Source organism: Pseudomonas halotolerans (genome assembly GCF_039581215.1).
In the GTDB taxonomy this organism is placed as follows: Bacteria; Pseudomonadota; Gammaproteobacteria; order Pseudomonadales; family Pseudomonadaceae; genus Aquipseudomonas; species Aquipseudomonas tehranensis.
This window is the reverse complement of the sequence record NZ_JBCNTJ010000006.1, coordinates 173,015-230,685: the sequence shown is the minus strand read 5'-3', so window position 1 is coordinate 230,685 and position 57,671 is coordinate 173,015. Positions and strand designations below refer to the sequence as shown.

General features: G+C 62.1%; 48 protein-coding genes (2 of these 48 running past the window's edge). 28 read left to right on the top strand and 20 right to left on the bottom strand.

The features are described from left to right. On the bottom strand, nt 1-1,879 hold the 5' portion of the coding sequence (locus AAIS01_RS11085; protein WP_343468997.1) for a primosomal protein N'. Its footprint begins 341 nt before the window's first position; the window shows 1,879 of its 2,220 coding nt (coding positions 1-1,879); it begins with the start codon at nt 1,877-1,879; the stop codon falls past the left edge of the window. Between the two features lie 286 nt (nt 1,880-2,165). Between AAIS01_RS11085 and rpmE the strand changes: the two genes are divergently transcribed. The 3 genes from rpmE (at nt 2,166) to AAIS01_RS11070 (ending at nt 4,664) form a co-directional block, all read left to right on the top strand. Next, nucleotides 2,166-2,387: a 50S ribosomal protein L31 gene (gene rpmE, locus AAIS01_RS11080; protein ID WP_047225972.1), complete on the top strand. Its 222-nt coding sequence runs from the start codon at nt 2,166-2,168 to the stop codon at nt 2,385-2,387. Nucleotides 2,388-2,398: 11 nt separating this feature from the next. Continuing rightward, entirely contained in the window at nt 2,399-3,214 is an 816-nt protein-coding gene (locus AAIS01_RS11075) for a thermonuclease family protein (RefSeq protein ID WP_343468996.1), read from the top strand. Nucleotides 3,215-3,395: 181 nt separating this feature from the next. Continuing rightward, the gene (locus tag AAIS01_RS11070) at nt 3,396-4,664 is read left to right on the top strand and encodes a malic enzyme-like NAD(P)-binding protein (RefSeq protein ID WP_343468995.1); all 1,269 of its coding nucleotides are present in this window, start codon (nt 3,396-3,398) and stop codon (nt 4,662-4,664) included. A 256-nt stretch (nt 4,665-4,920) separates the two neighbouring features. Here AAIS01_RS11070 and AAIS01_RS11065 read toward each other — a convergent pair whose 3' ends face one another. After that, nucleotides 4,921-7,365 carry a penicillin-binding protein 1A gene (locus AAIS01_RS11065; protein WP_343469049.1) on the bottom strand — a complete coding sequence of 815 codons (2,445 nt, stop codon included), beginning with the start codon at nt 7,363-7,365 and terminating at the stop codon, nt 4,921-4,923. Between the two features lie 205 nt (nt 7,366-7,570). On the opposite strand from AAIS01_RS11065, the gene AAIS01_RS11060 reads away from it, so the two are divergent. From AAIS01_RS11060 to AAIS01_RS10950, 23 genes are all read left to right on the top strand, one after another. After that, a complete protein-coding gene (locus tag AAIS01_RS11060) occupies nt 7,571-8,635 on the top strand; it encodes a type IV pilus assembly protein PilM (RefSeq protein WP_214913703.1) in 1,065 nt (354 codons plus the stop codon). Next, nucleotides 8,635-9,201: a PilN domain-containing protein gene (locus AAIS01_RS11055; RefSeq protein WP_343468994.1), complete on the top strand. Its 567-nt coding sequence runs from the start codon at nt 8,635-8,637 to the stop codon at nt 9,199-9,201. Before AAIS01_RS11060 ends, AAIS01_RS11055 begins: the two co-directional genes overlap by 1 nt. Then, nucleotides 9,198-9,821 (top strand): type 4a pilus biogenesis protein PilO, encoded by a 624-nt coding sequence (pilO, locus tag AAIS01_RS11050; protein WP_343468993.1) that lies wholly within the window; start codon nt 9,198-9,200, stop codon nt 9,819-9,821. Before AAIS01_RS11055 ends, pilO begins: the two co-directional genes overlap by 4 nt. Then, nucleotides 9,818-10,363, top strand: coding sequence for a pilus assembly protein PilP (locus AAIS01_RS11045; RefSeq protein WP_343468992.1), 546 nt, complete (start codon nt 9,818-9,820; stop codon nt 10,361-10,363). The genes pilO and AAIS01_RS11045 overlap by 4 nt, the downstream gene beginning before the upstream one ends. After that, nucleotides 10,360-12,429 carry a type IV pilus secretin PilQ gene (locus AAIS01_RS11040; protein WP_343468991.1) on the top strand — a complete coding sequence of 690 codons (2,070 nt, stop codon included), beginning with the start codon at nt 10,360-10,362 and terminating at the stop codon, nt 12,427-12,429. The genes AAIS01_RS11045 and AAIS01_RS11040 overlap by 4 nt, the downstream gene beginning before the upstream one ends. A 4-nt stretch (nt 12,430-12,433) precedes the next feature. After that, on the top strand, nt 12,434-12,952 hold the full coding sequence (gene aroK, locus AAIS01_RS11035) for a shikimate kinase AroK (protein WP_024616288.1): 519 nt from the start codon (nt 12,434-12,436) through the stop codon (nt 12,950-12,952). A gap of 147 nt (nt 12,953-13,099) precedes the next feature. Further along, on the top strand, nt 13,100-14,200 hold the full coding sequence (aroB, locus tag AAIS01_RS11030) for a 3-dehydroquinate synthase (protein ID WP_256229395.1): 1,101 nt from the start codon (nt 13,100-13,102) through the stop codon (nt 14,198-14,200). Between the two features lie 10 nt (nt 14,201-14,210). Further along, nucleotides 14,211-15,779: an AAA family ATPase gene (locus AAIS01_RS11025; RefSeq protein ID WP_343468990.1), complete on the top strand. Its 1,569-nt coding sequence runs from the start codon at nt 14,211-14,213 to the stop codon at nt 15,777-15,779. 349 nt (nt 15,780-16,128) lie between these two features. Beyond that, nucleotides 16,129-20,577, top strand: a complete 4,449-nt coding sequence (gene gltB, locus AAIS01_RS11020) for a glutamate synthase large subunit (RefSeq protein WP_343468989.1) — start codon at nt 16,129-16,131, stop codon at nt 20,575-20,577. 33 nt (nt 20,578-20,610) lie between these two features. After that, nucleotides 20,611-22,029 (top strand): FAD-dependent oxidoreductase, encoded by a 1,419-nt coding sequence (locus AAIS01_RS11015; protein WP_343468988.1) that lies wholly within the window; start codon nt 20,611-20,613, stop codon nt 22,027-22,029. Between the two features lie 279 nt (nt 22,030-22,308). Continuing rightward, nucleotides 22,309-23,376, top strand: coding sequence for a uroporphyrinogen decarboxylase (gene hemE, locus AAIS01_RS11010; protein WP_343468987.1), 1,068 nt, complete (start codon nt 22,309-22,311; stop codon nt 23,374-23,376). A gap of 327 nt (nt 23,377-23,703) precedes the next feature. Next, complete coding sequence (gene gbpA / locus AAIS01_RS11005; RefSeq protein ID WP_343468986.1) at nt 23,704-25,170, top strand: N-acetylglucosamine-binding protein GbpA; 1,467 nt, start codon at nt 23,704-23,706, stop codon at nt 25,168-25,170. A gap of 78 nt (nt 25,171-25,248) precedes the next feature. Beyond that, the gene (locus tag AAIS01_RS11000; protein WP_343468985.1) at nt 25,249-25,776 is read left to right on the top strand and encodes a type II secretion system protein N; all 528 of its coding nucleotides are present in this window, start codon (nt 25,249-25,251) and stop codon (nt 25,774-25,776) included. A gap of 8 nt (nt 25,777-25,784) precedes the next feature. Next, on the top strand, nt 25,785-27,713 hold the full coding sequence (gene gspD / locus AAIS01_RS10995) for a type II secretion system secretin GspD (RefSeq protein ID WP_343468984.1): 1,929 nt from the start codon (nt 25,785-25,787) through the stop codon (nt 27,711-27,713). A 5-nt stretch (nt 27,714-27,718) separates the two neighbouring features. Beyond that, nucleotides 27,719-29,182, top strand: a complete 1,464-nt coding sequence (gene gspE / locus AAIS01_RS10990) for a type II secretion system ATPase GspE (RefSeq protein WP_343469048.1) — start codon at nt 27,719-27,721, stop codon at nt 29,180-29,182. Between the two features lie 4 nt (nt 29,183-29,186). Continuing rightward, nucleotides 29,187-30,395, top strand: coding sequence for a type II secretion system inner membrane protein GspF (gspF, locus tag AAIS01_RS10985; RefSeq protein WP_343468983.1), 1,209 nt, complete (start codon nt 29,187-29,189; stop codon nt 30,393-30,395). Between the two features lie 3 nt (nt 30,396-30,398). Further along, the gene (gene gspG, locus AAIS01_RS10980) at nt 30,399-30,854 is read left to right on the top strand and encodes a type II secretion system major pseudopilin GspG (protein WP_343468982.1); all 456 of its coding nucleotides are present in this window, start codon (nt 30,399-30,401) and stop codon (nt 30,852-30,854) included. A gap of 2 nt (nt 30,855-30,856) precedes the next feature. After that, nucleotides 30,857-31,324, top strand: a complete 468-nt coding sequence (gene gspH, locus AAIS01_RS10975; RefSeq protein ID WP_343468981.1) for a type II secretion system minor pseudopilin GspH — start codon at nt 30,857-30,859, stop codon at nt 31,322-31,324. Beyond that, nucleotides 31,317-31,703, top strand: a complete 387-nt coding sequence (gspI, locus tag AAIS01_RS10970; RefSeq protein WP_343468979.1) for a type II secretion system minor pseudopilin GspI — start codon at nt 31,317-31,319, stop codon at nt 31,701-31,703. Before gspH ends, gspI begins: the two co-directional genes overlap by 8 nt. After that, nucleotides 31,696-32,229 carry a type II secretion system protein GspJ gene (locus AAIS01_RS10965; protein WP_343468978.1) on the top strand — a complete coding sequence of 178 codons (534 nt, stop codon included), beginning with the start codon at nt 31,696-31,698 and terminating at the stop codon, nt 32,227-32,229. Before gspI ends, AAIS01_RS10965 begins: the two co-directional genes overlap by 8 nt. Further along, nucleotides 32,226-33,071, top strand: a complete 846-nt coding sequence (locus tag AAIS01_RS10960; RefSeq protein WP_343468977.1) for a type II secretion system protein GspK — start codon at nt 32,226-32,228, stop codon at nt 33,069-33,071. Before AAIS01_RS10965 ends, AAIS01_RS10960 begins: the two co-directional genes overlap by 4 nt. Continuing rightward, a complete protein-coding gene (gene gspL, locus AAIS01_RS10955; protein ID WP_343468976.1) occupies nt 33,071-34,174 on the top strand; it encodes a type II secretion system protein GspL in 1,104 nt (367 codons plus the stop codon). Before AAIS01_RS10960 ends, gspL begins: the two co-directional genes overlap by 1 nt. Next, on the top strand, nt 34,174-34,629 hold the full coding sequence (locus AAIS01_RS10950) for a type II secretion system protein M (protein ID WP_343468975.1): 456 nt from the start codon (nt 34,174-34,176) through the stop codon (nt 34,627-34,629). The genes gspL and AAIS01_RS10950 overlap by 1 nt, the downstream gene beginning before the upstream one ends. A 107-nt stretch (nt 34,630-34,736) precedes the next feature. Here the strand turns inward: AAIS01_RS10950 and AAIS01_RS10945 are convergent, their stop codons facing one another. Further along, complete coding sequence (locus tag AAIS01_RS10945; protein ID WP_343468974.1) at nt 34,737-36,005, bottom strand: MFS transporter; 1,269 nt, start codon at nt 36,003-36,005, stop codon at nt 34,737-34,739. A 118-nt stretch (nt 36,006-36,123) separates the two neighbouring features. On the opposite strand from AAIS01_RS10945, the gene AAIS01_RS10940 reads away from it, so the two are divergent. Further along, the gene (locus AAIS01_RS10940) at nt 36,124-37,017 is read left to right on the top strand and encodes a LysR family transcriptional regulator (protein WP_343468973.1); all 894 of its coding nucleotides are present in this window, start codon (nt 36,124-36,126) and stop codon (nt 37,015-37,017) included. Nucleotides 37,018-37,049: 32 nt separating this feature from the next. Here AAIS01_RS10940 and AAIS01_RS10935 read toward each other — a convergent pair whose 3' ends face one another. Together AAIS01_RS10935 and AAIS01_RS10930 are read right to left on the bottom strand one after the other, a co-directional pair. Then, nucleotides 37,050-41,138 (bottom strand): dermonecrotic toxin domain-containing protein, encoded by a 4,089-nt coding sequence (locus AAIS01_RS10935; protein ID WP_343468972.1) that lies wholly within the window; start codon nt 41,136-41,138, stop codon nt 37,050-37,052. 139 nt (nt 41,139-41,277) lie between these two features. Then, nucleotides 41,278-42,255, bottom strand: a complete 978-nt coding sequence (locus AAIS01_RS10930; RefSeq protein WP_343468971.1) for an alpha/beta fold hydrolase — start codon at nt 42,253-42,255, stop codon at nt 41,278-41,280. 390 nt (nt 42,256-42,645) lie between these two features. Here AAIS01_RS10930 and AAIS01_RS10925 point away from each other — a divergent pair, with 390 nt between their 5' ends. Further along, a complete protein-coding gene (locus AAIS01_RS10925; protein ID WP_343468970.1) occupies nt 42,646-43,164 on the top strand; it encodes a hypothetical protein in 519 nt (172 codons plus the stop codon). A 194-nt stretch (nt 43,165-43,358) separates the two neighbouring features. On the opposite strand, the gene AAIS01_RS10920 is transcribed toward AAIS01_RS10925, so the two are convergent. The 15 genes from AAIS01_RS10920 to AAIS01_RS10850 all read right to left on the bottom strand — a co-directional run. Next, on the bottom strand, nt 43,359-44,585 hold the full coding sequence (locus tag AAIS01_RS10920; protein WP_343468969.1) for a beta-ketoacyl-ACP synthase: 1,227 nt from the start codon (nt 44,583-44,585) through the stop codon (nt 43,359-43,361). Next, nucleotides 44,585-45,313 carry a 3-oxoacyl-ACP reductase FabG gene (gene fabG / locus AAIS01_RS10915; protein ID WP_343468968.1) on the bottom strand — a complete coding sequence of 243 codons (729 nt, stop codon included), beginning with the start codon at nt 45,311-45,313 and terminating at the stop codon, nt 44,585-44,587. The genes AAIS01_RS10920 and fabG overlap by 1 nt, the downstream gene beginning before the upstream one ends. Then, nucleotides 45,310-45,777 carry a hotdog family protein gene (locus AAIS01_RS10910; RefSeq protein WP_343468967.1) on the bottom strand — a complete coding sequence of 156 codons (468 nt, stop codon included), beginning with the start codon at nt 45,775-45,777 and terminating at the stop codon, nt 45,310-45,312. Before AAIS01_RS10910 ends, fabG begins: the two co-directional genes overlap by 4 nt. Continuing rightward, nucleotides 45,774-46,970 (bottom strand): beta-ketoacyl-[acyl-carrier-protein] synthase family protein, encoded by a 1,197-nt coding sequence (locus AAIS01_RS10905; protein WP_343468966.1) that lies wholly within the window; start codon nt 46,968-46,970, stop codon nt 45,774-45,776. The genes AAIS01_RS10910 and AAIS01_RS10905 overlap by 4 nt, the downstream gene beginning before the upstream one ends. Next, a complete protein-coding gene (locus tag AAIS01_RS10900) occupies nt 46,967-47,449 on the bottom strand; it encodes a DUF3261 domain-containing protein (protein WP_343468965.1) in 483 nt (160 codons plus the stop codon). Before AAIS01_RS10900 ends, AAIS01_RS10905 begins: the two co-directional genes overlap by 4 nt. Continuing rightward, the gene (locus AAIS01_RS10895; RefSeq protein WP_343468964.1) at nt 47,446-48,174 is read right to left on the bottom strand and encodes a class I SAM-dependent methyltransferase; all 729 of its coding nucleotides are present in this window, start codon (nt 48,172-48,174) and stop codon (nt 47,446-47,448) included. The genes AAIS01_RS10900 and AAIS01_RS10895 overlap by 4 nt, the downstream gene beginning before the upstream one ends. 10 nt (nt 48,175-48,184) lie before the next feature. Beyond that, complete coding sequence (locus tag AAIS01_RS10890; RefSeq protein ID WP_343468963.1) at nt 48,185-49,432, bottom strand: NAD(P)/FAD-dependent oxidoreductase; 1,248 nt, start codon at nt 49,430-49,432, stop codon at nt 48,185-48,187. Further along, nucleotides 49,419-50,576 (bottom strand): sodium:proton antiporter, encoded by a 1,158-nt coding sequence (locus tag AAIS01_RS10885; RefSeq protein ID WP_343468962.1) that lies wholly within the window; start codon nt 50,574-50,576, stop codon nt 49,419-49,421. Before AAIS01_RS10885 ends, AAIS01_RS10890 begins: the two co-directional genes overlap by 14 nt. Then, a complete protein-coding gene (locus AAIS01_RS10880) occupies nt 50,573-52,912 on the bottom strand; it encodes an MMPL family transporter (protein WP_343468961.1) in 2,340 nt (779 codons plus the stop codon). The genes AAIS01_RS10885 and AAIS01_RS10880 overlap by 4 nt, the downstream gene beginning before the upstream one ends. After that, on the bottom strand, nt 52,896-53,489 hold the full coding sequence (locus AAIS01_RS10875) for an outer membrane lipoprotein carrier protein LolA (RefSeq protein ID WP_343468960.1): 594 nt from the start codon (nt 53,487-53,489) through the stop codon (nt 52,896-52,898). Before AAIS01_RS10875 ends, AAIS01_RS10880 begins: the two co-directional genes overlap by 17 nt. Next, entirely contained in the window at nt 53,486-53,911 is a 426-nt protein-coding gene (locus AAIS01_RS10870; RefSeq protein ID WP_214913664.1) for an acyl-CoA thioesterase, read from the bottom strand. The genes AAIS01_RS10875 and AAIS01_RS10870 overlap by 4 nt, the downstream gene beginning before the upstream one ends. Next, nucleotides 53,904-55,448, bottom strand: coding sequence for an HAL/PAL/TAL family ammonia-lyase (locus AAIS01_RS10865; protein ID WP_343468959.1), 1,545 nt, complete (start codon nt 55,446-55,448; stop codon nt 53,904-53,906). Before AAIS01_RS10865 ends, AAIS01_RS10870 begins: the two co-directional genes overlap by 8 nt. Further along, nucleotides 55,429-56,373: a lysophospholipid acyltransferase family protein gene (locus AAIS01_RS10860; protein ID WP_343468958.1), complete on the bottom strand. Its 945-nt coding sequence runs from the start codon at nt 56,371-56,373 to the stop codon at nt 55,429-55,431. Before AAIS01_RS10860 ends, AAIS01_RS10865 begins: the two co-directional genes overlap by 20 nt. Continuing rightward, nucleotides 56,370-57,104 (bottom strand): glycosyltransferase family 2 protein, encoded by a 735-nt coding sequence (locus AAIS01_RS10855; RefSeq protein WP_343468957.1) that lies wholly within the window; start codon nt 57,102-57,104, stop codon nt 56,370-56,372. The genes AAIS01_RS10860 and AAIS01_RS10855 overlap by 4 nt, the downstream gene beginning before the upstream one ends. Nucleotides 57,105-57,265: 161 nt before the next feature. Continuing rightward, nucleotides 57,266-57,671 carry the 3' portion of an ApeI family dehydratase gene (locus tag AAIS01_RS10850; protein WP_343468956.1) on the bottom strand. It continues 1,274 nt past the right edge of the window, so only the last 406 of its 1,680 coding nucleotides appear in the window; the start codon falls outside the window, past its right edge; its stop codon occupies nt 57,266-57,268.

Here is a 57,671-nt window from a genome sequence, read left to right as displayed (position 1 = left end):
TCAAGGCTTGCTCGGCGAAGGCGAAGTAGCCTTGTTCGGTCAGCTGTATCAGCAGCGGATGGTCGGCCAGGTGGGTCTGGATAATCACCTTGCCCGGCTCCTCGGCCCGTCCGGCCCGGCCTGCGACCTGAACGATCAACTGCGCCATGCGCTCGCTGGCACGGAAATCACCGGAGAACAGTCCGCCGTCGGCATCCAGAATCGACACCAGCGTGACCCGGGGGAAGTGATGCCCCTTGGCGAGCATCTGCGTGCCCACCAGGATGCATGGCTGGCCCTTCTGAATCGTGGCGAACAACTGATTCATGGCGTCCTTGCGTGAAGTGCTGTCGCGATCGACCCGCAGTACCGGGTAATCGGGAAACAGAATGCCCAGCCGTTCTTCGGCGCGTTCGGTGCCGGCTCCCACCGGGCGCAAGTCCACTTTGCCGCACTGCGGGCAGTGCCTCGGCACTCGTTCGGCATGGCCGCAATGATGGCAGCGCAGCTCGCCGTGGCGTTGGTGCACGGTCATTCGGGCGTCGCAGCGTTCGCAGCCCGACATCCAGCCGCAGTCATGGCACAGCAGGGTCGGGGCGAACCCCCTACGGTTGAGGAACACCAAGACCTGTTGCCCGGCGGCCAGGGTCTGGCCGATGGCTTGTTGCATGGGCCCGGAAATGCCGCTGTCCAGCGGACGACTTTTCACATCCAGGCGCAGAAAGCGCGGCTGCTTGGCGCCGCCGGCCCGTTCGTTCAGGCGCAGGAGCCCGTAACGTCCGGTGTAGGCGTTGTGCAGGCTTTCCAGGGACGGCGTGGCTGAACCCAGAACAATGGGAATGTTTTCCTGGCGCGCCCGCACCAGTGCCAGATCGCGGGCGTGGTAGCGCAGACCTTCCTGCTGTTTATAAGAGCCGTCATGTTCTTCGTCGATGATGATCAGGCCGGGGTTTTTCATCGGTGTGAACAGGGCCGAGCGGGTGCCGATGATGATGTCGGCCTCGCCGTCCCGGGCGGCGAGCCAGGCTTCCAGGCGTTCACGGTCGTTGACCGCCGAATGCACCAGGGCGATCCGCGCGTTGAAGCGTTGTTCGAAGCGCGCCAGGGTCTGTGGCCCAAGGTTGATTTCCGGAATCAGCACCAGGGCCTGCTTGCCGGCTTCCAGGGTCTGGCGGATCAGTTGCAGATAGACTTCGGTCTTGCCGCTGCCGGTGACGCCGGCCAGTAGAAAGGCGTGATAGCTGTCGAAGCCGGCGCGAATCGCTTCGCAGGCGGCCCGCTGTTCGGCATTGAGCGGCAGTTCCGGCTGGGCCAGCCAATGTTCATGGCGCACGCCTGGAGCGTGCCGGCGGATGTCCACCTGGACCAGGTCCTTGGCCAGCAGCAGGTCGAGGCTGTCCTTGCTGAGCATCAGTTTGCTTAACAGTTGATGGGCCACGCCGTGGGGGTGCTGGGCCAGGGTCGCCAGGGCCTCACGCTGACGCGGGGCGCGGGCAATGCGCGGGTCGTCCAGCGAAGCGCCCGGTGCCACCGACCAGAACCGCTCCTGGCGCGCCTCGGCCGGTTCGCCCTGGCGCAGCAATACCGGCAGTGCCCAGCTCAGGGTGTCGCCGAGGCTGTGCTGATAATACTGGGAAGTCCACAGGCACAGCTTGAACAGCGAGGCGGGCAGCGGCGGCGTCGCATCGAGCAAGGCCAGGGCCGGCTTCAGCTTGTCGGCCGGGACTTCGCTGTGGTCGGCGACCTCCACCAGAATCCCGATCATCTCCCGTCGGCCGAACGGCACCCGCAGCCGCATACCCGGATGCAACTGCTCACGCAGGACCCCGGCCGGGGCCCGGTAGTCGAACAGGCGGCGCAGAGGCGAAGGCAGGGCGAGGCGCAGGATGGCGTTCGGCACGCGGAAGGGTCTCGATAAGCAGGCAATTTAAGGACTGCACGCGACTTGTGGGAGCGGGCTTGCTCGCGAAGAGGGCGTGTCAGAGACATAAATGCCTACTGATCCACCGCTTTCGCGAGCAAGCCCGCTCCCACAAGGGATCGCGCATGAGGCGGGGAGCCTAGCAGACGGTTGGTACAAGTCATAGCTTGCGTGATTGATGTTGTCTGGTAGAATCCGCGGCCTAATTACGTGCGGTATTCAACAATAGTGTTGGGTGGCGGCACGCTAGCCTGAGGAAAACACCATGAAAACCGATATCCATCCGGAATACCCAGAAATTGCCGTGACCTGCAGCTGCGGCAACAAGTTCGAAACGCGTTCGACCTACGGCAAAGCCCTGTCGATCGACGTTTGCAACGAATGCCACCCGTTCTACACCGGCAAGCAGAAGACTCTGGATACCGGCGGCCGCGTTCAGAAGTTCGCCGATCGTTTCGGTGCTTTTGGCGCTACCAAAAAAGCCTGAGGCTAATCATTTTGGATGGTCGTTGCGACTTCTCCAGACTGATAAAGAAGGCGTCCCTCGCGGGCGCCTTTTTTGTGTCCGCCATTTGGCTGAGCGGTGCCCAGGCCTTCTGCCCGGCACCACCTGGCTTGGCCCATGTGACGGTCCAGCGGGTGGTGGACGGCGATACCTTGCGCCTGGCTGATGGTCGCAGCGTGCGCATGATCGGTCTCAACAGTCCTGAACTGGGCCGTCGGGGGCGTTCCGATGAGCCATTCGCCGTTGCTGCACGCCGGCGCCTTGAGGCATTGGTGGGCGCCAGTGCGGGGCGCGTGGGGTTGCTGCCCGGCAAGGAAGGCAAGGATCGTTACGGTCGCACGCTGGCCCATGTCTTCAGCGCCGACGGTCAGAATCTCGAAGCACAGTTGCTCGCCGAAGGGTTGGGATTTCACGTGGTGGTCGCGCCGAACGTCGATCTGGCGCACTGCCAGCGGGCTGCCGAACACCAGGCGCGGGAAGCGGGTCTCGGGGTGTGGAAGCGTTCGCCTGTGCTCGAAGCGCGAAATATCAAGGCATCCGGCTTTGCCGTGGTCACTGGCCGTGTGATTGAGGTCGCGCGCAATCGCGGCGGCATTTGGCTCCAGTTGGAGGGGCCGGTGGTATTGCGCGTTGCCCCCCATCTGATGAGCCGCTTCGATGGGGCTTCGCTTGAGCGCCTCAAAGGCAGGCAGATTGAAGCGCGGGGCTGGGTGGTCGACCGTTCGCGCCGCGGTGGGACTGAACCCGGGCACGCCCGCTGGTTGTTGCCGTTGACCGACCCGGGGATGCTGAGCGGCGTGTCTCGATAAAAAATTGTAGACATTTAATGCTTGGATTGTATGCATGTAGGCCTTGTGTTCTGCGGCTCTTGGCCCAAAGTCGTAGGGCGGCGCGCTTGACAGGGGTGACTGGTCAGTCTTGTAGGGACTTTGCGAGGCGCGTATCCTCGGCGGTCCGTCTGTCCAACACAGTAAAAAGCGGAATGCCCACATGTCTGATCTGAAAACTGCCGCTCTCGAATATCACGCTAATCCTCGTCCAGGGAAGCTGAGTGTCGAGCTCACCAAGGCCACCGCTACTGCCCGCGATCTGTCGCTGGCCTACAGCCCCGGCGTAGCCGAACCGGTACGCGAAATCGCTCGCGACCCTGAACTGGCCTACAAATACACCGGCAAGGGCAACCTGGTGGCAGTCATTTCCGACGGCACCGCGATTCTCGGCCTGGGCAACCTCGGCCCATTGGCCTCCAAGCCGGTCATGGAAGGCAAGGGCGTTTTGTTCAAGCGTTTCGCCGGTATTGACGTGTTCGACATCGAAGTCGACTCCGAAAGCCCGCAAGCCTTCATCGACACCGTCAAGCGTATCTCCATTACCTTCGGTGGCATCAACCTGGAAGACATCAAGGCACCTGAGTGCTTTGAGATCGAACGTGCCCTGATTGAGCAGTGCGACATTCCAGTGTTCCACGATGACCAGCACGGTACCGCGATCGTGACCGCGGCCGGCATGATCAACGCCCTGGAAATCGCTGGCAAAACCCTGCCGCAAGCCAAGATCGTCTGCCTGGGTGCCGGCGCTGCGGCCATCTCCTGCATGAAATTGCTGGTGAGCATGGGCGCCAAGATCGAAAACATCTTCATGGTTGACCGTACCGGCGTGATCCATTCCGGCCGTGATGACCTGAACCAGTACAAGGCTGTGTTTGCCCACGCCACCGACAAGCGCTCCCTGGCCGACGCGCTGGACGGTGCCGACGTATTCGTTGGCCTGTCGGGTCCGAACCTGCTGAGCCCGGAAAACCTGCTGCGCATGGCGCCGAACCCGATCGTGTTCGCGTGCTCGAACCCGGACCCGGAAATCGCCCCGGAACTGGCTCATGCCACCCGCAGCGACGTGATCATGGCCACTGGCCGTTCGGACTACCCGAACCAGGTCAACAACGTATTGGGCTTCCCGTTCATTTTCCGTGGTGCCCTGGACGTTCGCGCCAAGCGCATCAACGAAGAGATGAAAGTCGCTGCCGCCAATGCCCTGCGCGAACTGGCCAAGCTGCCAGTGCCTCAGGAAGTGTGCGACGCCTACGGCGGCATCAAGCTGGAATTTGGTCGTGAGTACATCATTCCCAAGCCAATGGACGCCCGCCTGATCACCCTGATCTCCGACGCCGTGGCCAAGGCCGCGATCGAGACCGGCGTGGCAACCCTGCCGTATCCGAAGAACTACCCGCTCAAGAGCGTGGATGACGTGTTCAACGGTTAAGCCGTTGTAGCGTTCAATAAAAAGCCCCGGCTCTTTGAGTCGGGGCTTTTTTGTACCTGCCGATTTTGTGTGACCACCGCAAATCCCTGTGGGAGCCGAGCTTGCTCGCGTTTGCAGTCGGGTATTCAACATGGATGCAGGCTGACCCACCGCCCTCGCGAGCAAGCTCGGCTCCCGCAGGAAGGTGTGTAATTTGAGCGCCTGAAAAAAAGCCCCGCGCTTCTTTCAAAGGCGGGGTTTTTTGTGCGATGGCCGGTCAGAACAAATCGATCGGCGCCGCCTCATCCGCCGGCAGTGGGCTGCCAGGCGCTACGCCGTTGTCCAGTTCGTTGATCGACGGTGGGGTATCTTCGCTCTTGAACAGTTCGAAATACGCACCTGGAGTACTTGGGGTGGCTGCGCGGCCGCTGACCGGGTCGACCCGCAGACTGAGGATGCCTTCCGGTTCCGGTTGGGTGTGTGGCGGTTTGTCCTTGAGGGCGGCGCCCATGAAACTCATCCAGATCGGCAGCGCCACGGTGCCGCCGTATTCGCGCCGGCCCAGGCTTTCAGGCTGGTCGAAACCGGTCCAGACGGTGGTGACGTAATCGCCGTTGTAGCCCGAGAACCAGGCGTCCTTGGATTCGTTGGTGGTGCCGGTCTTGCCGGCCAGGTCGGTACGGCCCAGGGCCAGGGCGCGGCGGCCGGTGCCGAGCTTGATCACGTCCTGCAGCATGCTGTTGAGAATGTAGGTGGTACGGCCATCAATGATGCGCTCGGCAATGACCGGCGCTTGCGGTACGGCTGGCGCGGTTGTGGCTTCACCCGGTGTCGCCTCTACCGTGAACGTCTCGCTGGCCGGTGCGGCGACCCCGTCGCTGGCCTGCTCGCCTGAAGGTACCCGTGGCGGGTTGGCGAGGAACAGCGTGTCGCCGTTGCGGCTTTCGATTTTGTCGATCAGGTATGGGGTGATTTTGTATCCGCCATTGGCGAACGTGCTCCAGCCCGTGGCGATTTCCATCGGGGTCAGGGTTGCCGTGCCCAGGGCCAGCGACAGGTTGCGCGGCAGGTCCTGCTTGTTGAAGCCGAACTTGCTGATGTAGTCGATGGTGCGGTCCACGCCCAGCGCCTGCAGCAAGCGGATCGACACCAGGTTACGCGACTTGTACAGCGCTTCGCGCATGCGGATCGGGCCCAGGAAGGTATTGGTGTCGTTCTTCGGGCGCCAGACCTTGTCCAGGTATTCGTCGACAAACACGATCGGTGCGTCGTTCACCAGGCTGGCGGCGGTGTAACCGTTATCCAGGGCCGCGCTGTACACGAACGGCTTGAAGCTTGAACCTGGCTGGCGCTTGGCCTGCATCGCGCGATTGTAGTTGCTCTGCTCGAAGGCGAAGCCCCCCACCAGGGAGCGGATGGCGCCATCCTGCGGGTCAAGAGACACCAGGGCGCCTTGGGCGGCGGGGATCTGGCTGAACTTGAGGGTGTTGTCCGGTTGGCGTTGTACCCGGATCAGATCGCCCACTTGAGCGACGTCCGACGGTTGTCGGGGGGTGGCGCCCATGCTGTTGGTGTTGAGGAATGGGCGTGCCCATTTCATGGTGTCCCAACTCACGTGTTCTTCCAGCTCGCCATTGCGGGTCAGTACCAGAATGCCATCCTTGTCCACCTGAGTGACGATCGCCGGTTCCAGGCTGCTGATGGTGCGCTGCTTGGTCAGCTCCTGGGCCCAGGCTTCTTTGGTCTTGCCGGGCAGGCGCGATTCAGGCCCGCGGTAGCCGTGGCGTTGATCATAGGTGATCAGGCCCTCATGCAGCGCGGTGTTGGCCATCTCCTGGAGGTTGCTCGGCACCGTGGTGACCACGCGAAAACCCTCGGTATAGGCGTCGCTGCCGTAACGTCCGACCATCTCGGCACGGGCCATTTCGGCGATGTACGGCGCGTTCACCTCAGGGGTCGGTACGTGGTAACTGGCATTCAGTGGCTCGTTGACCGCGGCGGTGTAGTCGGCCTCGCTGATCTTGCCCAGCTTGTACATGCGCCCCAGGATCCAGTCGCGACGCTCCTTGCTGCGCGCCGGGTTGGCCAGCGGATTGAAGCGCGACGGTGCCTTGGGCAGGCCTGCGATCATCGCCATCTGCGCCAGGCTCACATCTCGGATCGACTTGCCGTAGTACACCTGCGCCGCTGCCTCGATACCGTAGGCGCGGTTACCCAGGTAGATCTTGTTGACGTACAGCTCCAGGATTTCGTCCTTGGTCAGCTGTCGCTCGATTTGCAGGGCCAGCAGAATCTCGGTGGTCTTGCGCGAGAAGCTACGCTCACTGGTCAGGAAGAAGTTTTTCGCCACCTGCATGGTGATGGTGCTGCCACCGGACTGGATGTGGCCACTTTTGATCAGTTGGCTCGCCGCCCGCATCAGGCTGCCCGGATCGACGCCGTAGTGATTGGCGAAGTTGTCGTCTTCAGCACTTAGTAACGCATTGATGAAATTGGGGGGAATGTCGGCGAAACGGATCGGTGTGCGGCGCATTTCGCCGAATTCTGCAATCAACTTGTCGTCGCTGCTGTATACCCGCAGGGGAATCTGCAACTGAATGCTTCTCAGCGTCTCCACGGACGGCAATCCCGGACTAAGGTAAAGAAACGCACCGCTCAGACCCAGGAGCAGTCCGCAGAAAACGGCGAGGATGGACCATCCGAAAAATTTCAGCAGACGAATCAAGGCTTTTGGATATCCAGGCAAAGAATGAAAAGGCGCCAGGTGCAGGGATGTACCCGTGCTTGCATCAAGCGAAAAAAACGCTGGGCATTATAAGCATTTTTTTTCGTCGGGGACGCCACCCGGACGTCCGTCGGGCCGGAGTCATTGAACGCAACGCATATTAGAGAGTCCGTAACTCACGGATAGTCATAGGGAATTGGTAGTGCTACGACTCTTCAATAAAAAAGCCCATACGCTTTTGGGGATAGACATCAGTTCCACGTCGGTGAAGCTGCTTGAATTGAGCCGTCAGGGCGAGCGGTACCGTGTCGAGTCCTACGCGGTCGAACCGTTGCCGGCCAACGCCGTGGTCGAAAAGAACATTGCCGAGCTCGAAGGAGTGGGTCAGGCATTGTCACGGGTGCTTGCCAAGGCCAGGACACCCTTGCGCAACGTGGCGGTGGCTGTGGCGGGGTCGGCGGTGATCACCAAGACCATCGAGATGGACGCCGGACTTTCCGACGATGACATGGAAAACCAGCTCAAGATCGAAGCCGATCAATACATTCCTTATCCGCTGGACGAGGTGGCCATCGACTTCGAAGTCCTGGGCGTTTCACCGCGCAGCGCCGAGCGGGTCGAGGTGCTGTTGGCCGCCTGTCGCAAGGAAAACGTCGAAGTTCGCGAGGCCGCGCTGGCACTCGCGGGGCTGACGGCCAAGGTGGTCGATGTGGAGGCCTACGCGCTGGAGCGCGCCTTCGGCCTGCTCGCGACGCAACTGGCCGCGTCCCAGGAGCGGTTGACGGTGGCGGTGATCGACATCGGCGCCACCATGACCACCCTGAGCGTGCTGCATAACGGGCGGATCATCTATACCCGCGAACAGTTGTTCGGCGGTCGCCAGCTCACCGAGGAAATCCAGCGCCGCTATGGCTTGTCACCTGAACAGGCAGGGCAGGCCAAGAAACAGGGTGGCCTGCCGGACGATTACCTCGGTGAGGTCCTGCAACCTTTCCGCGAGGCCCTGGTGCAACAGGTATCGCGGTCCTTGCAGTTTTTCTTTGCGTCGGGTCAGTACAGTGCGGTGGACCACATCCTCTTGGCGGGAGGCACCGCCTCGGTCGCGGGCCTGGACCGGCTGATCGAACAGCGCCTGGGCACGCCAACCCAGGTGGCCAATCCGTTCTCCAATATGGCCCTGGGCAGCAAGGTCAACGCCGGTGCCCTGGCCAGTGACGCACCGGCCTTGATGATTGCCTGCGGGCTGGCCCTCAGGAGTTTTGACTGATGGCGCGGATCAACCTTCTCCCCTGGCGAGAGGAGCTGCGTGAGGAGCGTCGCAAGCGCTTCTTGCTGGCATTGGTGGGCGCATTGGTCGGTGCGGCGGGCCTGACGCTGATTGCGGTCCGCTACCTGGACAGTGCCATTGACCACCAAGTGGCTCGCAACAGTCATATCAGCGAGCAGATCGCCGTACTGGACGAGCGCATCAAGCAGATCAGCGAACTCAAAGCCCGTCGCCAGCAACTGCTGGAGCGCATGCGCATCATCCAGGACCTGCAGGGCAACCGCCCGGTCAGCGGGCGTATCTTCGATCAACTGGCGCGAACCCTGCCAGACGGGGTGTATTTCACCGAAGTGAAGATGGAAGACAAGACGCTCTCCATCAAGGGCGCGGCGGAATCGAATAACAGGGTCTCGGACCTGATGCGTAACCTGGACTCATCGGACCTGTTCGATGCCCCCAGCCTGACGGAGGTCAAGGCCACCACGGCCGGTCAACTCGATCAGGCCAACGTCTTCCAGCTGACGGTTCGCCAGACCCGTCCGGCCACTGTTGAGGACGCCCAATGAAACCGGGGGAGTGGTTCGAAGCGCTGCGCAAGATCGACATCAGTGAACTGGATACCAACAACATGGGCTCCTGGCCGATGCCGGTCAAATGGTTGACCGGTATCCTGCTGGTCATCCTGGTATTGGGCCTGGGCTATAACTTTGCCTTGAGTGACCTGGAGAACCAGCTACAGCAAGTGCGCGGAGAAGAAAACACGCTCAAGGCACAGTTTGCGGGCAAAGCCCATATGGCCGCGAACCTGGAGCGCTACACCGAACAAATGAAGCAGATGGAAGCCTCCTTCGGCGTGCTGTTGCGGCAATTGCCCAGTGACACCGAGGTGCCTGGCCTGCTGGAGGACATCACCCGCACCGGCCTGGGCAGTGGCCTGGAGTTCGAGGAGATCAAGCTGTTACCGGAGGTCACCCAGCCGTTTTACATCGAGCTGCCGATCCAGATCACCGTCACCGGCGACTACCATGACCTGGCAACTTTCGTCAGCGGCGTTGCCGGATTGCCACGGATCGTCACCCTGCATGATTTCGACATCGCCCCGATGGCGCCTGACGCGGGCACGAAACTGCGTATGAGCATCCAGGCCAAGACCTACCGGTACAACGAGCAGGAGGTGCAGCCATGAAACCGGCCTATCGCATCTTCCTGCTGGCAGGGCTGGTCATGCTGGCGGGCTGCAACAACGATAACGGCTTCAGTGATCTGGACGCCTACATGAACGAGGTGCGGCTGCGCCCGCCCGGCAAGATCGAGCCAACGCCGACGTTCAGGCCTTACGAAACCTTCACTTACCGCGCCGCCGACCTGCGCAGCCCGTTTTCACGGCAGGTCAGGGTGGATCAGGCCGGTCGGCAGAAGGGGGCGCGCAACGTCCGGCCCGACCCTGCCCGGGTCAAGCAGTACCTGGAAGGCTTCAATATCGAGCAGTTTGAAATGGTCGGGACGATTTCCAACGTCAGCGGCTCCTTCGCGCTGCTGCGCGGTGCTGGCGGGGTACATCGGCTCAAGGTCGGTGACTATCTGGGTCGCAACGACGGGCGGATCGTCGGCATTAGCGCCACTCAGGTCGATGTAGTCGAAATCGTTCCAGATGGCGAGGGTGCCTGGCTCGAACGCCCACGGACCCTTCCTCTGAAAGAGCACTCAATAGTGGAACTCGAACAATGAACAGGATTTTTTCAGCCCTCGGTATTTCGCTATGGATAGCGCTGTTGTCGCCGATGGTTCATGCGGCCAATCTGAAAACGCTGGATGTCGCGGCGCTGCCGGGGGACCGTATCGAGTTGAAGCTCACCTTCGACGGGCCGCCACCTGCCCCCCGGGGCTATACCACCGAGCAACCGGCCCGGATCGCCCTGGATCTGCCGGGGGTGACCAGTCAACTGGGCCGTAAAAGGCATGACCTTGGCGCTGGCAATGCACGAAGCGCCACCGTGGTCGAGGCGGCCGACCGTACCCGCCTGATCATTGGCCTGACCCAGCTAGCGCCCTATACCGCGCGGGTCGAGGGCAATACCCTGCTCGTGGTGGTCGGCAAGGGGGCGGTTCCCAGCCCTACTTCCCAAGCTTCACGCCCGGCAGCTCCCAGCGCTGTGCCTGCCAGAGCCAGCGTGCCGGCGGGCAAGGCCATCCGGGGGGTTGATTTCCAGCGCGGGACTCAGGGCGAAGGCAACGTGGTGATCGATCTGTCTGATCCCTCGATCGCCCCGGACATCCAAGAGCGTGAAGGCAAGATTATCCTCGACTTCGCCAAGACCCGGTTGCCCGAACCGCTGCGAGTGCGCCTGGACGTCAAGGATTTCGCCACCCCGGTGCAGTTCGTCAATGCCAGTGCCGGCGCCGACCGGGCCACCATCAGCATTGAGCCCAGCGGTACTTTCGATTACTCCACCTACCAGACGGATAACAAGCTGACCGTCAGTGTCCGGCCCATGACGGTCGAGGACCTGCAGAAACGCGATGCCGGTCGTGCGGCCTACAGCGGTGAAAAGTTGTCCCTCAACTTTCAGGACATCGAGGTGCGCTCGGTCCTGCAACTGATAGCCGATTTCACCAACCTCAATCTTGTGGCCAGTGACACGGTGCAGGGCGGCATTACCTTGCGCTTGCAAAATGTGCCCTGGGACCAGGCGCTGGACCTGGTGCTCAAGACCAAGGGGCTGGACAAGCGCAAGGTCGGCAACGTGCTGCTGGTCGCTCCTGCCGACGAAATTGCCGCCCGTGAGCGTCAAGAGCTCGAATCCCAGAAGCAGATTGCCGACCTGGCGCCGCTGCGACGTGAGCTGTTGCAGGTCAACTATGCGAAGGCTGCGGACATTGCCAAGCTGTTCCAGTCGGTGACCAGTGCCGAAGCCCAGGCCGATGAGCGCGGTACGATCACGGTCGATGAGCGAACCAACAACATTATTGCCTACCAGACCCAGGACCGGCTCGACGAACTGCGCCGGATCGTGGCGCAGTTGGATATCCCGGTCCGCCAGGTCATGATCGAGGCGCGGATCGTCGAGGCCAACGTCGACTACGACAAGAGCCTGGGCGTGCGCTGGGGTGGGTCGATACAGAAGGGCAACTGGAATTCCTCCGGGGTCACCAGCGGTGACTCCACCACCATCGGCACGCCGGGCAGTACCAGCACCAACCAGCCGTTTGTCGATCTGGGCGCTTCGGGCAATACATCCGGCATCGGCATCGCCTTCATCACCGACAATGTATTGCTGGATCTGGAGCTGACGGCCATGGAGAAAACCGGCAACGGGGAAATCGTTTCCCAGCCCAAGGTGGTGACGTCCGACAAAGAGACGGCAAAGATCCTCAAGGGCACGGAGATTCCCTATCAGGAAGCCAGTTCCAGCGGTGCCACCTCGGTGTCGTTCAAGGAGGCCTCGCTGTCCCTGGAAGTGACGCCGCAGATCACTCCGGACAACCGCATCATCATGGAAGTCAAGGTCACCAAGGATGAACCGGATTACCTGAACAAGGTGCAGGATGTGCCGCCAATCAAGAAAAACGAAGTCAACGCCAAGGTGCTGGTCAATGACGGCGAGACCATTGTGATTGGCGGGGTTTTCTCAAATACTCAGAGCAAGGTCGTAGATAAGGTGCCATTTCTTGGCGATGTGCCGTATCTTGGCCGCCTTTTCCGGCGTGATGTAGTTTCGGAGAAAAAATCCGAGCTGCTGGTATTCCTCACTCCGCGTATCATGAATAACCAGGCGATTGCTGTGAGTCGTTGATTCTGTGCGAAATTTGATTCTTGTTGGGCCGATGGGCGCTGGAAAAAGCACCATCGGCCGTTTGCTGGCCAAAGAGCTGCGCCTGCCATTCAAAGATTCCGACAAGGAAATTGAATTGCGCACGGGTGCCAATATCCCATGGATCTTCGATAAGGAAGGCGAGCCCGGCTTTCGTGACCGCGAGCAGGCGATGATCGCCGAGCTTTGCGCGTTTGACGGTGTGGTGCTGGCCACCGGGGGCGGCGCGGTGATGCGCGAAGCCAATCGTCGGGCGTTGCATGCCGGCGGACGAGTGGTCTATCTGCATGCTTCCGTCGAGCAACAGGTTGGCCGCACCGCTCGGGATCGTAACCGTCCATTGTTGCGCACCGCCGACCCGGCCAAGACCCTGCGCGACCTGCTGGCACTGCGTGATCCGCTGTACCGGGAGATCGCTGATCTGGTGGTGGAGACTGACGAGCGGCCGCCGCGAATGGTGGTGCTGGACATTCTCGATCGCCTGCAGCAACTGCCACCCCGTTAATGCGTCGCGGGAAATGCGCTATCCTCGGCGTCCCGCCATGGCGCCCTGGAACGTGGCGGATAGCCATCGATTGACATCACAACAGGCAGCGTGGACTTTCGTTAATTGCAGGCAGCACGCCTGAATCCATCTTCACTGTGGGGACACATGCAGACACTTAAGGTCGACCTGGGCGAGCGCAGCTACCCGATTCACATTGGCGAAGGTTTGCTGGACCGGCCCGACTTGCTGGCGCCGCATATCGCCGGACGGCAAGTGGCGATCATCTCCAACGAAACCGTCGCACCTTTGTATCTGGAGCGTCTGACCCGCAGTCTGTCGGCTTTCTCGGTCATTTCCGTGGTGCTGCCTGACGGCGAAGCCTTCAAGAACTGGGAAACCCTGCAGCTTATTTTCGATGGCCTGCTGACCGCGCGGCACGACCGCCGCACCACGGTGGTGGCCCTGGGCGGCGGGGTGATCGGCGACATGGCCGGTTTCGCCGCCGCTTGCTATCAGCGCGGTGTTGATTTCATCCAGATCCCCACGACCCTGTTGTCCCAGGTGGACTCGTCGGTGGGCGGCAAGACCGGGATCAACCATCCGCTGGGCAAGAACATGGTGGGTGCTTTCTACCAGCCCAACGTGGTGCTGATCGACACCGCGACCCTCAATACATTGCCCGCCCGCGAGCTGTCTGCTGGGCTGGCTGAAGTCATCAAGTACGGGCTGATCTGCGACGAACCGTTCCTGGGCTGGCTGGAAGAAAACGTCGACCGCCTGCGTGCGCTGGATCAGGCTGCGCTGACCTACGCTATCGAACGTTCCTGTGCGGCCAAGGCCGCAGTGGTCGGTGCCGATGAGCGCGAGTCGGGCGTGCGCGCCACGCTCAACCTGGGCCATACCTTTGGCCACGCCATCGAAACCCACATGGGCTATGGTGTCTGGCTCCATGGCGAAGCGGTTGCGGCCGGTACGGTCATGGCCCTGGAGATGTCCGCGCGTTTGGGCTGGATCAGTGAGCAGGAGCGCGATCGCGGTATTGCTCTGTTCCAGCGCGCCGGGTTGCCGGTGATCCCGCCCGAAGAGATGACCGAAGCCGATTTTCTCGAACACATGGCAATCGACAAAAAAGTGATCGACGGTCGCCTGCGTCTGGTGCTGCTGCGCCGCATGGGCGAAGCTGTGGTGACCGACGATTATCCGAAAGAGGTTCTACAGGCCACGCTGGGAGCGGATTATCGCGCCCTGGCTCAGCTTAAAGGTTAATGAGATTCCAATGACTAGTTTGCATGCCGACGAGGCTTTCCTCGGCCATTTCCAGTTGAGTCATGACCCTTTCGCGCCACGGGTTCCAGGCTTCAAGTTTTTCCCCGCCCAACGCAAACCGGTTCTGGGCCAGTTGCATCATCTGGCGCGCTACAGCCAGTTGTTGCTGGTGGTCACCGGCCCTCAAGGCAGCGGCAAGACCTTGCTGCGCCAGGCCCTGGTGGCCAGCACCAACAAACAGTCGGTGCAAAGCGTGGTGGTATCGGCCCGGGGCGCGGGTGACGCGGCCGGTGTACTGCGTCAGGTCGCCCAGGCGCTGAATGTCGCCCAGGCTGAAATCGGTGCGATTCTGGATCAGATCGTGCAACTGGCGTTGACCGGGCAGGAAGTCTATCTGTTGGTGGACGACGCCGAGCAACTCGATGAGTCGGCCCTGGAAGCCTTGCTGGCCTTGGCTGCCGGTGCGCCGGAGGGCCGTCCCCACGTCTTCCTGTTTGGTGAGTCGTCGCTGATCGCCGATCTGGACCAGTTGAATCTTGAGCAAGAGCGCTTCCACGTCATTGAGCTGGCGCCCTACACCGAAGAGGAAACCCGTGAATACCTGGCCCAACGCCTTGAAGGCGCCGGTCGGGGCATCGAACTTTTCACCGCGGATCAGATCTCTGAGATTCACGAAAGCTCCGATGGCTGGCCTGGAAATATTAACCAGGTGGCCCGCGATGCTCTCATCGAAGTCATGATTGCCAGCCGCTCAGCGGTAAAGCGTCCAAGTATGGGGTTCAACATGCCGAAGAAACACGTATTGGCGATTTCCGCCGTGGTCGTGGTCGCGATCGCCGCCGCCTGGCTGATGCCGGGTCGCAGCAAGGCGCCGACCACGGGCGCACCCGCCAACGAACAGGCACAACTGCCTCTGGGCCAGGACGCAGCGCAGCCCAATGGCGGCGCTCCGGAGGTGGAGTTCGCCGGTAACACCCAGCCGATGCCGCTGCCGCTGGTCGGTCAGTCGCAACCGGTCATGCGCAGTCCCCTGGCTGAAGCCGCTGGCGGTATCACCGAGGGCGACGACGGCGCGGCACCACCGATCGATGACACCAGCGATACGCCGCCAACCGTGACCACCAGCGCCCCACCGGCGGGTGTGCCGGCTGGCCCGGCACCCACCCCGGCGCCAGTGCCAACCCCAGCCCCCGCTCCGACCGCCAAGCCTGCGCCGGCCCCCGCCCAGGTGGCCACGGCCAAGCCTGCTCCAGCCCCAGCCCCGGCAGCCAAGCCGGCCACCCAGGCCGCTGGCGGAAGCTGGTACGCCGGTCAGGCTCCGGGGAGTTATGTGGTACAGATCCTCGGCACCAGTTCCGAAGCGTCTGCGCAAAAATTCGTCAAGGAGCAGGGCGGCGAGTACCGTTATTTCAAGAAGATGCTTAACGGCAAACCGCTTTATGTCATCACCTACGGCAATTTCGCCAACCGTGATGCAGCCGTTTCCGCCATCAAGGCCTTGCCAGCGAAGGTTCAGGCTGGTAAACCTTGGCCTCGCACTGTCGCCAGCGTCCAACAGGAACTGGCAGCAACTCGCTGAAGATTCGGCGGCCTTACCCAGGCCGCCTCTCCCGGCACCTCAAAATTTCCGCAAGAGCGAGCGACCTTTCAGGCCGCGCGCCTTGTGGTGTCTGCGTCACAGTAGCGTTTGAGTCGCAGCGGTCGAACCCAAAAAAGTTTTGACTAGCACAGCATATAGCTTTAAACCTTTCACAAATGCGACATGGATTTGCGACGTTTCGTCGTCAAATTTGTGAGCCCTTGTGTCGGTGTGTACAATGACCTCCCTTTTGCCCCCGCAAAGCTGGCGTACGTTCGGCGCGGCACGCAACTGGCTGAATTGAAAAGAAATTTGCCTCGATAAGAGGCAGCCTGGTGAGAAAGTGTCTATGAAAGCAGGTCTGTACCAACCAGATGAATTCAAGGATAACTGCGGTTTCGGCCTGATTGCTCATATGCAGGGCGAACCCAGCCATACCCTTTTACAAACGGCCATTGAGGCCCTGACCTGCATGACCCACCGCGGTGGGATCAACGCCGACGGCAAGACCGGTGACGGTTGTGGCTTGCTGATTCAAAAGCCTGACGAGTTCCTGCGTGCCGTTGCCCAGGAAACGTTTGGCGTGACCCTGCCCAAGCAGTACGCGGTGGGGATGGTGTTCTTCAATCAGGACCCGGTGAAGGCCCAGGCGGCTCGCGAAAACATGAATCGCGAGATCCTGGCCGCCGGCCTGCAATTGGTGGGCTGGCGCAAGGTGCCGATCGACACCAGCGTCCTCGGCCGCCTGGCCCTTGAGCGTCTGCCGCAGATCGAACAAGTGTTCATCGCGGGCGAAGGCCTGAGCGATCAGGACATGTCGATCAAGCTGTTCAGCTCCCGTCGTCGTTCGTCCGTGGCTAACGCCGCCGACACCGATCACTACATCTGCAGCTTTTCCCACAAGACCATCATCTATAAAGGCCTGATGATGCCGGCGGACCTGACCGCCTTCTATCCGGACCTGAGCGACGAGCGCCTGAAAACCGCGATCTGCGTGTTCCACCAGCGCTTCTCCACCAACACCCTGCCGAAATGGCCGCTGGCCCAGCCATTCCGCTTCCTCGCCCACAACGGCGAGATCAACACCATCACCGGCAACCGCAACTGGGCGCTGGCCCGTCGCACCAAGTTCGCCAACGACTTGATGCCGGACCTCGAAGAACTCGGCCCGCTGGTCAACCGCGTGGGTTCGGATTCCTCGAGCATGGACAACATGCTCGAACTGATGGTCACCGGCGGCATCGACCTGTTCCGTGGCGTGCGCATGCTGGTGCCGCCGGCCTGGCAGAACGTCGAGACCATGGACCCGGACCTGCGTGCGTTCTACGAATACAACTCCATGCACATGGAGCCGTGGGACGGCCCGGCCGGTATCGTCATGACCGACGGCCGCTACGCCGTGTGCCTGCTGGACCGTAACGGTCTGCGTCCGGCGCGCTGGGTCACCACCACCAACGGGTTCATCACCCTGGCTTCGGAAATCGGTGTCTGGAACTACCAGCCCGAAGACGTCATCGCCAAGGGCCGCGTGGGCCCGGGCCAGATTTTTGCCGTGGACACCGAAACCGGCCAGATCCTCGACACCGATTCCATCGACAACCGCCTCAAGTCTCGTCATCCGTACAAGCAATGGCTGCGCAAGAATGCCCTGCGCATCCAGGCGACCATGGAAGACAACGACCACGGTTCGGCTTTCTACGACGTCGATCAGCTCAAGCAGTACATGAAGATGTACCAGGTGACGTTCGAAGAGCGTGACCAGGTGCTGCGTCCGTTGGGTGAGCAGGGCTACGAAGCGGTCGGCTCCATGGGCGACGACACGCCGATGGCCGTGCTGTCCCAGCGCGTGCGCACACCGTATGACTATTTCCGCCAGCAGTTCGCTCAGGTGACCAACCCACCGATCGACCCGCTGCGCGAAGCGATCGTGATGTCCCTGGAAATCTGCCTCGGTGCCGAGCGCAACATCTTCCAGGAGTCGCCGGAACACGCCTCGCGCGTGATCCTCAGCTCGCCGGTCATTTCCCCGGCCAAATGGCGTTCGCTGACCAACCTCGACCGCCCGGGCTTCGAGCGTCAGGTCATTGACCTGAACTACGACGAAAGCGTCGGCCTTGAAGCGGCGATCCGCAACGTGGCCGATCAGGCTGAAGAAGCCGCGCGCGCCGGTCGCACCCAGATCGTGCTGAGCGACCGTCACATTGCCCCGGGCAAGCTGCCGATCCACGCCTCGCTGGCCACCGGTGCGGTGCACCACCGCCTGACCGAAAAAGGCCTGCGCTGCGATTCCAACATCCTGGTGGAAACCGCCACCGCGCGCGATCCGCATCACTTTGCGGTGCTGATCGGTTTCGGGGCCTCGGCGGTCTATCCGTTCCTGGCCTATGAAGTGCTGGGCGACCTGATCCGCACCGGTGAAGTGCTGGGCGACCTCTATGAGGTGTTCAAGAACTATCGCAAGGGCATCACCAAGGGCCTGCTCAAGATCCTCTCGAAGATGGGGATCTCGACCATTGCTTCGTACCGCGGTGCGCAATTGTTCGAGGCCATCGGCCTGTCCGAAGAAGTCTGCGAGCTGAGCTTCCGTGGCGTGCCGAGCCGCATCAAGGGGGCACGGTTCGTCGACATCGAAGCCGAACAGAAAGCCCTGGCGGCCGAAGCCTGGAGCCCGCGCAAGCCGATCCAGCAGGGCGGGCTGCTGAAGTTCGTCCACGGTGGCGAATACCACGCCTACAACCCGGACGTGGTCAACACCTTGCAAGCCGCCGTGCAGCAGGGCGACTACGGCAAGTTCAAGGAATACACCTCGCTGGTGGACAACCGTCCGGTGTCGATGATTCGCGACCTGCTCAAGGTCAAGACCCTGGATACGCCGCTGGACATCAGTGAAATCGAGCCGCTGGAATCGGTGCTCAAGCGTTTCGATTCCGCCGGTATCTCCTTGGGCGCCCTGTCTCCGGAAGCCCATGAAGCCCTGGCTGAAGCCATGAACCGCCTTGGGGCGCGCTCCAACTCCGGCGAAGGCGGTGAAGACCCGGCGCGCTACGGCACCATCAAGAGTTCGAAAATCAAGCAGGTGGCCACCGGCCGCTTCGGTGTGACGCCGGAGTACCTGGTCAACGCCGAAGTGCTCCAGATCAAGGTTGCCCAAGGCGCCAAGCCCGGCGAAGGCGGTCAACTGCCCGGCGGCAAGGTCAACGGCCTGATCGCCAAACTGCGCTATGCGGTCCCCGGCGTGACCCTGATCTCACCGCCGCCTCACCACGACATCTACTCGATCGAAGACCTGTCGCAACTGATCTTCGACCTCAAGCAGGTGAACCCGAAGGCGCTGGTCTCGGTGAAGCTGGTGGCAGAAGCGGGCGTGGGCACCATCGCCGCCGGTGTGGCCAAGGCTTATGCCGACCTGATCACCATCTCCGGCTATGACGGCGGCACCGGTGCATCGCCGCTGACCTCGATCAAATACGCCGGCGCCCCGTGGGAACTGGGCCTGGCCGAGACCCACCAGACCCTGCGCGGCAACGACTTGCGCGGCAAGGTCCGGGTGCAGACCGATGGCGGCCTGAAAACCGGCCTGGACGTGATCAAGGCGGCCATTCTCGGGGCCGAGAGCTTCGGCTTCGGCACCGCGCCGATGATCGCCCTGGGTTGCAAATACCTGCGTATCTGCCACCTGAACAACTGCGCCACAGGCGTGGCGACCCAGAACGAAAAGCTGCGCAAGGACCACTACATCGGCACCGTCGACATGGTGGTGAACTTCTTCACCTACGTGGCCGAGGAAACCCGCGAGTGGCTGGCGAAGCTGGGTGTGCGCTCGCTCGAAGAGCTGATCGGCCGCACCGACCTGCTGGAAGTGCTCGAAGGCCAGACCGCCAAGCAGCATCATCTGGACCTGACGCCGTTGCTGGGCAGCGATCATATCCCGGCGGACAAGCCACAGTTCTGCCAGGTTGATCGCAACCCGCCGTTCGACAAGGGCGAACTGGCCGAGAAGATGGTCGACATGGCCACCTCGGCGATCAACGACCTGAGCGGTGCCGAGTTCGAACTGGCTATCTGCAACTGCGACCGTTCCATCGGTGCGCGGATCTCCGGCGAAATCGCGCGCAAGCACGGCAACCAGGGCATGGCCAAGGCGCCGATCACCTTCCGCTTCAAGGGCACCGCAGGCCAGAGCTTCGGCGTCTGGAACGCCGGTGGCCTGAACATGTACCTGGAAGGCGACGCCAACGACTACGTGGGCAAGGGCATGACCGGTGGCAAACTGGTCATCGTTCCGCCCAAGGCCAGTGTCTACAAGACTCAGGACAGTGCGATCATCGGCAACACCTGCCTGTACGGCGCCACCGGCGGCAAGCTGTTCGCCGCTGGCACCGCGGGCGAGCGTTTCGCCGTGCGTAACTCCGGGGCCCATACGGTGGTGGAAGGCACCGGTGATCATTGCTGCGAGTACATGACCGGTGGTTTCGTCTGTGTCTTGGGCAAGACCGGTTACAACTTCGGCTCTGGCATGACCGGCGGTTTCGCCTACGTGCTCGACCAGGACAACACGTTCGTTGACCGGGTCAACCACGAACTGGTGGAAATCCAGCGCATCAGCGGCGAGGCGATGGAAGCCTACCGCAGCCACCTGCAGCGCGTGCTGGACGAATACGTCGAGGAAACCGACAGCGAGTGGGGTCGTGAACTCGCCGAAAACCTCGATGACTATCTGCGCCGTTTCTGGCTGGTCAAGCCCAAGGCTGCCAACCTGAAGTCGTTGCTTTCCAGCACCCGTGCCAACCCGCAGTGATATGCGCCTGAAGAGTTTGATGAGGTTTTAACAATGGCTGAACGTCTGAGTAACGACTTCCAGTTCATCGATGTCGGGCGCAAGGATCCGAAGAAGAAACTGTTGCGTCAACGCAAGAAAGAGTTCGTGGAAATCTACGAGCCTTTCAAACCCCAGCAGTCGGCCGATCAGGCCCACCGCTGCCTGGGTTGTGGTAACCCGTACTGCGAATGGAAGTGCCCGGTGCACAACTTCATTCCCAACTGGCTGAAGCTGGTGGCCGAGGGCAACATCCTCCAGGCTGCCGAGTTGTCCCACCAGACCAACACCCTGCCGGAAGTCTGCGGCCGGGTGTGCCCACAGGATCGCCTGTGTGAAGGTGCATGCACCCTCAACGACGGTTTTGGTGCGGTGACCATCGGTTCGGTGGAGAAATACATCACCGACACCGCGTTCGCCATGGGCTGGCGCCCGGACATGTCCAAGGTCAAGCCGACCGGCAAGCGCGTGGCGATCATTGGTGCGGGCCCGGCGGGCCTGGGTTGCGCCGATGTGCTGGTGCGCGGTGGCGTGGCCCCGGTGGTGTTCGACAAGAACCCGGAAATCGGTGGCCTGCTGACCTTCGGCATCCCCGAGTTCAAGCTGGAAAAGACCGTGCTGAGCAATCGTCGCGAAGTCTTCACCGGCATGGGCATCGAGTTTCGCTTGAACACCGAAGTGGGCAAGGACGTGACCATGGAGCAACTGCTCGAAGAGTACGATGCCGTATTCATGGGCATGGGCACCTACACCTACATGAAGGGCGGCTTTGCCGGCGAAGACCTGCCGGGCGTCTACGACGCGCTGGACTTCCTGATCGCCAACGTCAACCGCAACCTGGGCTTTGAAAAGTCGCCGGAAGATTTCGTCGACATGAAAGGCAAGAAGGTCGTGGTGCTCGGCGGCGGTGACACGGCGATGGACTGTAACCGCACTTCGATTCGCCAGGGCGCCAAGTCGGTGACCTGCGCCTACCGTCGTGACGAAGCGAACATGCCCGGCTCGCGCAAAGAAGTGAAGAACGCCAAGGAAGAGGGCGTGAAGTTCCTCTACAACCGCCAGCCGATCGCCATTGTCGGTGAAGACAAGGTCGAGGGCGTGAAGGTGGTCGAGACCCGTCTCGGCGAACCGGACGCCCGCGGTCGTCGCAGCCCCGAGCCGATCCCGGGTTCCGAAGAGATCATCCCGGCCGATGCCGTGGTCATCGCCTTCGGCTTCCGCCCAAGCCCGGCGCCATGGTTCGAACAGTTCAGCATCCAGACCGACAGCCAGGGCCGCGTTGTGGCTCCGGAACAAGGCCAGTACAAGCACCAGACCAGCAACCCGAAGATCTTCGCCGGCGGCGACATGGTCCGGGGTTCCGATCTGGTGGTGACGGCCATCTTTGAAGGCCGCAATGCGGCGGAAGGGATCTTGGATTACCTGGGGGTCTGATCACTTCCTAACGCTGGAATGTGATCAAAATGTGGGAGCGAGCTTTGTGGGAGCAAAGCTTGCTCGCGATTCAGGCGCCTCGGTACCCAAGAGACCGCAGTGTTTTCATCGCGGGCAAGCCTTGCTCCCACAAAAATGGCTCCCACAGTTGTTTTGTAGTGTCGGGGAGGCTGTGCTGCACCGCGACAAATTGCCCCGATAGATAAAAGGCACGGCTCTTGCCGTGCCTTTTGCGTCGCGCTCTGAGAAAATGCCCGCACTTTTTTTCCGGATGCCGACATGACTGCCCTGAAGAACGACCGTTTCCTCCGCGCCCTGCTCAAGCAACCCGTAGACGTCACCCCCGTGTGGATGATGCGTCAGGCCGGTCGCTACCTGCCGGAATACCGCGCCAGTCGGGCCAAGGCCGGTGACTTCATGAGCCTGTGCATGAATCCCCAGTTCGCCTGCGAAGTCACGATGCAGCCGTTGGATCGCTACCCGCAACTGGACGCGGCGATTCTGTTTTCCGACATCCTCACCATTCCCGATGCCATGGGCCAGGGCCTGTACTTCGAGACCGGCGAAGGTCCGCGCTTCAAGAAAGTCGTCAGCACCCTGGCCGACATCGAGGCCCTGCCGATTCCCGATCCGCAGAAGGACCTGGGCTATGTCATGGACGCGGTCAGCACCATCCGCCGAGAACTCAACGGTCGCGTGCCGCTGATCGGTTTCTCTGGCAGCCCCTGGACCCTGGCTACCTACATGGTCGAAGGCGGCTCGTCGAAAGATTTCCGCAAGACCAAGGCGATGCTCTACGACAACCCGCAAGCCATGCACCTGTTGCTGGACAAGCTGGCGCAGTCGGTCACTTCCTACCTCAACGGCCAGATCCTGGCCGGTGCGCAAGCGGTACAGATCTTCGACACCTGGGGCGGCAACCTCTCGGCGGCGGCGTACCAGGAGTTCTCCCTGGCCTACATGCGCAAGATTGTCAGCGGCCTGATCCGCGAACATGAAGGTCGTAAAGTCCCGGTGATCCTGTTCACCAAGAACGGCGGCCTGTGGCTGGAAAGTATCGCCGATGCCGGTGCCGACGCTTTGGGCCTGGACTGGACCTGCGACATTGGCAACGCCCGCGAGCGTGTTGGCAGCAAAGTCGCGCTGCAAGGCAACATGGACCCGACCGTGCTTTACGCCAAGCCCGAGGCCATCCGCGCCGAAGTCGGGCGTATCCTCGCCAGCTATGGCAAGGGCAGCGGTCATGTGTTCAACCTCGGCCATGGCATTACGCCGGAAGTCGATCCGGAACACGCCGGTGCTTTCCTGCGGGCCGTCCATGAGTTGTCGGCGCAATACCACATCTAACCGCACCCTGGTAACCCAGCCTGTCCGGACTTGCGCCGGGCAGGCTTTTTAATGCCTGTTATTTATCTACCCAGCGTGGGGAAGTGCAGCATCTTTAGAGGTCTGTACTTGTTGTTTATTAATAACCTTTGCATGTAAGAAGTTTTCCATTAAATGTAGGAAGAAGTTAATTCAGAGATAGTTCCTTCTGTTTTGAGGGATTTTCCCTACATAGAGCAATTTTAACTTTCTATAAGGTTTCGCGCTTGTCGGGTCAGCGCTACACGGTGCTGCGCACCTGATGACGGTGGTACGTCTTTCAATCTCGATGAAGAGTTCGGAACTTATATGAAAAACAACTTCAGCAAGAACGGTGTGATAACGGGGTGCGCTTCGTCATTAGTTCTGTTATCGGCCATGGTGGCGTCCTCAGGCGTATTGGCCCATGGTTACCTCGAGGTGCCGCCTTCGCGTGCATTACTGTGCCAGCGAGGCGAAAACAAAAACTGCGGCGGCGCTCAATACGAACCACAAAGTACGGGTGAAACTTTCAAAGGCTTTCCCAATGGCGCGGGTGGCGCACCCCTGCAAGGCCCCGTCGACGGCAAAATCGCCAGTGGTGGGAGCGCCCTGTTTTCTGCCCTGGATGCCCAGTCGGCCACGCGCTGGCAACTGACTGAAATCAGGGATCGCAACATTGCCTTCCAGTGGCGGTACAGCGCCACACACCCGGCGACCAAACATGAATACTTCATCACCCGTGACGGGTGGAATCCAAACGAGACGCTGAAGCGGGCGTCATTCGACAGCACGCCGTTCTGTACGGTAGACGGTGCCAATCAAATGCCGGAATCCGGTGCCCGGCACGAATGTGTCATTCCCGACAGCAAGACCGGTCATCACGTGATTTTGGCGGTATGGACAGTCGCTGATACCGATAATGCGTTCTACGACCCGGCGGACGTGAACATCCTCGCCGAAGCTGCATTGCCGGGTGGCTGGTCGCCGGTGGGCAGCATCGCGCCTTCGACCCCCTTGTTGGCGGGTGACAAGGTCAAGGCGCGGGCATTTGCCGCTACCGGCGAAAATACCGAATACAGCGTAGAGGTCAGCGTCGACAGCGTTGAAGAGGGCAGGCCTGAGGCCTGGTCGTTCAAACTGGCCGAAGCCATCAACAACGCTCATACCCTGGTTCGTGCCGGCATTCGCGACGAGCAGGGCGGCATTACCCCGGTCAAAGGCACCAACAACCTGTACGCCCAGAAAGAAAGCGGTGTGAGCCGTTACGAAGTGCAACTGGACATGCGTGAGGACCCCGGCGCCAGCATGACGATTTCTTCCTTGCAGCCAGAGTATGTCCTCAACAAGGGGCGGGTCAGCCTGGCGTTCGCCGCGCTGACAAACCGCAGGATGAATCTTGAAGCCACCCTGTTCGACGAGAAGAACAAACCGGTCGGTGTGGTGAGCCAGACCGTGGGTGCAGGCGATAGCACGCTGACCATGGACGTACGCAGCGCACCGGGTGCTCATACCCTGACGTTGGTGGGCAGCACCGAGGACGGGCGGACCACGCGCCAGGATACCCGCAGCGTCACCTTGACTGGTGAAGGGGCGGACATCGAGTACGACTTCGTATTCCCTGAAGGCATCAGTGGCTATGCCGCCGGTACGAAGGTACTGCAACCCAAGACTGATGAAGTCTTCCAGTGCAAGCCATTTCCCGAGTCCGGCTATTGCAAGCAATACAGCCCCTCGGCGAACGGTTTTGAACCGGGCGTCGGTGCTCAATGGCAGATGGCCTGGGACCCACTGTAAGTCATATCGGGCAGGGTTTCAGGCCGTCCTCCTGGGTTGCCTGAACCCCTCAAATGGGATTGTTCGGTGAGCAGACAAATGAGTGTTTCTTTCGGGACTGACGAGGGTCTGTCCAAGGCATTCCTTGTGCTGGTGCCCCTTGTATACGGTTTTTTTCTGACAGCGCAGGAATGGCATTTTCGCCAGGCACTGGTGCTGGCGGAGCCAATAGCCGTGGCACCCGCGGTCGTTCAGGTCGCTGAGCCGCCCAACGTTCAAGCCGTGGCGACCGTGCTCGGCCTGACCGCTGGAGACGCGCTGTTGCCCAGCGCCGAACCGGTCACGTTGCAGGCCAGCTTCGTGACCGGCGAAGGCTTGTCACGGGCGTTGCTGGCCGATGCCGCGGGGCCGCGTATTTACCAGGTGGGTGAACGTCTGCCTGGCGGAAGCGTGTTGCGGCGGGTCGAGGCCAGTCATGTGGTTTTGTGGCGCAGCGGGCGGGAAGAACGAGTGGCCTTGCAACGCACGGCGGAACATTTTCTGCGCCGACTCGATCCTGCCACTGCTGACCAGCCCAGGCCTCATTCCTCGCAATACCTGCGCCCGCTTGCCGGGCTATCAGAGTGATCGGATTCATGAACAGTTTTGCCCGGTACCGTGCGTTGCGCGCCCTGTTTTGCCTCACGCTGCTTTCCCCATCGGTGCCTTTGGGCGCGCTGCGGGCCGAGGAGGTCCAGTGGCAGTTGGCGATGAACAATGCGGAACTGCGGGACGTGGTCGAGGAAATTTCCGTCATCCTCGGCAAGACCGTGGTGCTCGACCCCAGGGTGTCAGGGCGCATTACCGTCATGTCGCGCCAGGCGCTGGATCGCGAGGGGGTGCGTCGGCTGTTCTATTCGGTGCTCGATGCGCACAACTTCACCGTGATCGACGAAGGCGAACGGATTCTGATCACCCCGATCGCTGATGCCAGAACACGCGCCGGGACCGGCGATGTAAAAAGCGCCACGCCGTCGCAGTTCGTCACTCAGGTCATCGAATTGCAATCGAGCATTGCCGCTGATGTCGCCGGGCTGGTCCGCCCTCTGGTGTCGAGCAACGGATACATCGGCCCTTCGGTATCGTCCAACGCGCTGGTGGTGACCGACACGGTCGCCAATGTACAGCGCATCGTCCGGGTCGTGCGCCAGTTGGACTCGGGACGCAACGGTAATCATGTGGTGGTGGCGTTGCGTCATGCCCAGGCCGGGGATATCGCGTCGGTCATGCAAGCCTCCGGCGGCAAGCGCGGAGTCGATGCCACGGGCTTGGTGATTGCCGATGCCCGGAGCAATCGGCTGGTGATCATCGGCGCACCGGCGGTGCGTCAGCGTCTGGTCGATCTGGCCCGAACCCTGGATGTCCAGGCGGTCGCCTCCCAGGACAACGCCCGGGTCATCCGCCTGCGTCACAGCGATGCCAAACAACTGGCGCAGGTGCTGGAGGCTGTCGGGCAGGATAGAAAAACTACGCCGGCACTGGGCGGCTCGCGGGAAGGTGCCTCGGTCAGCCCGTTCATGATCAAGGCTGACGAAAGCCAGAATGCCCTGGTGTTGATCGCCGAACCGGCCCAGGTACGTACCGTCGAAAACATTGTCCGAGAACTCGATCAACCCCGCGCCCAGGTGCTTATTCACGCGGCCATCGTTGAAATTACCGGGGACATTTCCCAAGCGGTGGGGGTGCAGTGGGGCCTTGATACCGGCAGCGCGGCTGGGTTCATCAATTTTCCGGGAACCAACATCCCGATCGTAGGTGAGATGAACGCCAAAGCGCCCGAACGCGAGCCGGAAGGCGCGGTCCTGCGGTTGGGGAGCGATCGCTTCAGCGCGCTCATATCGGCGCTGGAGAGCAATACCCGCAGCAACCTGCTTTCCACCCCCAGCCTGCTGACTCTGGATAACCAGGAGGCGGAAATCATCGTCGGCCAGAACGTCCCGTTCAAGACCGGCTCCTACGCCACCAACGGCAGCGGTGCGGACAATCCATTCACCACCGTCGAGCGCAAGGACGTCGGCATCAGCCTCAAGATCAAGCCCTACATCAACGAAGGCTCCATCCTGCGCCTTGAAGTCCATCAGGAAGTCTCGGATATAGCACCCTCTGTCTCCGGTGTGGATTCCTCGGACCTGATCACCAACAAACGCGCCTTGAAGAGCACGATCCTGGCGGACGATGGCGAGATCATCGTGATCGGTGGCCTGATTCGCGACAGTGTCCGTACCCAGGAAAGCGGCGTGCCGCTGTTGCGCAGCATTCCGTACCTGGGCGCGCTGTTTCGCTGGACCCGCGACACCCAGACCAAAAGCAACCTGATGGTGTTCCTGCGCCCGACCATCGTGCGCAGCAAGGAAGGCCTGGCCGATGTGAGCCGTCAGCGCTACGACGCGCTAAGGGAACTGAGCAAACCCGGCTCGCGGAAAAATAATTCGCTGTTGCTGCCCCGCGACGCTCGCGAGTTGTTCGAACCGTCCGCAGACGCGCCGCTGGCAGAGCCGCGCCAACCGAAACGGGGTGCTTTGTGAGTGATCTGCAGGCCCCGTTGCCCTTCGGTTTCGCCAGGCGCCTGGGCGTGCTGCTGGAAGGCGAGGGCCCGACCTTGCACCTGGTGATGCGCCGCGACACGCCGTTGACCGCGCTGGCCGAGGTATGGCGCTGGTGTGGTCGGCAGTTGCCGATCCAGGTGCTGGAGCCGGCGCAGTTCGCCACGCGCCTGGCATGCGTTTACCGCCAGGGCCAGAGCGCCGCCGAGCAGGTTGCCCAAGGGCTGGACGAGGAGCTGGACCTGCTCAGCCTGGCCGATCAAGTGCCGCAGACCACCGACTTGCTGGAACAGCAGGGCGATGCGCCGATTATCCGGTTGATCAATGCCCTGCTCAGCGAAGCGGTCCGCGAACACGCTTCGGATGTGCATCTGGAAACGTTCGAGCAGTACCTGTCGGTGCGCATGCGCATCGACGGCCAGTTACAGGAAATGCTGCGTCCGCGCCGGGAGCTGGCGAGCCTGTTGGTGTCGCGGATCAAGGTCATGGCGCGCCTGGACATCGCCGAAAAACGTGTGCCCCAGGACGGGCGCATGGCGTTGCGGCTGGCCGGGCATGAAGTGGATGTGCGGGTCTCGACGCTGCCTTCGGCCCATGGCGAGCGAGTGGTGTTGCGTCTGCTCGACAAGCAGGCCGGGCGCCTGGACCTGACGCGCCTGGGCCTGCCTGATGACACCCTGGCAAACTTGCGTCGGTTGCTTGGCAAACCCCATGGCATCGTGCTGGTGACCGGTCCCACAGGCTCGGGGAAAACCACCAGCCTGTACGCGGCGCTGAGCAGCATCAACGATCAGAGCCGAAACATCCTCACCGTCGAGGACCCGATTGAATATCACTTGCCGGGCGTCGGCCAGATGCCGGTCAATCCGAAAGTCGACATGACCTTTGCTCGTGGCTTGCGGGCGATATTGCGCCAGGACCCGGATGTGGTGATGGTGGGCGAGATCCGCGATCGCGAGACCGCCGAAATCGCAGTGCAGGCGTCCCTGACCGGCCATCTGGTGCTCTCGACCCTGCACACCAACACCGCGGTGGGCGCGGTTACGCGACTGAGGGACATGGGCCTGGACGCCTATCTGCTGGCCTCGTCCCTGGCGGGCATTGTCGCCCAACGCTTGTTGCGCACCTTGTGTCCGTCCTGCAAGACGCCCTATGTGGCCGACGCTGCAACCTGTCGGCGCCTGGGGCTTGAAGCCGACGCTGCGCCACGGTTGTTCAAGGCCCGGGGCTGCGATCAATGCCAGAAAGGTTATCGCGGGCGCATAGGCATTTATGAACTGGTGAGTGTCAGCCCCGCGTTGTCACAACTGATTCACCAGGGCGCCCCTGAGCAGGCGCTGGCCCTTGAGGCGCGCAAAACCTCCCGCAGCCTGTTTCAGGATGGCTGCCAGCGGGTTCAGGACGGCCTGACCAGCGTCGATGAACTGCTGCGCATCACCCAGGAGGGTTAGCCCCATGCCGCTCTTCGACTATCGAGCAGAAGATGCCCGGGGCCGGCGCTGCAAAGGCCGCGTGGAAGCCGACAACCCCCGTCATGCCCGTCAGTTGCTGCGCGAGCGTGGCTTGCTGCCCAGCGAACTGCACGAAGCGAGGGTGCAACGAGCCCTGGGCACCCGGCACGCCGGAGGGCGTTTGAGCCCGGCGGATCTGGCGTTGCTGACGTTGCAACTGTCCACCTTGATTCAGGCCGGTCTGCCCCTCGACGAGGCCCTCGGCGCCGTCGCCCAACAAAGCCAGAAGCGGCGCGTTGCCAACCTGTTGGCGGCGGTACGCGGTCGTGTGATGGAAGGTCACGCCCTGGCCACGGCGCTGGCGGCGTTTCCCCAGGCGTTTCCTGAACTGTTCTGCGCCACGGTTGCCGCCGGCGAACAGTCCGGCCACTTGGGCCTGGTGCTGGAGCAGTTGGCGGCCTACACCCAGGCACGCCAGGCATCGCGCCAGCGCATTCAATTGGCTTTGGTGTATCCATTGATTCTGATGCTGGCCTGCGTCGCGATTGTCGCTTTCCTGTTGGGTTACGTGGTGCCGGATGTGGTGAAGATATTCGTCGACAGCGGCCAATCGTTGCCCTGGTTGACCGAGGCGCTGATCGTCCTGAGTGACGGATTGCGTCGCTCTGGCTTGTTGCTGCTCGGGCTGCTGGTCGGGTTGCTCGGGTTGTGGCGCTGGAGCCTGCGCCAACCTGCGTGGCGCCTGCGCTGGCATCGTCTGTTGCTCAAGCTGCCTGTGTTCGGCGAGGTGCTGCGAGCGATGGAAGCGGCCCGATTCGCCAGCACCCTGGCGATCCTGAGCAAAAGTGCCGTGCCGCTGGTGGATGCCCTGGGCATTGCCGCGCAGGTCATTGGCAACTTGACGATCCGCGCCCGCATGGCCGACGTCGCCCGTTCGGTCCGCGAGGGCGGGACCCTGACCCGGGGGCTGGAGCGGGGGGGGGATATCCCGCCCTTGATGCTGCACATGATCGCCAGCGGCGAACGGGCCGGCGAACTCGACAGCATGCTGGCCCGGGCCGCCGAACAACAGGAGGCCAGCCTCGCGGCGCGCATCGCGCTGGTGGTGAGCCTTTTCGAACCGGTCATGCTGGTGCTGATGGGCGGCGTCGTGCTGCTGATCGTCATGGCCATCCTGCTTCCGATCCTTGGCCTCAACCAATTGGTGAATTGACCCATGACACTTCAAAACAACCGACCTGCACGCCCTCAACGCGGTTTTACCCTGATCGAAATCATGGTGGTGGTGGTCATCATTGGCGTGCTGGGTGCCATTGTGGTGCCACAGTTCATGAGCCGGCCTGATCAAGCCAAGATCACGGCTGCACGGACCGATATCCAGGCGATCGCCACGGCCCTGGAAATGTACCGTCTCGACAACTTTCAATACCCATCGACCCAGCAAGGCCTGGAGGCGCTGAGCGAACGTCCGTCCGGCACGCCTGCGGCCAGGCACTGGAACCCCCAGGGTTATCTGAGAAGCCTGCCGGTCGATCCCTGGGGTACGCCCTACCAGTACCTCAATCCGGGGCACAAATCCGTCGATGGCAGCTATGACTTGTACTCGCTGGGCGCCGATGGCGTGCCGGGCGGTGACGGGTTCGCCGCCGACATTGGCAATTGGGCCGAGTGACCATGCAGCGTCGTTGCCGGGGCTTCACCTTGCTGGAACTGATGGTCGTTATCGTCTTGATCGGCGTCCTGGCGGGCATGGTCCGCTTCGCCACGGGGCCGAGCCCGGCGCGTGAGGCGCGGCAGCAGGCCCGGGACTTCGTCGCGCTGGTGCAGCAGTTGCGCGAGCGGGCGGTGTTGGACGGGCAGGAATACGGTGTGCGCGTGCAGCCCGGCGGTTATCAGGTGTGGCGACTCCAAGCCCAGGACTGGACGGCGGTGTCGGCGCTGCATCGATTGCCCGAGGGCCTGACGCTTGGCTTGGAGCAGGACGGCCACGCCCTGCGCCTCGATGGGGTCCAAGGCCCACCGCAGTTGTTGATGCTCAGCAGTGACGAGATCAGCCCGTTCAGGCTGCTCATCAACGTCGCTGGACAGACGATTGCCGGAATATCGAGCGACGGCCTGGCGGAGCCGCTGATCGATGAGTAACGCGCACAGGCAGGCTGTCGGTTGTCAGGGTTTCACGCTGTTGGAAGTCATGATCGCCCTGGCGATTTTCGCGACGATGGCGGCGGCCGTGCTCTCGGCCAGCCAATTCGTGCTCAAACAGAGCGCGGGGCTCGAGGACCGTCTGTTCGGTGCCTGGCTGGCGGACAATCAGTTGAGCGAACTGCGCCTGCAGGCCGTCACGCCCCCCGGACAACAGCGACTGAGCCGGCACCTGGACCGCCGCGATTGGGTCTTGCAACAGCGGATCGCCCCGGTCCGTGAGGGGCGGCTGCTGCAGGTCGAGATCCAGGTCAGCCGCAGCGACAGCGTCACCGTCGTGCACCGTACCACCGGGTGGATCGGCCGCCGTCATGAATAGGCAGTCGGGTTTCACCTTGTTGGAGCTGGTCATCGCCATCGCAATTTTTGCCTTGCTCGGCCTGGCCAGTTGGCGGTTGTTCGATGGGGTCGTGCGGACCCAGCAGGGCGTCGGTCAGCATGAGCGCGAGATCAGGGCCTTGCAGCGCGCTGTCGGCGTGATTGAACGGGATGTGTGGCAGGCAGTGGTCGATTCGCTCGTGCTCGCGCCCGGGCATTTGCAGTTGCAGCGCAGCCATTGGCGCAACCCACTGGACCAGCCTCGCAGTGAACGGCAAACGGTGAGCTATCGACTCAAAGGCGGCGCGTTATGGCGCGAGAGTGTCGGCGAAGGCACTACGCTCATGCAGCGGCAGAAATTGCTCGACGACGTCCACAGCCTGAGCTGGCGCGTGTTCGACCGACAACGGGGGTGGCACCGCGAAACCTTGAGCGGCACCGCGCCGCTGGCGTTGGAGTTGATCGTCTCAGCGGGGCGTTTCAAACAAATCCGTCGGGTGCTGTTGTTGCCGGAGGCGTTGCCATGACGCGACAAAGCGGGGTGGCGCTGATCAGCGTGCTGCTGGTGCTGAGCCTGGCCTTGCTGCTGGTCGCTGGCCTGTTGCGCAGTCATCGCCTGTTGTTGCACAGCAGCGCGCAGCAACTGCAACAGGTCCAGTTGCGGCAATTGGGATTGGCTGGGGAAGACTGGGCGCGGGGGGTGTTGGAAAGCAGTGGGATAACGCCGTCCGGGCCCGTTGACCTGAGCCAGGACTGGGCCCGGCTTGAGCCCGTATTGGAGGTGGGCGCCGCCGAGCTGCACATCGGTATCGAGGATTTGTCCGGGCGCCTGAATCTCAATGGGTTGCTGGCCCTGGGTCAGATCGATCAGGTCACCCTTGGTCGCTGGACGCGCTTGTTGGCCCTGCTGGACCTGCCGCCGCTGTCGTTGCCCCAGGTCGGGCCGGTGCAGGAGTTGAGTCAACTGCGCCTGTTGCCGGGCATCGACGGCCCGACACTGCGGCGCCTGGAACCGTGGGTGGTGTTGCTGCCCAAGGACGCGCGGCTGAACATCAACACTGCCTCGCAGCGCGTGTTGATGACCCTCGATGGCATGAAAGCCGGGCCCGCCAAGGCGCTGGTCAACCAGCGTCGCCACGCGCCCTACGCCAGCGTGCAGGCGTTTACCAACGATCCGTTGCTGTCCGCAGCGGACCTCAACAGCCATGGCCTGGGGGTGGGCAGTCGCTGGTTTCGAATCACCGTGAGCGTGATCCATGCCGACAGCCGTCTGCGCCTGGCCTCGGATATCGAGCGTGATTCCGTCAGCGGGCGGTGGACGGTTCGTCAGCGACGCTTCTTACCCTTCAGCCCCAGTGAGCTTCCTTGATGAAAACCTGGCTTTACCTGACCGCCGAGGGCCTGGCCGCGCCTTGCGCCAACTGGCCGTGCTGTGTGTGGTCGCCCACCGGCGAGCGGCGTCGCCTGCCTTTGCACGAGGCGGCGGGCGAGTTGAGCGGACGGGCTGTCGATGTGCTGTTGCCGATGGAAATGTGTAGCTGGTTGCGCAGCGATCCGTGGCCCTCTCGACGCCAGCCCCGGCCCCAGGCCCTGGCATTCGCCATCGAAGAGCAACTGAGTGAAAACCTGGAGGCGCTGCACATCAGCGTCGGCCCGCGGGACCGTCAGCACCGCTATCCGCTGATGGTGACGGACCGTGCCCGGTTCCAAGCGCTGTTGGTGCTGCTCGCCGAGCAAGGCATCGATACGCGGGCGGTGCATGTCGACGCCGACCTGCTTGCCGATGACCAGATATTGGGCGTGCGCTGGTTCGGGCGTTGGTTGTTAGGTGGAGGGTTGCCTGCGCGGGTGGCGTTATCGGCACGGGCCCTGGCAGCGCTCAAGTCCGGCCTGCCCGAGGACATCCACTGGCTGGACGAAGAGCGTGATTGCCTGGGTATCGATGAATGGCTGCTGAACGCGGGTGGACGTCCCATCGATCTGTTGCAAGGTGAGTTTCGACGACGTCGAAGCCCGTTGCCATGGCGTGGTGCTTCGGCTACGGCACTGGGCATGTTGGTGCTCACCTGGGCCTTCAGCGACGCCCGCGTACGTTTTCTTGAAAGCGAAACACGGTTTTTGTATGCCCAAAGTGAGCAGCGGTTCAGGTCGCTGTATCCCGGGCAGGAGCGGATCGTCGACCTGGCCGCACAGTTCCAGGCATTACAGAGTCGGCGTGGGCAAAGCCACGACACTCAGGTCGCGCGTCTGGCCCGTCTGACCGAGCAGGTGATTGGCGCCAGCAACGTCGAGGTGCAGCGCATCGATTTTCGCGCAGGCGAAGGCTGGAAAATCCAGCTGACGGCGAACAGTTTTGTCGAACTGGAGCAGTTGCGTGAACGCGGGCAGCAAAACGGGTTACCCGTCACCCTGGGCAGCGCCAGCAAGCAGAACAATCGCGTGCAGGCCATCCTCACGCTGGAGAACAGTTGATGAGCGTCAATGGATGGCGGGTCTTGAAACAGACCTGGGAAAGTCTGTCACGCCGAGAACAAGGGCTGTTGCTGGGGCTTGCCGGGTTGTTGTCGGTGGCGCTGGCTTACACCGCGATTTGGCAACCGACCCGGCAACGGTTAGAGGTTGCCGAACGACAGCATCGCCAACAGGCCGAATTGCACGCCCGTATCCAGCGCGCCGAACCCACCCGGGATACGACTGCCGCCCCCCGGCCCTTGTCGGTGCGCGTCAATGAAAGTGCGACAGCGGTGGGCTTGGACATGACGGAAATGGAGGTCGACGGCGACTCGTTGCGACTCGCCGTCAGAGGTGATGCGAATGCGTTGCTCCATTGGTTGGATCAACAAGAGCGGGAGGGCGCGGTGCTGCGGTCGCTGACGCTGGAAGTGGAGAATGGTGTGTTGGTCGCGAGAGTGGTTTTGCGCCAATGACTCGGCTGCGCCCTGTAGGAGCTGCCGGAGGCTGCGATCTTTTGATCTTTCGCTTGGGATTCAAACGTCAGGGGTAAAGATCGCAGCCTCGCTTCGCTCGTCAGCGCCTACCTATTCCCAGGCAGCAACGGCAATTTCGCCAGCCTCACCGCTACCCACAACGCAATCACCAGCAAGCCACCGATGAACAGGCCGACCCCGTTCCAACCGCCCAGGTGCCAGGCCACACCGCCGGCTGTCCCCGCAACGCTGGATCCGGCGTAGTAGCTGAACAGATAAAGCGACGACGCCTGGCCCTTGGCCTTGAGGGCGCGGCGGCCGATCCAGCTGCTGGCAACCGAATGGGCGCCGAAGAAGCCGAAGGTGGACACCAGCATGCCCAGGATCACCAGCCATAGCGGCGTGGCCATAGTCAGCGCGAGGCCAGCCAGCATCAGCGCGATGGTCGCCCAGAGCATTTTACGGCGCCCGAGTTTGTCGGCCAGGGCACCGACTTTTGCCGAGCTGTAGATGCCCGACAGGTACACCACCGACAGCAATCCGACGAAGGCCTGGTCCAGATGATAGGGCTCGGCCAGCAGGCGGTAGCCGATGTAGTTGAACAGCGTCACGAACGCGCCCATCAGCAAGAAGGCTTCGAGAAACAACAGCGGCAACCCTGCGTCGCGAAAGTGCATAGTGAAACCGTCCAGCAGGCTGCGCGGGTGCAGCGAACGGGGGCGGAAATTGCGTGACTCGGGAAGCATCCTCCAGAACACCGCCGCCGCGATCAGCGCCAGGCCACCGATCACCAGCATCACGGTGTGCCAGCTCACGAAATCAATCAACACCCCGGCGATCAAACGGCCGCTCATACCGCCGATGGCATTGCCCGCAATGTACAAACCCATCGCCAGGCCGATGTGCCTTGGATGGATTTCTTCACCCAGGTAGGTCATCGCGACCGCCGCCACGCCGCTCAACGACAGCCCGACCAAGGCGCGCAGCACCAGTACACCTTGCCAGGTGGGCATCAGCGCACTGGCAATGGTGCACAGTGCCGCGGCGACCAGCGCTGAGACCATCAAAGACTTGCGGCCGATGCGATCAGAAATCGGGCCTGTGATCAACAAACCGATGGCGAGCAGGCCGGTCGCCACCGACAGGATCAGGCTGCTCTGCGCGGCGTTGATGGAAAACTCTGCGGACAGCAGGGGCATCATCGGCTGCACGCAATACAACAGGGCGAAGGTCGCAAAACCGCCACAGAACAACGCCATCACCGTACGCCTGAACAGCGGGGTGCCTTTTTCGATGTAGATGTCGTTCCGTTCGGCGGCAACATCATCGGCGGGAGGCGGGATTTCATGGGCCATAGGAGCGGCGGCAGTTTTCACGGTGGACCTCAAGGGGCACGGCCAGGCAGGCAATGAAAAAAGAATATAGCCGGTTAATGTTTCTATCCAATATATTGTTCGACCTGTTTGAGACGTTTTACGACCTAATGGGCTGTCCATGGAATTACGTCACCTGCGTTACTTCATTGCCGTGGCCGAAGAACTGCACTTTGGCCGAGCCGCACTGGCGCTGGGCATCTCCCAGCCGCCCTTGAGCCAGCAGATCCAGGCGCTGGAACAGGAAATCGGCGCGCGGCTGTTCGAGCGCACCAATCGTCGCGTCGAACTGAGCGAAGCCGGACGTTTGTTTCTCGAAGAGGCTCGACAGGTGCTGGCCCAGGTCGACAAGGCCGCCGATGTCGCTCGCCGCGCACAGTTGGGCGAACTGGGCGAGCTGAAAATCGGCTTCACGTCATCGGCGCCTTTCAACTCCACCATCCCCCAGGCGATCTTCTCGTTCCGTCAGCGCTTCCCCGCGGTGCACCTGAACCTGCGGGAAATGAGCAGTACCCAAGTGGCTGACGCCCTGGTGGACGAGGCCATCGAGGTGGGCATCATGCGACCCTTGCCGCTGCCCGACTCTTTGCAGGAGATCGAATTGAGCCGCGAGCCGCTGGTGGCAGTGCTCAGTTCCAAGCATCCACTGGCCCAGGACAGCGAAGGGGGTCTGTTCCTCTCTGCACTGGCCCAGGAACCGTTCGTGTTCTTCCCCCGCAGCTACGGCAGCGGCCTGTACGCGCAACTCCTGACGCTGGCCCGCGACGCCGGCTTCAGCCCCCACTTCGCCCAAGAGGCCGGTGAGGCCATGACCATCATCGGCCTGGTGGCGGCCGGGGTCGGGGTGTCGGTCCTGCCGGCCTCCTACCAGCGCATGCGTATTGACGGCGTGGTCTATCGACCGCTGCTCGACCCGGCGGCGGTCTCGGCCGTATGGCTGGTGCAGCGCAAGGATCAGTGCTCGCCGATGGCGAGGGCGTTTGTGGAGTTGTTGACGCAGGGCACTTGCGGTTAAATCCCCAGCCACTCGACCTCGATTCGATCGGTCTATCCTTCCCAGACCGCCGCGGGCCTATTGCCGTGGTAATCATAAAAACCCTGGAGTATCCAGGTGTCGCCCTGGCGTTCGAACGCGGCGCGCCATGCGCCTTTGCCACCGCCGGGGGACAGTTGGGCCATGGTGTACCAGTAATACCGATAGATTCGCTTGGTGGTTATCCTGCCGGCGCGGATATCTGCCAGAATTTCCCTGACCTTGGCTTCAGCCTCCTTGGGAAAGCTGGCGTATGACATCTGTGTTTCGGCCAATGCGCTGATGCGGGTCTGGAATTTATCCGGTACAGGCTCCGGGGCGGGTAAAACCATGGGGGCGGTGGGTGGGGGTGTCCCTGTCACTTTGTTGGACTTGGCCTGTGTAACGATTTCGATATCGAATGGTTCATAGTTTGCGAGCGAACTGGTGAAGTTTGTAATGTCTTCGCCGGTGAGCAGCATGGTGTTTCGCTTTGCCACGCCTTTGTTGACAATGAGATAAGGCACTCGATTGTTCCTTATTTCCGTCAACAGGCCAGGCTTGTGCAGACGCTGCTTCTCTTCCCGAAGCGCAGTGATCATCTCGTTGTAATAATCCTCTGACGCCATGTAGTTTCCTCGGGCGGTCTGCTCTTGCGGCCTGTCCCCCGGATATAGCGCGTGGGCTTTGGCATTCAATTTGGCTTCTACGGTGTTCAACATGGCCCGGGTGTCTTTGGATATCTTATCCATGGCCACTCTTTTCCTGCCTTGATGGGGCGTGAGGGTCATGAAGACCGCGCCGGTAAGGTTGTCCGTGATAAGGGTGGTGTGTACCTGGATTCGATCTTCGATAAAGAACACGTTTTTGTGTGAAAAGATCGTGTCATATATTTTTATTTTTTGTGTTTCGCTCAGTTCGACGTCAGGCACGTTGGCTTCGATGTCCTTACAGCTAAGGGTCACGATTCGCCATGTGTTCATCTTGTCCAGCAGAGCATCGTGAAAGACCTGATGCCGAGACAGATTGCCCCGGCCCTGGGTCAGGTCTCTTATTTTCGTGAGGTAGGCGTTGATGTCGAGCGCGCCTATATCGGCCATGCTTTCGTCCAGGATGCGTTCGAGCAGCGCGTCGGGCATGGAGTGGAAAATTTCCCTTGCCGTGGTGAGTGCTTCGAGGGTGGGGTAGCGATTGTTGACCAGCACCCCTTCCACCAATGCATCGAAAGTTCGCTCTCGCGGCGTCTGCGGGGCTCGTCTGAACAAGCTCTGGAGCGCGCCGCCTCCGCGTAAGCGCTTGGGCTCTTCAACGCGCCAACGATCATTTTCCCAAGTGACGGTCCGTTGGTTCGAGCGGTTGTTGGGCGCGTAGATGATCTGCTCGCCTGCCTGGACCGCGGTCTTGTAATAGCCGTTCCCCAGCATCAGGTAGCCTTGCCCACTTGCATCCCTGTACCGGTGGCGGCCCTCGTGTATCAATCCGTGGCCGTCGAACCCTTTGAGCAGGTACGGTTCCAGCTCCGGGGCCGTCATAGGGGGGAGCGTCGATAGCGTCGGGCGTGCCTGTCTGCGACGGCGTCCGGCGCGGGCCATGATCAAGTCCTGCCCAGCCTCGGCGATGACCTCCCCCAGCCCGCCGATAAAATCAAGGGTCCACTGCCGCAGGCTGCCGTTCTCATCGTCTATCGCCGAGACCGCGGCACCGCCGGTCATGGTCGGCAGGATCGCTCGTCCTAGCAGGCCGCCCAGCCGGCCTGCCGGGAACATCGACATCGCGCCCGTCAGCAGCATGACGGCGCTGCGACGTCCCTCCTGCGCGCAGGCGCTGTCGCGCTCGGCATGGGTCACCGTTAACATGTCCACCGCCTTGATCCCATGGGCGATTTGGGTCTCATGCAGCGCTTTGAACAAGTCCCCCTCCACCATGGGCGAAGCGATGGTCTTCGCGAAATCATCCTGTGCCCTGTCCTTGGCCCACGCGAAGACAGACTGTGTGACTTTCTTGATTTTTTCCTCGAGCGTCAGGTCCTCCGAGGTCGGTACCATGCTGGCAAGTTGCTCGGCCTGTTCGAGCAGCGGCAGGTGCGAAATGAGCCAACGGGTCATCTGTGACGTGGCAGTGAGTGTTTGCGCCAAGGTTATTTCCAACGCCCGCGCGCTTGGCGCATCCACGTCCCTGAACGTCTTGCCGTCGGGGGCGCCTGGTGTGTACAGCGTCAACGACGGGCGGCTCGCCGTGGCCTTCACCCCAAACGCCAGCAATTCCTTCAGCACGCTGTCGCCCCATTGCAGTTGGCGGACCACCACCTCGTGCCCGTTGACCTTGTCGCGCGCCGCCGCAGTCGGGCCGTCCAGTGCCGCCAGCACCAGCTTCAAGCCGGTATTGTCCCGGTCGTGCCTCAAGTCTCCCGAAATATGCGCGGCCCACACTTGGGCGCGCATCTGTTGCGCTTTCAGGGCCATCCACTGCGCCTGTTGTTCCCGGGCCACGCGTTGCAGCTCGGCCTGAAGTCGGACGCCGATGTTCGCCCTTTCAATGACTTCCACAATTTGCGCGAAGCTCAGCGGCCCTTCCACGGTTGGGTGAGGGGCATTGCGTTCGTCCTGGGTCAGGTTGGACATCGCCCACTGCGTCAGGGTGCGACGGTCATCGACGACTCCCCTCACGCTGCCTTGTGAGACCCCGGAGCCAAACGGCGAGCTACCCGTCGGCGCATGGGGATCGACCACGGTTCTTCTGATGCTCAGGGACACGTCATCAGGGTCGACCGGCGGGTATTTCGCCTTGATGACATCGGCGAGCAACTGACGAGTCCGGTCCCGAAGGGCGTCCTCGGTGGCCAGCGTCACCGGGTCCGGCGGCGGGGGCAGATCCGTCAGGGTTTTGTGCAGGGCCCGCGTCGCCGCCCACCACGCCAGGCGATCACTGGCGGTGACGTGTGGGTTGCCATGCAACCAGTCATCGAGTCTCTTGAGGTTCAGCCGTAGCTCGCGTTCGTCCATGGCGCTCGCCAGGTCCAGCGTGTGGCCGATGTCCGCCGCCACGTCGATCCTGTTCATCCAGGCGGTGATTTCTTCCGACGCCGCCGGACCTTCCAGCACGGCAGTGCCCACGGCGATTTTTTGCGCCGCCCGCAGTTGCGTGACCAGGCGTGCGAGGAAGTGCTCGGTGACAGGCGCGGTGTCGACTTTGTCCCCAGGGTTGCCGTCTTGCACCAGGCCGGCTTTGAGTGCTGCCAGCGTGTCGTATAGTTGCAACGGCTGGCCGGGACGGTACAGCACGGCGGCCCCCGGATCGCTGGCGTTGTCATATCGCGACAAGGCCACGGCGCCCGACACCGGTACGCTGAAGCTCCATCGGCGGGGTGTGATCTCCAGGCTGAAGACCCCGGGCCGGATCCGCTCCGCCAACTGTGCGCGAGACGCCGCGTCCGGTGCCGACAACGCATAGTCGGTCAGCGCCCGGTGCATTTGCGGGCTCAATGTCGTGTCCAGCCTATGCAGATCGGCCTGGGCCTTGAGTTGCCTGGCGAGTTCATCCGCCAGCCAGTCGCCGACGTTGCGGTCCTGGCTGAAGTCGGCCGGCCTGTTCCAGAACTCATCCAGTGCACGGGTGAGCAGTCGTTCATAAAGCGCCGGCGTGGTGCTGATCAGCCGCTTGATTTCAGTTTTCACGGCGCGCTCGTTCAGGGCGTCGGGCGCTGCGGTGGTGTTGTCCTGGCGGGTGACAATCTCGATGTTGTCCAGGTCTCGGAAGAACGCGCGTGGGTCGATCCTGCCGGCGACGACTTGCAGCAAAAGCGTTTCGAGGAAGAGGGTGTCCGTTACCGTCTTATGGGTTGTCGGGTCATCGGCTGTGCGCTGCGCAGGCGGGACGGTCTCTTCTCGCAGCGTGCGCACGGACAGCTCGTGCACGGTCATGCTGCCCGCCAAGGCAGGGAAGGTTCTCCTGAACCAATAATCCAGGTGTTGCCTCAGCACATCGGAAGGCCGTGGGATGGCGTCGTTCAGGCGGATCATGTGTTGCTGCGACGCCTTGAGCTGGTTGATCAGCGGGGCATCCGGTACCACGGCGCTGTCGGCCGGCGGTAGCTCATAAGACGTTGTTAAGGGGGGGTGTTCCACTGCTTTCTTCCTGGAGGAGTGTTGGCAGCACAACCTATTCAAGAAAAAGTTTGGGGGGGTGGTATATAGCTATTGCACGCAGGGAAGAAAGGTAGGGTAAGAACGGTCAATGAATGCCTATGACGCGGGCGCACTCGGGTCATTTAGTGATTGTGAGGAATGCCAGAATCGCCTCGCGGGTCGCCTGCGTTTGTTCCTCCAGCACCCAGTGCCCGGTATCGACCAATATCAATGAGTGCGGTTGCGTCGCAATGTGCAGGGCCTGTTCGGCCAAGGTCTTCCCTCTCGAGTGATCCCCGCCGATGGTGAGCAGTGGAGCAGTCAGTTTGTTCTTGGAAAATTCCAGGTTGTCGTTCGCGTCATGTTCTACCCAGGCTGAATAGAGCTTGAAGGCCGCTTCCATACGTCCAGGCCGGGAGTAGTCTTGCACCAGCGCCTGTCGCACCTCGTGACTGACTTTATCGTTGCCCGCGAATACGAAGTCATCGAAGAACATGTTCAGGTAGGTTTCCTCTTGTCCTTGAATCAGACTGAGGGCCACTTTGCCGAAGAAACGAAAGTGCCATTTACTGGCAATGCCGGCTGCGGGGTCCCCGTTATAGGCAACCTCCCACCCGGAAATGCCCGGAATAAATCCATCCATCAACACAACGTGCCCGGTTTCAGCCGGATAAAGCGCCCCGTAGGCGTAAGCAATGATCAAACCCATGTCATGGCCAATGATATCGACCTGCTCGATGTTCAAGAGGGTGACCAGTTCGTGCAGATCATGCGCCATACTTTTTTTGTCGTAGCCATCGACTGAAGTATCCGTTTCGCCAGCGCCGCGATAATCAGGAACGATTGGGGTAAAACCAGCCCGCATTAATGCGCCCATCAAGGGCTCCCAGTTACGCCAACTGCCCGGGAAACCATGCACCAGCAGAACCGGTTGTTTGCCATCACCGCCCATGAGGTAGTGCAGGCGAATACCGTTCACGGATGCATAGGCATGTGTAAATGTCGTGCCATCGACAACGACGCTGTTTTGTTCCGCTGAAGGCGATGTGGCGTGGTGCTTGAGGGGCATGGCTGCTCGGCCCGACCAGGCTATTGTGTTCATCAATTCCTTATCCATGCTGGGGAACCAGATTATTTTTATGAGATGCGAGTTGCAGCTCATAAGACCGGGAAGTTTTACCGAGCGTTGATCTGGAATACGTCTGGAAGCCTGAGGCTATCCCGAGCGCCTTCGCTACTGTCAGAGCTGACAGTTCCGACAAGCGGGAAAAAGCGCTGCTTCGATTGGGGTCGGCAGAGGAGGGGGAAAACAGGGTGGAACTTGCGTCGCTACTGTAGGAAAACGCGCACTTCCAGTTACGACACTTCCTATTCGCTCCAGATACCACTGCGCTGGGGTTGCGACTCACCAGCGCTGCAACGTCTTATTCATCACTCTGATCGTCCGGCTCAGTGCTCCCCCGGCGGAAGGGGCGCAGCCTGAAGCCCATGAATAAGGCCCCTGGAAATGCACTCATCTTTGGATGCCCCCTACACCAACGAAATCTCCCGTGATTCTCTCCGTCATCTGGATGACTTGTACTTGGAGCAACGCGACCTGGAGGGTTACGGCGAGGAGGTCGCAGCATTCGTGAATCGACAAAAAGCATTCGTCGAAGCGCATCCGCCAATCGCTATTTACCGAGTGGCCACCGAGGGGAGCCAGACGCGTAACGGCGGAACGATCCAGCAAGTGTCATCGTCGTTGACGTTCACCTTGGACAATGGTTGGAAAGTACGCGCCGCGCAGAAAGGCGACCAGGTGGTGTATGCCGATGGCAGCACGGCGCGGATCGTAACCGCCGCCGGGGAGGCCAATAGCAACATCGCACTGGTCGGCAGCCGCTTGAGTAATGGCGACGAGATCATCAATACGCTTCAGCGACGATTCATGATCATCGTGCGTGAGGGCGTGCCGATGGCGGAGGATTTTTTGCCTGCTCTCAGGTTGGCGCAGGTTCATCGCTTGCACTCGCCAAGACTGTAATTGATCAATGGAGGCAGGGAAAACTGAATCAGAGGAAACGGTGAGCTAAGAGCCGAGGTTTTGACAACAGGTTGAAGAGGGTCGACCTGATGCACTGAGATTTCAGCCCAATGCCTGTGCGAGCCTGCTCGCGATGACGGCAGCACAGCCGACATCGCTGGCGCTGACCTACCGCTATCGCGTTGCTGGTCGACTCAGTGCCAACGCCGGAAAATCAGCGAGGTGTTGACCCCACCGAAGGCGAAGTTGTTGTTCATCACGTATTCGTGGCTCATCGGCCGGAATTCGTTGCGCAGGTAATCGAGCTTGCCACATTGGGGATCAATCTCATCGAGGTTGAAGGTGTGCACGTAGAGGTCACGGTTCATCATTTCGATGCTGAACCAGGATTCCAGCGCCCCGCAGGCACCCAGGGTGTGACCGAGGAAACTCTTCTGCGAGCTGATGGGCATCTGTTCACCAAACAGGCTGCTGGTGGCCAGGGTTTCGGCGATGTCACCCTGTTCGGTGGCGGTGCCATGGCCGTTGACGTAGCCAATGGCAGACGGCTCGAGGTTGGCGTCTTGCAGGGCCAGTTCCATGGCCCGGCGCATGGTGCTCAGTTCCGGACGGGTAGCGTGCTGACCGTCGGCGTTGCTGCCGAAGCCGACGATTTCGGCATGAATTCGCGCCCCTCGGGCCAGGGCGTGTTCCAGCTCTTCAAGTACCAGCATGCCAGCGCCTTCACCGATCACCAGGCCATCGCGGTCCTTGTCATAGGGGCGCGGGCTGGTTTGCGGCGCATCGTTTTTCAGGCTGGTGGCGTACAACGCATCGAAGACCATCGCTTCGGTGGGGCAAAGTTCTTCCGCGCCACCGGCGAGCATCAGCGGCAGGCGACCGAACTTGATCGCCTCATAGGCATAGCCGATGCCATGGCTGCCGCTGGTGCAGGCACTGGAGGTGGGAATCAGCCGTCCGGTAAGCCCGAAGAAGATACTGATATTGGCCGCCGTGGTATGGGGCATCATCCGTACATAGGAGTTGGCGTTCAGCCCTTCGGCGACGCTGTTGAGCAACATGTTGCCGAACGCCTTGATCTCGTCGGTACTGCCGGTGGACGAGCCACAGGAGACGCCCATGCGCCCGTCCTTGATCGACTCATCGCCCAACAGCCCCGCATCAGCCAGGGCCTGTTCCGCGGCGCCGACGGCCAGGCGCGATACCCGGCCCATGCTGCGCAGTTGCTTGCGCGTCCAGTGGGCGGGGACCTGGAAGTCATCGATGGGCCCGGCCAGGCGGGTGTTCAGCTCGGTGAAGCGGTCCCATTCATCCATGCGTCGTATGCCGCTGCGGTTGGCGGCGAAGTTGGCGGCGATGGTTTCCCAGTCGCTGCCCAGAGAGGTAATGCCGGCCATGCCGGTAACAACAACGCGTTTCATCAGCACAGGCCTCCGTTGACGGCCAGGACTTGCCGGGTGATGTAGCCGGCCTCGGCGGACATCAGGAAATTCACCGCGCTCGCGACTTCCTCCGGGGTGCCCATGCGTTGGGCGGGGATCATTTTCATCAGTTCTTCCACGGGCACGTTTTCATCGAGCATGGCGGTATCGATCAGCCCGGGCGCGACGCAATTGACGGTGATCTTGCGCTTGCCCAGCTCGATTGCCAACGCCTTGGCCGCGCCGATCAGGCCGGCCTTCGACGCGCTGTAGTTGACCTGGCCGCGATTGCCGATCAGCCCCGAAACCGAGGTGATGCAAACGATTCGCCCAGCGGCGCGGCGACGGATCATCGGCATCATCACCGGGTGCAGGACATTGTAGAAACCGTCCAGGTTGGTCCGCATCACCACATCCCAGTCGTCCTCGCTCAAGGCCGGGAATGCACCGTCGCGGGTCAGCCCGGCGTTGAGCACCACGCCGTAATAGGCGCCGTGGGTTTCAACATCAGCCTCGAGAATGGTTTTGCAGGCGTTGCGCTCGGACACGTCGAACTGCAGCACCCGGGCATTGCGGCCCAGGGCCTGGATTTCGACCTGTACGGCCTCAGCCTCGGCGCGCCCGCTGCGGCAATGCAGCACGATGTCGTGTCCGGCCTGGGCCAGGCGCAGGGCGATGGCACGGCCGATGCCACGGCTGGAGCCGGTGACCAGTACGGATTCAGTCATGGCGTATTTCCTGTTGCGGACGGTTCATGAAGGTAATGGGCTGGCTGAGGTGGCCGGAACACATTCAACCGGGCCATGGCATGGATACCCGGGGCGTTGATGTGGCATTCGAACACGCCCATGCCGTTGTCGTCTTCCAGCGAGCGCAAACCGTGGATGGTCAACTCAGTGCCCACCGGGAAAAATTCGACGTTGCATTCGAACTTGCGGGTGCCGAGCAAAAAGCCCAGCTCCACGGCGTCACCACGGCGGCGCGCATGACAACCGGCAAACGCCGCGACGCTCTGGGCCATCAACTCGATACCGACCCAGGCAGGCAGCCCGCCGTCGTCGCGGCTGAACAACCCATTGGGCTTGACGGTGGCGAGGGTATGGATCTGCTCATCATCGAACGCCAGGATGCGGTCGATGAGAATCATGTCGCCGGCATGGGGCAGCAGTTCGGCGAGCGGCCAGTCAATCATGGGGCGTCTCCGATAATCAGGCTGACGTTGTTGCCGCCGAAAGCGAACGAGTTGCTCATCAGGCGGCGCGGTGCTGTCGGGTTCAGGCGGGTGCTGGTCGTTACCCACTTCAACGCCGGCAGTTGAGGATCGGCCTGGCCGTCCCAGACATGAGGTGGCAAGGCCTGGGCAGTGTTTTGCGCACTCAGGCTCAACCAGCAGAACGCCGCTTCCAGCGCCCCGGCGGCCCCGAGGGTATGGCCGGTCATGGGCTTGGTCGACGAACAGGGCACTCCCGCTGGAAACAGCTCGGCCACTGCCTGGCTTTCCATGGCGTCGTTGTGTTGCGTGGCGGTGCCGTGCAGGTTCAGGTAATCGATCTGGCCGGGTTGCAGGCCGGCGCGACGCAAGGCTTTTTCCATGGCCTGACGGGCGCCACGACCACTGGGTTCCGGCGCCGAGATATGGTGGGCATCGGAGCTGGCGCCGTCACCCAGCAAGGCTATCGGTGCCGGGTGACCTGGCGTCCTGCTCATGAGAAACAGCACGGCGGCCTCGCCGATGTTGATGCCGCTGCGGTTGACCGAAAACGGATTACAGCGCTCGTCCGACACCGCTTCCAGGGCCGAAAAGCCGTTGAGGGTGAGTTTGCACAGGCTGTCCACGCCACCGCAAAGCACTGCATCGCACAGGCCCAGGTCCAGCAGGCGGCGGGCGCTCATCAAGGCCCGGGCGCTGGATGTGCAGGCGGTGGATATCACATAGGACGGGCCGCTCAGCTCCAGCCAGTCGGAAAGGAAGTTGGCCGGCGCGCTCAGCTCCTGTTGCTGGTAGTCGTAGCCGTCGGGAAAGTGCTGCTCGCGAAGGTAATGGGCAATGCCCTGGCTGGCTTCATCGATGCCCGAGGTGCTGGTGCCCAGCACGACACCGATGCGCGCGCGACCGTAGTTCTGGATGGCCTGGTCGATCTCGCCGCGAATTTGTAGCGCCGCTTCGAGCAGCAACTGATTGTTGCGGCTGCGGTGCGCGATCAGGGATGGGGGTATGCAAGCGAGTTCTCCGGGCACTGAGGCCACTGGCAATTTGCGCTCGGCCACCCAGCCATCCTGTACGCGCACGCCGCTGCAGTCGCCGGCAAACAGGTTGCGCGCCACTTCATCTTTACCCCGGCCCAAGGCGCAAATCACCCCCAGGGCATTCAAATAAGCGGTCATGGGGTGCTCTCGGTCAACGGCATGATGCGGTAGTGCGGGCCTTCGTGCAGGCCCAGTTCAAAACTCAGCGGTTGCTTGTAGCGCACTTGCCAGCGCTGGCCCAGGGTTCGTTGCCCAGCCTCTTGTCGGGCGGTGGGGTAGTTGCCCGGCAGTTCGGTTTCGGGCGTCAGGGCAAACAGCAGCGCGGCGAAAAGCTCACGGGCTTCGGCGTTGGGTGGCAGCAGTCCGTCGGCTTGCCATTGGCCGTCCACCAGGCGTTGGCGGGCCAGGGGAATGCCCAATGGGTCCATCATCGACCAGCGGATGCCAGCGTCTTCGCGCTGGATCACCAGCAGCCAATCCTGGCGCTGCCCGGCCAGTTGCCGCTCGATATGCAACTGCAGCGGCAGTGCCAGGGTTGGTGTGCGTTCCGGCAGCGGCGCCTGACTGGCGCAGGCACTGAGCAACAGCAAGCAGCCAAAAAGCAGCGCACGAATCATTCGACAGTCCCTTCAGCGGGTTTACGGGCCACTACATTGATCAGGGTTTCCTCACGCTCGCCAAAGGGCCGCGGGCGGCGCAGGCCGAAGCGTTCGAGAAGGCCGAAATCCTTGGCGCGGCTCCACCACAGGTAGGGATACGAGACGTTGGCGGCCTCGAACTGGAAACCCTGACCGCGGATCATCTCCAGGTACTGCGCGGCACTTTTCTGCACATGCATGGGATGACGGAACAGCCAGCGGATCACCCAGGTATCGATGTAGGCCACAGTGGACTCCGCGAACATCAGATAGCCGCCGGGCTTGAGCACGCGATAGAACTCGGCGAGGGCTTTTTCCTGCTCTACCAGGTGATGAAAGGTTTGATGGCAGAACAGCAGGTCGACGCTGTCATCAGGCACCGTTAACGTCGCGCAATCGCTGCCGATCAGTTCCACGGCCATGCCTTGGCGTGCGGCTTCCTCCAGGCTCAGGTCCAGGCTGTGAGGGTCGGCGTCGACGCCGATCAGGCGTTGCGGGGCGAACACCTGGCGCAGGTATTGGAACGATTTGCCCTGGCCGCAGCCGGCATCCAGCAGTACCGGGGCCACCGGCAACGGGCCGCTGAAAAGGTTGCGCAGGTCATTGATCGCCACCCGCAAGACATGGTGCTGCCAGGTGTGGCTGCGCAGGAACCAGAAGCCGAAGCGGGTTTCTTCGACGTAGTTGTCGCTCAGGTAGCTCATGGCTGCTTTCTCATGGTGCCGGGCTCGCACAGATTTCCGAGAGCATACGCAGGCGCCGCTTGGGTTCGCTGACGAACGGGTTGCGCTCATCCCAGGCGTACCCGGCCAGGATCGCGCTGATCATGCGGCGAATGTCTGGTGAGCCGTCGGTGTAGAAAATCACATCCTGGAAGGTGCCGGCGTACCAGCCTTCGACGTAGCAGCGGAAGGTATCGACGCCCCGTTTGAGTGGCTCGGCGAATTCGCATTGCCAGTCCACGTTTTCGCCTTGCAACTGACGATGCAGTACACCCGCCGCCATGCTCGCTGAGCGCATGGCGATGGTCACGCCGGAAGAGAACACCGGGTCGAGGAATTCCGCGGCGTTGCCCAGGAGGGCGAACCCGGGACCATGCAGCGTTGTGACATTGGCCGAGTAACCGCCGATGGTTCGGGCGGGGGTGTCCCACACGGCATTCTTCAACACACCGGCCAGGCTTGGGGTTTCGTCGATGAAGCCGCGCAGGCAGGCGTCGAGGTCGTCGGTACGCCCGGCAAAATGCTCTGCCGCCGCGACCACACCCACCGAACAGCGCCCGCCACTGAAGGGAATGGTCCAGAACCATACGTCGCGTTTGCTTGGGTGGGTGGTGATCAGGATTTTTTCCCGATCGAACGCCGGGGCGTCGATGCGATCTTCAATGTGGGTGAATACCGCTTGGCGTACCGGGAAATTCGACGGTGCCTCAAGGTCCAACAGGCGCGGCAGGACCCGGCCATAGCCGCTGGCGTCGAGAACAAAGTCGGCTTCGACCAGGTACTCGCTGCCATCTTCGCGCTGCACGCCCAGTTGTGGGCTGGCAAGTGAGAAGTCAGCGCGGGTGATGGCCTGCCCATAACGGATCTCGACACCTTGCAGCGCCGCCTGATCGGCCAGCAGCTTGTCGAAGTCGGCCCGCTGCACCTGGAAGGTGGTGGGCTTGCCTTTGCTGAAGGTATCGCCGAAATCGAAGGCGCTGTAGCGCTCGCCCCAGGCGAACGCCGCGCCGTTCTTGCGTTGAAACCCGGCGGCATTCACCGCGTCGAGCATGCCGGCCTCTTCGACGAAGTCCAGGCAATGGGACAACAGGCTTTCGCCGATGGAAAACCGTGGGAAGTACTGGCGCTCAATGACCAGTACATCATGGCCCTTGCGCTTGAGCAGCGCGGCGGCGATAGCGCCAGAGGGACCTGCGCCGATGACGACGACCTGTCGACGTTCCGTTTCAACTGTTGGCACTGGAGCTCCTGGCCGGGACGGCAATCGAGGGAATACGGTGGAGTCCGGCCAGGGCCGGCAGCAATGTCGCGATCAGGCCCATCAGCATCAGCGCAAAGTACAACGCCGGGCTGATGAGCTGTTGTTGTAGCAGCAGGTTGAGGAACACGATTTCACTCAAGCCGCGAATATTCAGCAAGACACTTTCGCGCCAGCGACTGGCGCCAGGGAACGAGGCCCCGGCCCAGCCCAGTCCTAGCCAGTTGCCCAGCAGTTTGCTGGCGATGGGTAACAGCAGCAATGCGCTGATCTGCAGCCAATCGAGGCGACTCAGGGCGCTATGGACGTTGATCTGCACGATGCCGAAGGTGAGGATCAGCGGGATCGCCAGGTAGGTCTGCAAACCTTGCATCCAGTTCGCGTTGAGCGGCAACACCAGCGGCACCTTGAGCGCGGCCAGGCACAGCAGATAACCGATGCCGACAATCAGCGCGTTGAGCCGGTAGTGTTCGGCCACCACCAGCAGGGCGAAAAAGATCCCGCTGTGCAGCAGCGGCTGGCGCAGGCCAAGCAGTCGCAACAGCAGCGGCACACAGGCGCCGGCCAACGGCAGCAACAGGCTGGCCAGGTGCAGGCTGCCTTGGGCCAGGGCGAACAGGCTCCAGCAGATCAAGTCGATCAGAATCGCGGTTTGCACCAGGCGCCGTGTGGCGGCGGGCGGGTAGTCGATGTGACGCAGGTACAGGTACAGCACCGGGATGGCGGTGATCGCAAACAGCAGCCCCACCGCCAGGGAACTGATCCAGGGCTGTGGCGGCAGCAGCCAGAGCGCGGTCGCCAAACCGCAGGCGAAGGGAACGCCGAAGCTGGGCAGGGCGACTTTCACGCTCTGGCGGTCCAGTCGCAGGTCGATCACGTCGCTGAGGATGTGCCCCAGCAACAGGGCGAAGGCGAGGCTGTAGAGAGTGCTCAGCCACACCGGCGCCACCAGTTGCGCGCCGCTGAGCTGCCAGCCTGGCTCGATCCAGAAGTACATCAGCAGCGGCAGGCCAAACGTCGCCAACAGCAATTGGCTGACAATCGGGATCAGTCCGAAGCGACGGCCTATGACTGTCGCCATTGCGAACAGCCCCAGGGCCATGAGCCAGAACATCAGGATGATCATTGGGCGGGCTCCGTAACCGCCGCCGCATGGGCCTGATGCCCGGCCCACGGCGCCAGCATGAAACTGAAGGCCAGCCCCAGGCTCACCGCCAAGCCGAAGTTGCTCACCGCCGGCGTGCTGGAAACTGCCAACAGGCCGAACGACAGCCAGGTGGTGACTGCCGCCAGCAGGGTGCCCAGCAGGCTCACCGCAGCGCCGCCCACCTGTTCACGCATCAGGATCGCGTAATCGACGCCGATGGCGGTGACCAGCAACAGGCCGAACAGCCCGAACAGGGTCAGCGGCTGGCCCAGCCAGCCGAGGCTCGCCAGGCTGCACAGCGCCGCCAACAACGGCAGGGCAACGATGCGAAGGGCCCCGCCGACGCCGAACGGCCAGATCAATAACAGCACGATGAGCATGCAGGAGGCCAGTTTCAACTCGGCGGCGCTGACCTGCGTGGCGGCAAAGACCCGATTCAGGTCCCCCAGGCGATCGACCAGCTGGACGCCAGGCAGATCGAGCGTCTGCACCCTGAGCAACGCCGCATCATTCAAGCCTTGCAGGCTGACGACCGCCGCCACGCCGTCTGTCGTTGGACCGAGCCAGAGTGTGCGATACGGTTCGGCCAGGGGGCCGCTGAGCGCAGTATCGATGTCGGTCACCGGCAAGGCCTGCAATTGCGCCAGTTCGGCTTGCAGTGCGCTGACCGGAACGCCCAGGTCCAGCAGCGGTTGCCAGAACGCCGGCAACCGGGCCAGGGCTTCACGCACTTTCTGTTGTTCGGCGGGCGGGCTGACCAGTTGGTTCAGCGACAGGTAGCCCTCAAGCTTCTCCAGGCCAATCAACTGCTCCAACCGCTCGTTGAGCACCGTCTGACGTTCCAGCAGTTGTGGCTGGTCATCGGCGCGGATCAGGAAGAACTGGCTGGTGGGTTGGAAACCGCTGATACGGGCGATGGCCTGGGCTTCGTCGGTCAACTGCTCGGGCGTGCCGATCCATTGGCGGATGTCGTTTTTCGTGGTCAGTTGCCAGAGGCCGCCGGCGCAGAAGATCAGCAAGAGCCCCAACAAGACCGGTGTACGCACCCGCGCCAGCAACGCTTCGCGCGCCCTGAGCAACTGTTCGCACAGCCGCAGCGGCCACTGGGCCGGGCGTAAGTCCACGCCCTTGAGTAGCGCCGGCAAGAGGCAAACCGCTGTCAGGTAAGCGCCGATCAAACCGGCGGCGGAAAATATCGCGATCTGGGTCAGGGCCGGGAAAGGCGTCCAGGCCAGGGCCAGATAGCCGATGCAACTGGTCGCCAGGCTCAGGCTCAGCCCCGGCAGGGTCAGGCGCAGGGCCGACCAACTGCGCCACGGTTTGAAGCTCCAGCTTTTGGACAGGTAGTGCAGCGGGTAATCCACCGCCACGCCGATCAGGCTGGACCCCAGCACCAGGGTCATGACATGCATGCGTCCGAACAGCGCCACGCAGGCCACCGCGCCGAACAGAATGCCCACCAGTACCGGTACGAAGGCCAGCCACGCTCGCAAACGTCGGAAGGCCAGCAACAGCAATAGCAAAATACCGATTGTCGCCCCGCCGCCGACCCAGGTGATTTCCCGCGAAGCCTGTTGTTGGCCACTGGCGGCGTACAGCAGGCCGCTGGCCGCCAGCAATTGCCCCTGGGCTTGGCCCGCCTGATCACGGCTGCGTTGCAGCAGCTCGGCCACTTGCAGCGGCAGGGCCATGTCGAAAGCGTTGCCATGGGTGCGGGCTCGCAACAGCACCCAGTGTTTGCCGTCGGCTTCAGCGATCAGCGCGCCGCTGCCCACGTCCAGCTGTATCGCCCCGCGTTGGGGCTGGCTGTTCTGGATGCGCCCGGTGAGGCCGAGCCAGTCGTCCTGGCTCGGCACCAGGCTGAAGCCGCTGAACGGATCGAAGAGCGCCTGCACCCGCTGCTGGATGAAGGCCTGGGGCTGATCGATCAATTGTTGTCGGTCCGCTGCCGAGAGCATTGCCAGTCGCCCGGTAAGCAATTGCGTACGCAAGGCCGGCAGGTCGGCCTGCAACGTCCACTGGACCTTGTCGAACAAACCGCTGGCCTGCCACTGCTCGCCAAGGGTTTGCGCCAGAGTGATCGCCTGCTGGCGGTCGGTGTGCCCGACCAGTAGCAGCACCTCGCGGTTAAGAGGTTCTTGCATGCGTTGTTCGGCGACGAGCTCAAGCGCATCAGGCGTGGTGCCGGGCACCAGCTCCATGAGGTTGGCCGACAGCGGCGCGCCATTGCGCCACTGCCAGCCGGCCAGCGCCAGCACCGCCAACAGCAGAATCAGGAACAGTCGCGGCAGCTTGTGTTCACTCGGCAAAGTCATGTTGCTCCGCTTCGCTCAAGGCTTTCGCGCCGGTGCTGTCCTGCATGCGCAGCACGGTACGGTCACCCTGGGTTTCCAGCAGTTCGATACGCTGCACCAGTTCGCCGCCATCGATGTTGATCTGCTTGAAGATTTGTTTGAGCAGCACTGAGCGCGGGGTCAGGGTGAGCTGCCACTGCTGCGCCTGACCCGACAGGCTGAGGTCGAAGTCCCGTTGCAGGCCACTGCTGTCGCCCTGTAACACCGCAAGGAACAAGCGATTCTGCTCGGCCCCGGCACTCTTGTTCGGCAGGGTCTGCCAGGTGTCGCCCTCGCGCCGGGCGATTCCCTGAGGGGTGATGCGGTAATCCTGCTGCAGCGGGGTGTGCAGCAACCACAGCAGGCCATGGTTCTTCGCCAGCACGAAACGGCCCTTGCTGGTGAGCGGCTGGGGCAGGGCGCGCAAGTGTTTTTCCTGGATGAACTGCCCGTGGATCACGTGCGGGCGCGCCAGTTGTTCGCTCAACTGTTGCAAGTCGAACGCCTGGGCCAAGGGCGACAGGCCCCCCAGCAGCAGCCAGATGAACAGGCGCTTCACGGCAGTTTCCTTTCGACGGCTTCGACAAAGACCCGGGGTGAGGCCAACAGCATTTCGCGACTCGCGACGTCCACCGCCACTTGCACCGAGCTGGCGCGGGTCAGGCGTTCGCCGGTGCTCGCGTCGCTAATGAGGTAATTGATCTTCAAGCGGTTTTCCCATTCCACCAGGCTGGCGCGCACGGTCAGGGTCTGACCGAACACGGCACTGCGCACGTAGCGCAGTTGCAGGTCGATCACCGGCCACGCATGGCCGGAGGCGAGCATGTCGTTGTAGTTGTGGCCGATCAGGTCGAGCAAGGCGCAGCGGGCCACTTCCAGGTACTTGACGTAGTGACCGTGCCAGACCACGTTCATCGAATCGACATCGAAAAACGGCACCACGATCTGCGTTTCGACGTGCAACACCCCTTGGCTACGCATGCAGCCTCCAGTGTTGCTCGGCGATGCGTTGCAGGCACAGGCGCAATTCGCCTTCCAGGGCGCGATCCTCGATGACCGGCGGGAAATCCACGGCCAGTTGTTCGTGCATGGCGGCCAGGGCTGGAGGCAGCGCCCGGGCATCTTCGGCACGGCTGCGCAGCCACACGCCCTGGTTGGCGGCCAGCAGCGTCGCGGCGGCCACTTGTTCGGTCAGCTCCAGCACGCGGATCGCATCCCGGGCAGCGATGGTGCCCATGCTCACCTTGTCCTGGTTGTGGCATTCGGTGGAGCGCGAGAACACGCTGGCCGGCATGGTGTTTTTCAAGGCTTCGGCGGTCCAGGCGCTGGTGCCGATCTGCACTGCCTTGAAACCATGGTTGAGCATCGCGCGTTCGGCGCTGGCGCCGGACAGGTTGCTGGGCAGGCCGTGGTTGTAGCGTTCGTCCACCAAGAGCGCGAGCTGGCGGTCCAGCAGATCGGCGACATTGGCCACCAGGTTCTTGAGGCTGTCCATGGCAAAGGCGATATGCCCGCCGTAGAAATGCCCGCCGTGCAGTACGCGCTCGGCTTCGGCGTCGATGATCGGGTTGTCGTTGGCGCTGTTGAGCTCGATTTCGATGAATGAACGCAACCAGTTCAGACTGTCGGCCAGCACGCCGAGCACGTGGGGCGCGCAGCGCAGGGAGTAGCGATCCTGCAGGCGATGCAGCGGCGCGGTGGGGGCGTCGATCGCCAGGTCCTTGCGCAACCACGCGGCCACTTGCATCTGCCCCGGATGCGGCTTGGCGGCGAACAGGCGCTCATCGAAGTGCTCCGGGTTACCTTGCAATGCGACCACGTTCAGCGCGGTGATGCGGGTCGCCAGTTGCAACAGGTAGTCGGCGCGGGCGAAGGCCAGGCAGGCCAGGCCGGTCATTACGGCGGTGCCGTTCATCAGCGCGAGGGCTTCTTTGGGGCGCAGCACCAGCGGCGTCCAGCCCAGCTCGCGATGCACATCGGCGGCCAGTCGACGTTCGCCGCGGTACATCACTTGCCGTTCGCCGGAGAGGGTGGCGGCGACGTAGGACAGGGGCGTCAGGTCCCCGCTGGCGCCCACCGAGCCTTCTTCCGGAATCAGCGGCAGGATGTCATGTTCGAGAAAGGCCTGGAGCCGCTCCAGCAGTTCCACGCGCACCCCGGACACGCCGTGGCACAGTGACTGCAAACGCGCGGCCAGCACGGCGCGGGTGGCCTGGGGGTCCAGAAGTTTGCCCAGGCCGCAACCGTGAAACGTATACAAGTGACGGGGCAGGGCCTCGACGTGGTGCAACGGCACGGCCACCACGCAGGAGTCGCCATAACCGGTGGTCACGCCGTAGATCACGCCTTCCTTGTTCAGCAAAGAATCGAGGAATTGCGCACCCTTGGCGATGCGCTGGCGGAATGCCGGATCATCCTGCAACTGCGTCTGCACCTGACGATTGGCCAGGGCCAGGACGTCCTCGATGCGCAAAGGGCGTTCGCCGAAGGTTACCGGCTCAAGAGTGGGCATCGTCATCGGCCTTCCAGAAAGGGTAAAAGTTGAACCACTGCTGCGGTGCCTGGAGGCAATAGTGCGCCAGGCGCTGGGCGTAGAGGCCGGCCCAATGGGCGATGACCTGCTCGCGGTCGCTGCGTTTCCACACCACGGCCTCGGCGAAGGGTTCGAGGGTGACTCGATAGCGTCCCTCGTGCTTGAGGCACATCAGCAGGTTGATTGGGCATTTGAGCAGCCCGGCCAGCAGCCAGGGCCCTTGGGGAAATGCCGCCGGGCGCCCCATGAAGTCCACGGTCGCGGTGCGTGCGCCGTGCAGCGGTATGCGGTCGCCGGCGATCGCCAGCCACTCGCCGCGCTCCAGGCGTTCGCTCAGTTGCAGCATGATCACCGGGTCCAGCTCGCTGACCTGGATCAGCCGCAGATGCGTGGCGCCGGCTTCCCCCAGCAAACGATTGAACTGTTCGGCGTGCTTGGTGTGCACCAGCACGTTCATGGTCACTTTCTCGCCCAGCTCGGCCAGGGCCCGGCACATTTCCAGGTTGCCCAGGTGCGCGCCCACCAGCATCTGCCCACGGCTGTCGCGCAAGTGATTGCGCAGCAATGCCGGATCGACGATTTCAATCTGTTCCAGGCTCAGTTTGCCGTTCCAGACGTCGAGCTTGTCCAGCAGGGAGTCGGCAAACGCCATGAACTGCCCGAACACTCGCCAATGGCTTGGGCGCAGCTCGGTGCGGCCGCTCCAGTCGGCCAGGTGCTGCTGGTATTGCCAGGCTGCCTGCCGGGCGCTGCGGCCGAAAATGAAGAAGTACAGCACGATGCCATAGAGCAACGGGCTCAATAAGCGGCGGCCCAACACCCTGGCGGCGACCGCAGTGAGTTTCATCAGCCAGAAACTGCCGCGCTCCTGTCGGTCGGCCCAGTGCTGCTTGTCTGTCTCAAGGCTCATGTTCGCCACCGTCGCCAGAGAATCCAGGGAGAGCGCACCAGCATGCCGAAGAACAACCGGGTGTGCATGCTGGAAATCAGCACGTTGTCGTGGAACAGGCGGAAGTGCGAAACCCCGTCCAAGGGGTAGTGAACCCGGGTACGCAACCAGCGCATCGGTTGATTGCGCCAGGCCAGGCGCACCAGGATGTCGGAGTCGAAATCCATGCGCTTGCCAATGTTCGCCGAATCGATCAGCGTCAGGACCGGTGGCAAGGGGTAGACCCGAAACCCGCACATCGAGTCGCGGATTTGCAGGGACAGGCTGTTGACCCAGACCATGACATGCGTCAGGTAGCGCGCATACAAGCGGCCTTTGGGCACGCTTTCATCGTATTGGGGATAACCGCAGATCACCGCCTCCGGGTGGGCGCGGGATTGCTTGATGAAGTTCTTCACGTCGCCCAGATCGTGTTGCCCGTCGGCATCGACCTGCAGGGCGTGGCTGAAGCCCAAGCGCGATGCTTCCCGCAGGCCGGCCATCACCGCGCCCCCCTTGCCTTGATTGATTGCCAGCCTGACCAGATGAACCTGCTCGCCCTCGGCCAGCCGCGCCAATACCGCCGCGCAGGCCGGGCTGCTGGCGTCGTCCACCAGCACGCAGGGCAGGCCGTTGGCGAGCAGCGCCTGCACCACGGTCGCGATGGCGGTTTCGTGGTTGTAGACCGGGATGACGGCGCAGGGGTTATGCATGTTGGCTGCTTTCCTCCGATCCATTGTGCACAGGTCGCTTATTGTGGCGAGGGAGCTTGCTCCCGCTGGGCTGCGAAGCAGACCCCTGTTTTCGAGAACGCTGAGCGAGCGCTGCGCGCTCGAGCGGGAGCAAGCTCCCTCGCCACGGGAGAGCGGTGTGATTAATCATTGGCCATTCCCAGCACAATCCGCCCACTGGAGCAGGCCGCCGTGTCATTGCGATAAGCGAAGTACAGCTTGCCGCGCTCACGGTCGAAGCGCAGGTGCAGTTGGATTTCATCGCCGGGGCGCACCAGTTGCTGGAATTTCAGCACTTCCATGCCGACGAACCGCGGCGGCAAGTCCATCAGTGTTCGGCCCAGGCTCAAGGCCCAGTCGACCTGCACTACGCCGGGCAGTACCGGCGCAGTGGGAAAGTGGCCGCTGAAATACGCCAGGTCCGGGGGCACCGCCAGTTGCAGGCTCCATTGCCCGTCGGTCTCGATTTGTTCGAGCACTTCGGGAGCTTTGGGGCGCGCTGCCATCAGCAAGGCTTCAACTTCGGCCTGGGGCAGTTTGCCCTGGGGG

Coding starts and splice junctions, on each gene's coding strand:
- rpmE (WP_047225972.1), top strand. CDS start 2,166: ATGAAAACCGATATCCATCCGGAATACCCAGAAATTGCCGTGACCTGC.
- AAIS01_RS11070 (WP_343468995.1), top strand. CDS start 3,396: ATGTCTGATCTGAAAACTGCCGCTCTCGAATATCACGCTAATCCTCGT.
- AAIS01_RS11055 (WP_343468994.1), top strand. CDS start 8,635: ATGGCGCGGATCAACCTTCTCCCCTGGCGAGAGGAGCTGCGTGAGGAG.
- pilO (WP_343468993.1), top strand. CDS start 9,198: ATGAAACCGGGGGAGTGGTTCGAAGCGCTGCGCAAGATCGACATCAGT.
- AAIS01_RS11045 (WP_343468992.1), top strand. CDS start 9,818: ATGAAACCGGCCTATCGCATCTTCCTGCTGGCAGGGCTGGTCATGCTG.
- AAIS01_RS11040 (WP_343468991.1), top strand. CDS start 10,360: ATGAACAGGATTTTTTCAGCCCTCGGTATTTCGCTATGGATAGCGCTG.
- aroB (WP_256229395.1), top strand. CDS start 13,100: ATGCAGACACTTAAGGTCGACCTGGGCGAGCGCAGCTACCCGATTCAC.
- AAIS01_RS11025 (WP_343468990.1), top strand. CDS start 14,211: ATGACTAGTTTGCATGCCGACGAGGCTTTCCTCGGCCATTTCCAGTTG.
- gltB (WP_343468989.1), top strand. CDS start 16,129: ATGAAAGCAGGTCTGTACCAACCAGATGAATTCAAGGATAACTGCGGT.
- AAIS01_RS11015 (WP_343468988.1), top strand. CDS start 20,611: ATGGCTGAACGTCTGAGTAACGACTTCCAGTTCATCGATGTCGGGCGC.
- hemE (WP_343468987.1), top strand. CDS start 22,309: ATGACTGCCCTGAAGAACGACCGTTTCCTCCGCGCCCTGCTCAAGCAA.
- gbpA (WP_343468986.1), top strand. CDS start 23,704: ATGAAAAACAACTTCAGCAAGAACGGTGTGATAACGGGGTGCGCTTCG.
- AAIS01_RS11000 (WP_343468985.1), top strand. CDS start 25,249: ATGAGTGTTTCTTTCGGGACTGACGAGGGTCTGTCCAAGGCATTCCTT.
- gspD (WP_343468984.1), top strand. CDS start 25,785: ATGAACAGTTTTGCCCGGTACCGTGCGTTGCGCGCCCTGTTTTGCCTC.
- gspF (WP_343468983.1), top strand. CDS start 29,187: ATGCCGCTCTTCGACTATCGAGCAGAAGATGCCCGGGGCCGGCGCTGC.
- gspG (WP_343468982.1), top strand. CDS start 30,399: ATGACACTTCAAAACAACCGACCTGCACGCCCTCAACGCGGTTTTACC.
- gspH (WP_343468981.1), top strand. CDS start 30,857: ATGCAGCGTCGTTGCCGGGGCTTCACCTTGCTGGAACTGATGGTCGTT.
- gspI (WP_343468979.1), top strand. CDS start 31,317: ATGAGTAACGCGCACAGGCAGGCTGTCGGTTGTCAGGGTTTCACGCTG.
- AAIS01_RS10965 (WP_343468978.1), top strand. CDS start 31,696: ATGAATAGGCAGTCGGGTTTCACCTTGTTGGAGCTGGTCATCGCCATC.
- AAIS01_RS10960 (WP_343468977.1), top strand. CDS start 32,226: ATGACGCGACAAAGCGGGGTGGCGCTGATCAGCGTGCTGCTGGTGCTG.
- gspL (WP_343468976.1), top strand. CDS start 33,071: ATGAAAACCTGGCTTTACCTGACCGCCGAGGGCCTGGCCGCGCCTTGC.
- AAIS01_RS10950 (WP_343468975.1), top strand. CDS start 34,174: ATGAGCGTCAATGGATGGCGGGTCTTGAAACAGACCTGGGAAAGTCTG.
- AAIS01_RS10940 (WP_343468973.1), top strand. CDS start 36,124: ATGGAATTACGTCACCTGCGTTACTTCATTGCCGTGGCCGAAGAACTG.
- AAIS01_RS10930 (WP_343468971.1), bottom strand. CDS start 42,255: ATGGATAAGGAATTGATGAACACAATAGCCTGGTCGGGCCGAGCAGCC.
- AAIS01_RS10925 (WP_343468970.1), top strand. CDS start 42,646: ATGCACTCATCTTTGGATGCCCCCTACACCAACGAAATCTCCCGTGAT.
- AAIS01_RS10920 (WP_343468969.1), bottom strand. CDS start 44,585: ATGAAACGCGTTGTTGTTACCGGCATGGCCGGCATTACCTCTCTGGGC.
- fabG (WP_343468968.1), bottom strand. CDS start 45,313: ATGACTGAATCCGTACTGGTCACCGGCTCCAGCCGTGGCATCGGCCGT.
- AAIS01_RS10910 (WP_343468967.1), bottom strand. CDS start 45,777: ATGATTGACTGGCCGCTCGCCGAACTGCTGCCCCATGCCGGCGACATG.
- AAIS01_RS10905 (WP_343468966.1), bottom strand. CDS start 46,970: ATGACCGCTTATTTGAATGCCCTGGGGGTGATTTGCGCCTTGGGCCGG.
- AAIS01_RS10900 (WP_343468965.1), bottom strand. CDS start 47,449: ATGATTCGTGCGCTGCTTTTTGGCTGCTTGCTGTTGCTCAGTGCCTGC.
- AAIS01_RS10895 (WP_343468964.1), bottom strand. CDS start 48,174: ATGAGCTACCTGAGCGACAACTACGTCGAAGAAACCCGCTTCGGCTTC.
- AAIS01_RS10885 (WP_343468962.1), bottom strand. CDS start 50,576: ATGATCATCCTGATGTTCTGGCTCATGGCCCTGGGGCTGTTCGCAATG.
- AAIS01_RS10880 (WP_343468961.1), bottom strand. CDS start 52,912: ATGACTTTGCCGAGTGAACACAAGCTGCCGCGACTGTTCCTGATTCTG.
- AAIS01_RS10870 (WP_214913664.1), bottom strand. CDS start 53,911: ATGCGTAGCCAAGGGGTGTTGCACGTCGAAACGCAGATCGTGGTGCCG.
- AAIS01_RS10865 (WP_343468959.1), bottom strand. CDS start 55,448: ATGACGATGCCCACTCTTGAGCCGGTAACCTTCGGCGAACGCCCTTTG.
- AAIS01_RS10860 (WP_343468958.1), bottom strand. CDS start 56,373: ATGAGCCTTGAGACAGACAAGCAGCACTGGGCCGACCGACAGGAGCGC.
- AAIS01_RS10855 (WP_343468957.1), bottom strand. CDS start 57,104: ATGCATAACCCCTGCGCCGTCATCCCGGTCTACAACCACGAAACCGCC.